The organism is Leptospira paudalimensis, assembly GCF_026151345.1.
Taxonomy (GTDB): Bacteria; Spirochaetota; Leptospiria; order Leptospirales; family Leptospiraceae; genus Leptospira_A; species Leptospira_A paudalimensis.
In genome coordinates this window covers 288586-346256 of record NZ_JAMQPR010000001.1, presented here as the reverse complement: position 1 = coordinate 346256, position 57671 = coordinate 288586, and the positions used below count along the sequence as shown (strand labels likewise).

Genomic DNA, 57671 nt, shown 5'->3' with positions numbered 1-57671 from the left:
TACTACTTCAATTCCAGCTGGGACCAGTGCGGTTGGAAATTATTTTGATATATCTACTGGGCAAAACTTAGGATCTGGGTTTGAATTGAGCACAGTATTTGACTCTTTCAATGAGAAACTCTTATCAGTAGCAACTAATAACTCAAATAACGGAAAGTTAAGCTTATTCCAATGCAACCATAACGGTACTGGTTGTACTCACACCGATATTTCTGCTGGTCAAGGTATGAATTCAGCTCTCTACCCGAGTGCTGTCATTGACCCGATTCATCGAAAGTTGTTGGTAGCAACGTTAAACATTGAAAACGGAAATAAGTTTAGTTTATTTAGGTGCAATTTAAATGGAACATCTTGTACTCACACAGATATATCATCAGGAATGAATATGAATTTTGCAAATTCTCCAAATGCAGTCTTAGACCTAATCAATCAAAAATTATTAGTGGTCACAATAAACAACAATGGAGCTGGTAATCTAATTTTAATACGTTGCAATTTGGATGGAACAGGATGTATAGTAACTGATATATCAGCAGGAATTACAAGTATGAGCGGTATCTATAGAGGTGTCGCCTTGGATAAATTCAATCAAAAACTATTAGTTGTGTCTCGAAATGCAGGTAATAATAATAAACCAAGCTTAGTTCGATGCAATTTGGATGGAACTGAATGTTCACACACAGACATATCTGCTGGTCAAGGCAATGGTTCAGGCAATACTCCAAGTATGGCTTTAGATACAATCAATGGGAAGATTTTGGTTGTCACTGCTAATGCTGCAAATAATTCAAAACTTAGCTTATTTCGGTGCAATTTGGATGGAACAATGTGCAGTCATTCTGATATTTCAACCGGTCAATCAGCAGGCAATACACGTTCTATCATTTTTGATTCAGCCAATCAGAAATTTTTAGTTGTTACCGATTATAATGGCAAAGTAAATTTATTTCGGGGAAATCAGGATGGCTCTTCAACTGTTTTCACTCAAATTACCACTTCTCAACAAGGTAGTGGTAATTTCCTAAGCCCGAAACTTATTTTGAATCCAATCAACGGAATGTTATTAATTCCAGTTACCCAAATTAATGGAGGCAATTCTGGCCCAGGTCTATTCATCTGGTAGTAACCGCGCCAGGGATCCGAAGGGCTCGGTCTCACCCAGATTGGGTGAGACGGGAGCGTCAGCGCACCCCGGAGGAAGCCCGGTCGGTTTGGGATCATAGTAAAGTCACCTAACCAATTGGAGGCGCCCAAATTCCGTAAATCCGAGGATGTAAACAAAATAAAAATTTCAGAAAAAAAGGCAATGTATGCTGATCTTAAAGGCGCGATCGAATTCGAACAAAACTAAATATAGTATTTATCCCTACTGAAAAAAGACTAATTTTTCCTAAACCAAACATACATTCGCCTATTCTAATTCCATTATGATTTAGATTGTGACAATATGTTCGATTCGATTCCTCTCAGAATCATGCGAGTGTGTGGTTCTTTTCCTTATACCTTTTCGATTTTTCTTCTATGTCTCTTACTAAACCCATCCCTTGGGGCAGAAGAAAATGAAACCCCGCTGACCATCCATGATAAAAAAGGACGTTGGAATATCCTATGGGGTTATAACCGAGATTATTTCACACAAAGTGATATCAACTTTCGTGGTCCAGGGTACCGTTACACACTAAAGTCTGTTGATGCCAGAGATAAACCAGAATCGTTCAGAGCAGATGTTTATCTGAATCCATCCAAGTTTGAAATTCCTCAATACAATGTAAAGTTTATGTATTACTTTACAGATCGATTCTTTTTATCGTTCGGCCAAGATCATATGAAGTATGTAGTCACACCTGGCCAACCAGTCAAATATTCAGGTTATATTGACCCTGGTGTGATTGCCAAAAATCAACTTGCCTTGTCAACGGAAGCTGCAGCCTTCATTTATCTTTTTCCTGGACATGTACAAGAAATGGCAGGATACCATGGTGGGGACCAAACTATTACGTTAACACCTGATATACTAAAGTATGAACATACTGATGGTTTAAATTATCTATTTTTAGATTTTGGATGGATCACTCCTCTTTATACTTCAGCTGATGGACTTAGTGGCATTAGTTTGGTATCCTCTATTGGTGGTGGACCAGTAGTTTGCCGTAGCGACGTACGCGTGTTAGGCAAAGGGCAAAACAATAATTTCCATGTCTCTGGGTATGGTGTATCTGGATATGTCGCAACTCGATATGAATTTTCTAGAACTTATTTCATTGAATTTGGTGGGAAGGGTGGTTACATTGATCTCACCGATGTGTTAACAAGTGGAGGATCCAATCGTGCCTCACAAAATTTTGGTTTTTTAGAGTTAATCCTCTCTGGTGGTATTGCCATTTAGATTATATGATTTAATGGATTGATTTCATATGTTCTCTTCCAATGAATAGAATTATGAATCAATCCATGATCTACGAAATGACTGTCCAATCCTTCAAAAAAGGACTTGGAAATTTACTGAATATTCTAGAAAAAGCAGAATCCCATGCGGAAGCCAAAAAGTTTCCTTTTGAAAATTTACTGAATGCAAGACTCTTCCCTGACCAATTTCCTTTGACCAAACAAATCCAAATTGCATGTGATACTGCAAAACTTTGTGTAGCTCGTATTTCGGGCAAAGAGGCTCCCAAACACGATGATACTGAATCAAATTTAAATGAACTGAAGGTTAGGATCCAATCAATTCTCCAGTATTTAGATAGTTACCAAGAATCAGATTTTAAAACAGTTTCGGAAATGAAAGTGTCTCAACCACGGTGGGAAGGACAATACCTAACGGGATGGGAATACCTTACCCATCATGCGATCCCAAATTTTTATTTCCACATCACAACTGCTTATGCGATTCTCCGTCATAACGGTGTGGAGATTGGAAAAAAAGATTATTTGGGTGAGATGCCATTTAAGAAATAAAAAAAACATCCGGACCACTCCCTCTGTTTCACAAAACCGCTGAAAACGGTGCAAACGAGTTTTCAGAACGTTTTTAACGGAAAAAATTGAATTTTTTTCCTTCACTGTAAATTTCTATTGAGGGCAAGGAGACCATTTGCTTGATTAGAATTTCCGAATATAGATTTGGAAATTTGTAATTGAAAACGGCCTCTGTTATGCGAAACAAACTTTACTTACTTTTTGTTCTAACTCTTTTTTCGAGCCAATGTGTAGGAATCCTCCCCGATGGCTCCTCGCAACAAGGTTTCAATCCCTTTGTTTTTTTACTTGGACTCATTGGTGGGAGCACGAGTTCCTCTCAAGATTTATCCCCTGGCACTGCACTTGATCTTTCGGGTGATGGGAAAACGGACGCCACTCTTGTAGACTCCGATGGGGATGGGGTTTCCGATGGGATCAATCTCACAGGTGGCACTACTCCCAATCTTATCCTCTTAGATACCAACGATGATGGAATTCCTGATGCCGTCGATAGTAATGGTGACGGCAATGCCGACTACTTCATCAGTCCTAACCCTCCTGGATTTTTAACAACAGCCCCAGGTGGAACAGGAAGTCCTGTCGTTATCATTGTTGATGCGAATGGGAACCCACTTGGATTTGATACCGATGGAGATGGAACACCAAATGACATTGCCATTGTGACAATCCTTAGCGATACGACACCTCCAACACTCACCAGTTCTTTGTTAGCTGGCACATACTCCACTGCTCAAACGGCAACTCTCACTTGTTCTGATAATCAGGCTCCAGGTTTCATTGTATACACGATGGACGCTTCTTCCCCAACATTCTCACCAAAACTGGGAACGGTGGTGAATCGTTCTTCCCAATCCATTTCCCTATCTACGGAAGGAAATCATACATTGCAAGCCCTCTGCCGTGACTTGGCAGGAAACCTATCGGCACCACTAAACATTACGTATACGATTGATTCTCAGGTTCCTGCTCTCACCCTTGTCGGTCAAACGGCAACTGCGATCAGTTCCCAAGCCGGTGCCATTGCAAGTTCCACTGCCACATGGCAAACCAATCGATCCGGCTCCTATGTCATCCGAGAAGGAAGTGACTGTACTTCTGGAACACAAGTGGCATCGGGGAATGTGACTGCTAATGCCGATCAATCCTTCCAACGTTCCCATACCAATTTTACTAGCGAAGGAACCAAAACCTATAGGATCTGCGTTACAGGATCCAATGGGCTAACTGGATTTGTTTCCTTTAGCCTCAGGCGAGATGACACACCACCTACAGTCACCACAAGTCCAGGTGCTGGGAGTTATGCAACAGCTACCTCTGTCTCTGCCTCGTGTTCGGACGTAGGAGGTTCTGGGTGTGACAAAATCGCTTATTCAGTATTAGTTGGCTCTTCTCCGACGAATCCTAACATCCAAGGAAGTACAGGAACTATCATCAGTGGAAATTTGTACAATTCTGCACTTGTTATGACAGATGGTGCTACCACCTATACAAAGTTTATTGCTCGTGACCAAGCGGGAAATGTATCCAATGTGGTTTCTCAAAATTATATCGTAGATACAGAAGTAGCGACCGTTACCGTCAATTCGCATACACAAGCCATCAACGGAACCTCTCATGCTTCCGTAAGCTGGCAATCAACCAAAGCGGGTCCTTACCAAATTCGATTAGGTGGAACGAACTGTTCCAATGGAACGGCTCTCTCCAATTCGGGGAACGATGCCAATGTTACAGGAAATGCCATAGCAACAACGGAGATCAATTCCTCGATTTCAAATTCTCATTTTAGTGAAGGTGAAAACACAATCCGCATCTGTGTGGCAAACTTAGTGGGAAGTTTTGGATCGACCACCCGAACTACCAGAAAAGACACAACTGCACCTGTTGTGGCAATGGTGTCTCCTTCTGGTGCTGGCCCTTTTACAACGGGAACCCAGCTCCAACTCAGTTGTTCTGATACAAACGGAACGGGATGTGATAAAATAATTTATACGTTAAATGGCACAGAACCAACGTTTGATGGCAGTGGAGCCGTGACAAATGGATCTGTGTATACAACACCAGTGGCACTCTCCGATGGGAGTAACCAAGTGCGTTACCTGGCCCGTGACTTAGCAGGAAATTTAAGTTCAAGTGGGAACCAAAGTTTCGATGTGGGACCACCGGACGCACCTGCCTTTGTGGAAGCACAAGCTGGGGGAACGAGTGCTGTTGTGCAATGGTGGCCAGTCAGTAGAGCAACGTCGTACACTGTGTACTATAGCACTAGCCCTGGCGTTACAACGGCATCCACAAGTTTTGGACCAGTGACAAATCCTTATGCGACCATCACAAGTTTAACTGGCGGGACATTGTATTACTTTAGGGTGGTGGCGAGTAGCCCTGCTGGTGCAAGTGCTTTGTCTATGTTGGAAGGGAGTGCATTTACGACGACGATACCTCCAGGGACAAGTGAGACTGGTGTGCATGTGGACATATCAGCTGGGCAGGGGATAAATTCGGGTAATTATCCTTCTGCAGTAATTGATACTTTCAATAAAAAATTATTGGTAATCTCTCAAAATAATGCCAATAACTACAAACCAAGTTTATTCCAATGCAATCTGGATGGATCTAGTTGTTCCCATACTGATATTTCTACGGGACAAGGGAATAATTCGGGTTATACTCCTAATGCTATCTTGGATCATATTAATGGAAAACTCTTAGTTGTCACTCAAAACGGTGCCAACTCCAACAAACCCTCCCTCTTCATCTGGTAACCCGCGCCAGGGATCCGAAGGGCTTGGTCACCTGCCATCGTTAGATGGCTGGGGACGGAAGCGTTAGCGCACCCCGAAGGGAGCCCGATCGGTGTTCGATGGACCTGGATCATCGAACAAATGCGAGGCGCCAAAATGACAGAGTAAAGATAGTCACTTCAAAACTGCAGGGTAACCTTCGACAATCAAACAATGCCTCGGGAAAAAGATGGTAACAAAGGCATCATACAATCCTCATAAAAAAAGCCACCCTGCATTAGCGAGAGTGGCTTTCCTGTTTTGGGATGTTTCCCAAGAAAATAAAAAAACCATCCTAGATTTCTCAAGGATGGTTTTCCACTCATAGTCCCTTTTCATCAAAAGGAAGTTCAGAGCCACCTAAACTTCGCTAGATGGTCTCTTTGAAATTCTACAACAAACTTACGCTACCGGTCCGTATTGGCTGAAATCAAATTCTTTGGAACCAGTGAGATACTTTTTGTAGTTTTCTACAAATTGTTTCGCAAGGTCCTGCGCTGTTTTGTCGTATTCTTCTTTGTTTTCCCAAGCGTTACGTGGGTTTAGGATATGAGAATCCACACCATTTACGGATTTAGGGAAAGACACTTGGAATACTGGGTGTTTTTCAAACTCGGATTTTTCAATGTTTCCATTGAGGATTTCATTGATGATTTGGCGAGTTGCAGGAAGGTTCATCCTTTTTCCAACACCATACTTTCCACCCACAAGACCTGTGTTAATGAGGTATGCATTTACTTTGTGTTTTTTCATTTTTTCACCAAGTAGTTTTGCATAGAAAGTTGGGTGGAGAGTCATAAACGCCTGACCAAAACAAGCAGAGAAAGTTGCTTGTGGTTCTTTCACACCGCGCTCAGTTCCTGCTACCTTCGCTGTGTAACCAGAGAGGAAGTGATACATCGCTTGTTCGATGGAAAGTTTAGACACTGCAGGTAATACACCATATGCATCGTAAGTAAGGAAGATCACAGTGTTTGGGTGACCTGCTTTGGATCCTGGTTGGATGTTGTCGATGTGGAAAATTGGGTAAGATACACGAGTGTTTTCTGTTTTTGCCGCAGAAGAATAATCTACCTTTTTCGTTGTCGCATCATACACAACGTTTTCGAGGAGTGCATCACGACGGATCGCTGCATAGATTTCTGGTTCTGTTTTTGGATCGAGGTTGATGGTTTTTGCATAACAACCACCTTCAATGTTGAAGATTCCGTTATCGTCCCAACCATGTTCATCATCACCGATGAGTTTACGATTTGGGTCTGTGGAAAGAGTTGTTTTTCCTGTTCCAGATAAACCAAAGAAAAGTGCGCTATCTCCGTCTTTTCCAACGTTTGCAGAGCAGTGCATTGTAAGAACGTTTTTGAGTGGAAGGTAGTAGTTCATGACAGAGAAAATCCCTTTTTTCATTTCCCCACCGTATTCTGTTCCACCGATGATACAGATTTTTTTTGCTAAGTGGAAAATCACAAACACTTCAGAGTTGAGGCCGTGTTCTTTGTATTTTGCGTTTTTGTAACCAGAAGCATTGATGATTGTAAACTCTGGGTTGAGTTTTGCGAGTTCTTCTTTCGTTGGGCGAAGGAACATGTTCGTGCAAAAGTGGTGTTGCCAAGCTCTTTCTGTTACCACACGGAGAGAGATACGTGTGTCGTCGTTGGTTCCTGCGTGGCCATCGAATACGTATAATTTTTTGTTATCGAGGAATTTTGTGACTTCTGCGTAGAGTTCGTTAAAAATCGCTTCGGAAACTTTTGTGTTTACCGGTCCCCACCAAATGTTGTTTTGGGAAGAAGGTTCATCGACAAAGTATTTGTCTTTAGGGGAACGACCCGTAAAAATCCCGGTATCCACCATCATTGTTCCATTATCAGAAGTAACACCTTCTTTGTTATTCAATTCGTGCTGGTAAATTTCTTCGTATGATAAGTTATGGAAGACTTCGGACGGTTTTAGGCCGAGTTCAGCAAGGCCTTTTAGATTAGTAGATACTGACATGGATCTCTCCTCGATTTCACTTTGTGTTTTTCTAGCTTCTTACTTTGCGAGTCGGTGTCAATAACAGAAAATGAAGATTCTCCACGCATCCGCAGAATATTTTCCCTACATCAAGATGGGTGGTCTTGCGGACATGCTCGCCTCCCTTACCAAAGAACAGGCGAAGACAGAAAAAGTTTATGTCGCATTACCTCTCATTGGATCGATGGGGAAAGAACCAAATTGGACCGGCAAAGAACATAAGGCCATCCTACCCGAAGATGCGAACGAGGAAACAGTAACTGTGAGTTTACTCACAAAAGCAAGGTTCCGGGAAGCAGATGAATCTGGGATCAAGTTGTATTTTTTTGATTCGGAATTGTTTCGGAGTTTGGATTCCATTTATGGAACGACAGACGAACATTACCGTTTTGCCATTTTTTCCTACGCTTGTTATGCGCTAAGCCAAATCTTACAAGTAGATGCCTTCCATGCCCACGATTGGCATACTGCTTTGTCTCTCGCCTTACAAAAAAATTCGAGCCATTCCATTCCTTCTGTTTTTACAATTCACAACCTTGCGTACCAAGGGGACCATCCCTTTTGGATGACTGGTTTTTTGAAAGAAGATCCCTTTCGCCTTGTCACTAGTCCATTTGACCACAATGAAAAATGCAATTATATGAAGGCAGGGATTTTGTCTGCAGGTCAAATCACAACCGTAAGCCCAGGTTACAGAGAAGAAACCTTACGGGAACCAAATGGATTTGGTCTGAGTTATGCCTTACAAAAACGCGGATCGGATTATACAGGAATTTTAAATGGCATTGATGCAGATGAATGGAATCCAAAGTCTGACAAACGAATTTTCCAAACCTACTCGGTTAAGGATTGGGAAGTAGGAAAATTAAAAAACAAAACTCTTCTTTATGAAGAAATCGGTAGACCCCATTTGCCATTAGAAACACCACTCATTGGTCTGATTGGCAGACTCACCTACCAAAAAGGATTCCCTACATTTTTACAGGCATTTCTGGAAAGACGCCACCTACCACACCGTTATGTGGTTTTAGGTTCTGGGGATACAGAAACCGAAAAAGCTTTTTTTCATTTATCGGATGTGATGCCAGATGTATTTTATTTTTACCGAGGATACAATGAAGCGCTTGCCCATAAAATTGAAGCAGCTAGCGATTTTTTCCTGATGCCATCACTCTTTGAACCTTGTGGCCTCAACCAAATGTATAGTCATGTCTACGGTACCATTCCGATTGTTTCACGTGTGGGTGGATTAAGGGATACAGTTGAGGAATCGATTGATCCCAGATTCAAAACTGGAATTGTCTTTGAACCGAATGACGCGGGTTCGCTGGGTTATGCATTAGAACGAGCAAAAGATCTGTATCATTCAGAAGAAAAAAGGCAAGTTGTTCATAACATCATGCAACTGGACTGGACATGGACCAAACGAAAAAAAGAGTATGATTCCATTTACCAAACAGCAATTTCCCTTTTGATATAATCCATTTCAAACATCGTTTTCAATTCATCGACTTATGCTCGTCAAAATGGGCGCCTCCATTGGATGGACCAATTCAAATTCACTGTAACAAGACTGCGCTTTACGCTCCAATCTTTTGCTTCGCAAAAGGATTTCCGCTGCAATCGCTGGCGCAAGATACATGTAATGCGAAGTTTGTAGCGATTTTCCGCTCGGGAATAAACGTAACACGTGAATGATTTTCATTCATTGAATTGTAAAAAAACTTGAGGAACAATCTAGGAATTTTATTCGTTACATGTCTAAAATCATAAACAAATTCCAGCTCACATTCGAGTTTGGCGATGGCTCAATTCATGAATATTTTGTCTAAATTTTATACTCTCATTTCATTACTCCTTCATCTTTCAGTTTTGATGATAACGATCACAAATTGTAAATTAAATTTAAACAATCCAAGTGATCCAAGATCCAGAAGTTATTTTGAGACGGCTTTATGGAATGAATACTTAAAAACGTTGTGTGATCCGAATACAAGAGGATCAGTGCGTTTGGGAAGTGGAAGTTATAAGGTATTTCCTTATTCCCTCGAATTACTAAAGAACGGAAATTTAGCAGTGACTGCAGGTGTTTTTGAAGATGTAACTTGGAAGGGACGAACTGGTGGAATTCAGTATTCATTCTCAGGCACACTAGGAACAACGATGAATGTCATTGTCTTTATATTGAATGGAAGGACTTTTGAAATTGAATGGCTAGATTATTTAGGACCAACTACCTCTACTTCTGAAGAAGTAAATTTTGCTCCAGTGAGAGAAATGTCTAACGGGGACATAGTTGTTTATACCAACGTTAATGGGACACAAGGAACACCAATCTCTGGCAAAGCTAATACAGATGCCTTTTTGGTAGCAAGATACAATCAAAAAGGAAATCGTATTTGGCATACATATCTCGATTTACCAGTGAACTCGTTTCTTCTAAATAAATTTGCTCTGGTAGTTGATAAAAACGACCAAATCCATCTATTTTTTATACATAATACAAATTCTTCCAATACACCCGACACAACAGGATTTATAGAATTCCCAAGCACAAAAGTTGCTTCGGATGGAACGAACATTGGTCAAAGGGAGATTGGATGGGCAATTTTAAAATCGGATGGTACACCCACCACTCAAACATATTTACCTTCCATTAATAGTGTAGAAATATCAACTGCAGAACTAGGACCAAATAATAATATTTTAATTGGTGGTTCAGCACAAGATAACTTTAGTGGATTTCCAGGACATCCGTTACCTTCATATTCGAGAATCGTTCTTGCGAACCTTTCGATAAACAATCATTCAATTCAAAATGTAACTTACTTAGGAAATTCAAGTACATCTTTTAATCTTGGCGACATTAATACATTAACAGGTGGATCAGATGGTATTTTCGCTTCTGGAAATTCAGCAGGTGGATTTGGAAATCCTATTCATAGTTATCAATTTTATCCATCAGGAAATTATCGAAATCATATCCTCTTAAAATTTGATTGGAATGGAAATTTAATATGGAATCAGTTTATTGGTTCAACCAATACAAACGTCCTTGAATTTTTTCCAAAAATTACATACATTCCATTCATTGATGAATTTCGTGGGAATATCCTTTCTCCGACTGATGGAACCAGATTTACAGGATTAGATGAATTGAGTTATGGAAATGGAAAAAATGAATTGCAGGATGTGACATTTCGCTTACGCGGAAGTGATGGACGCATTAAATCAGTTTACTATGAAACCAATGTTTCAGTTTCACCACCGCCAAATGTATTATTTGATTTTAATATTCAGTATCGGAATGTTTGTTATGGCAGAATCGTAACATTATCTAGATATCTCAATTATCCGGCTGAGGAAGGCTTCTTGGAAGTTAAAACGAGACCTGGCTTCGAGGAACCTTAAATGTTCCTCGATTAATCGAACTGCCTTTTTATTCCCAACTCAGATTTTTCTTTTGGCCAGGAGATGACTGCATACCTGATCCAGTGATGGATCCATTACTTCCTTCATTACCTAACAGGAATACAGAATCATTGAGAGTGTATGAATTTCCATTGGTAGAATAGACCCCAATGGAGTGGCCTCCGTTCCCCGAATGGGAATTGCGAGCTGACCCACCATTACCAGCTGTGCCTGTTTGGAAGTGATTTTGATTTGCAGTTAAACTGGAAACTGATTGTAAAACCAGAGCAATGGAAGATCCGCCACTACCTGCACTGCCATCTCCCCCATTCCCTCCTTTACCACCAGGAGCACCGTCTCCACCTTTACCAACTTCACCTACACCAACACTTGCACCGTTTCCCTTGAGGCCTCCAGATCCTCCCTCTCCACCTTTGCCAGCCAATCCTCCGTTACCAGCAGTTCCTGAAATAAACCTTGAGTTAGATAAAGAAACATCACCTAAACTTAGTAATACGATTGCAAAACTAGATGCTCCTCCTTTACTCCCAGTTCCTTTATTACCCTTACTTCCAGCAGCACCTCCGCCTCCCCCTCCGTTTCCAGTTCCATTAACGCAAAAAAAACAAGATTGTCCGCCTCCGCCTCCGCCACCACTTCCAGGAGTCCCGTTAGATCCATCTTCACCATCAAAACCGTTCAAAGGAGTGTAAAAGGGCGAAAATGAACCAATTAAATTTGATTGGGACATTCCTTGGTTTCCAGATGTTCCATTTACAACTTCACAGTTAGGTGCTAATCCAGGATTATTGAAACTAGTCGAAGTAGAATTATTGTATATTGAGCCTGTGCCCCCACAGGGACCAAGACCACTGATTCCATTTTCAGCCCCTTTTCCTCCACGGCCTCCAGCATAACCATTCAAGTTCGAAAAGGAGGGATTTACACCACCAAGTCCTCCCAGAGCATTAATTGAAGAATTATCTATATTTCCATTGGTTCCATCCCCACCATTCCCACCACCTATACCATTGGTTCCATCAATTCCATCGCTGCCATTAGCTGCTGTTCCACTGCGAATTTCTGATGTATCAATGATTAGGTGAGATAAGTTTGAGACCAAAATGCCAATGCTTGATCCTGGTGTTGAAGAAGGAAGTTGCGGGACAGAGCCAGCTTGCACATTTACATTTTTAATCGTAAGTTTTGCCGTTCCACTTGTGACTAAAATTCCGTACGAACTTTCGTTTGGTGTTGTTGGGTCTTTCGCTGTAATTTGAAATCCAGATATTTCTGCATCGCCATTTAAATTCGAATACATAATGCCGATTCGATTCGTTTTCCACTTAGTTGGATTTTGGATTTGATCACGAACCCAAGAAGTATTGTATCCACCATAAAGGCTGACTCCCGATTTTGCAGTTAATGTTATGTCTTCTTCTGAATATGAATTTCCACCTGACTTGAATGTGACACAAATTACTTTACCTGCTGAAGCTAACTCCATTGCTTTATGTATGGTTCGTACTGGTTCCGTTTTACTTCCAACATTGGAATCATTCCCAGAATCCCCATTCACATAAAATGCATCTGTGCCTAATACACATACTTCCGTCGAAGGTGCTGGAGGTGTAGGAGTTGTATTTACGGGAGGAATAATGGGGTCAGTCGGATTTGACGGTGGTGAAGTATCGGTGGATTGTGAATTGGATCCGACAAATGCTAAGAGACCAAACAAAGACGCTTGGTTCGTACCTCCATTTTGATTGCAAGAGACTAAGAAGAATAGTAATATAATCGTAATGTAACGGAAACAAGTTGGTATAGTTTTCATCTTTTATTTTCACTTTTTATTGGAAGATTTTAATAACAAAAGTGATACTGATTATGGTTTCGAGTGTTTTTTGAAAAGGCTGACTTTGTTATACCGCTCGATCTGGTGCAAGTGCGACTTTTCAACCAGAATGGACGGATTTTTTTCATTTTTTTTCCAAACTTTGTCACAACCGACAAATCCTGTTGTCACAAGATAGAAAGGAATCATTAGGAGGATTCAATGAAACTCACTTCTCTCATACTCACTGGTTTTGTAGCGGTAGAACATGTATTTATATTGGTGTTGGAAATGTTCTTATGGAAAACAGAATTTGGAATGAAAGTATTCCAACTCACACCTGAAACAGCAGAAATCACTGCAAAACTTGCGAAAAACCAAGGTTTGTACAATGGGTTTTTGGCTGCAGGATTATTTTGGGCACTGTTTTTCATCAAAGAACAAAACCAAAAATTCCAAACGATTCTGTTTTTTCTCGTTTGTGTTGTGGTCGCGGGGATTTATGGCTCAGCCACTGCAAAATTTTCGATTTTGTTTTCGCAAGGATTACCCGCATTTTTAGCATTAGTTGTACATTGGTTGGCCAATCATAAACGATGATCGAAGATCCACATATCTCTCTTTTAGAGAGTTGTTTACAAGGTAAAACTAAGGCGTTGGAAGAGTTGGTACAATTCTTCCAACCAAAAGTTTTTTCCTTAGCTCTAAAATTTTTATGGAACCCTGAAGATGCAGAAGATGCCACTCAAGAAATTTTAGTCAAAGTGATTACAAATCTGGGTGGATTTCGAAGAGAGAGCAAACTATCCACTTGGATTTATAAGATAGCCAGTAACCACCTCATCAATATTAAAAAGTCAAATCTAGAAACAAAACACATTCATCTTAGAAACATCCGTGATGAATTGCACAGATCTCAATACAATACACCTTCTCAATTATTGGAACAAACTGGATCCAATTTTGAAGAAGATACAAATTCCAATGTTTCGAATATGGTTTTACATGTGCAAGTAGCTTGTACATATGCGATGTTACAAAGTTTAACTCGTAAGTATAGAATGGCTTATTTATTAGGAGATGTATTTTCTATTTCGAGTGAAGAAGGTGGACTCGTAATGGGAATCAAACCTGAATCCTATCGACAATTATTATCTAGAGCAAGAAACCAATTAGAACAATTTTTGGGAAAAGAATGTAGTTTAATTAAGAGTACAAATCCATGCCAATGTAAAAATAGAATTCGTTATGCAACTAAAGTTGGAAGGATTCGATCTTATTTAAAACTATCGGAACAAATGAAACTCGATGGTAGATGGAAACAGATGAAACCACTATTACCAGAAACTACCAAAATCCGAAAGGCAGCTGAAATTTACAGAAACCAACCGACTTTTTTACCTAAAAAAAACCAACTAGATAGTATTCGAACTTTGTTAGACAACTCGTTTCCATTCTCTACTAGGTGAATTTCCATAAATTCTTTTATAAGCTTTGGAAAAAGAGAAAGCTGACGCATAACCTACATTTTGTGCAATTTCCTCTAAACCCATATTCCCTTTTTGAAATAAAACTTTTGCTTTTTCCATACGCAGTTTTGCCAAATACTCCATAGGTGGGATTCCCAACACATCCCGGAATTTGTTAGCTAGATTTGCGCGAGATACCCCAGTCTCTTTTGCGAGTGATTCGATTGTCCATTCCTTTGCATATGCATTGTGAAGTTTTTCTAATGCATACAAAACTGTTTTATCGTGGAAGGCTTTGATCCAACCAGAAGGTGAGTTTTCCTCTTGTTGTAACCAAATACGAATCATATAATACAGCATAATGTCTGTTAATCTTTGCACAATTAAGTCAGTTCCAAGATTTAACTCTAGTTCTTTCGAAAGGATTTGAATAAAATCTTCAAGCGAGTGGTGTTTTTGGATACTTTCATATGGAATATAGATAAAATCTGGTAACTCCATGAGAAGTGGGTGGACAGGTCCATTAGGAACTTCATACCGAACGGATACAAAGGTAGTGACTGGGTTTTGGTCTTTCCTTTGGTTATTTTTCTCATTCAAAAATCGTTCAATGGTAACAACTTTTGCTTTTGGATCAGATAATAACTCGTGGTGTATCCCTCTTGTGATGAATAATAAATCACCTTTTTTGAGTGGGATTAATTTATTTCCTATTCTCGCATAACAACTGCCTTGTGTTACCACATGGAAACCGCCACTTTTTTCGCAAGGGAAGTGAAATCCAAAACTATCGAAGATTTGGCCTTTGGACAAAAGGTCATTTTTCCAACCTGCAGAAAAGAGAATGTCTGAGAGTAAATCCATAGTTAAAATTTAGCAATTCTCTACCATTTGTCTATCAATTTATACTTTTGGATATATTTTTAATATTTTTCGACATAGAAAGTCTAGGTTTTTGTGATACACTAAATTTACAAGATTCAAGGAAGTAAAAGGAAAATTGAATCTGAGGGAATAAGGTAACAAACGATGAAAGTATTTGTATATGGTGGATCAGGTCTTGTTGGTGGGTATCTCGTCAAAGAATTACAAAAAAAAGGACACGAAGTTTTTGCAGGTTCTAGAAAACCAGAAACACAAACAAAAGAAACGAACTTGAACTGGGTGGTAGCAGATTCAAAGGACCCAAAAAAGGGGATAGAGATTTTAGAATCAGTGGATGCTGCATTCTTTTTAAGCCCTCCTGGTGAAACAAACCAATATGAAATCCTTTCTCCTTGGATTGAAAAAGCAAAACAAGTTGGATTGAAAAAAATTGTACTCATGACAGCGATGGGAGTAGACCATGCACCACCAGAAGCTCCTTTCCGAAAAACAGAAATTCTATTAGAAGGATCTGGCCTTTCTTGGAACATCATAAGACCAAATTGGTTTATGCAAAACTTTCATACGTTTTGGATTGCAGGCATCAAACAGGATCAAAAGATTTATTTTCCTGGAGGAAACGCAAATGTTAGTTTTATAGATGCGAGAGACATTGCGTCGGTTGCTTCTATACTTTTAACTACTAATGATTTTCAAAAACAGGCATTCACTCTTACTGGGAAAGAATCCATTGATCATTTTCAAGTCGCAAAATATTTATCGTCTGTTAGTGGAAAAAACATTGAATACATTGATGTTGATCCAAAGGTTTTTGAAAATTCTTTGGTATCTGCTGGACTATCAAAAGATTATGCGGCTTTTTTAGTGATGATTGCAGGTGCGTTAAAAGAAGGATTCTCAGCTCCTATACTTGATACTGTCAAAAAAATCACTGGAAACGATCCAATTTCATTTCAAAAATATGCAGAAGACCATGCGAGTGCTTGGAAATAAAAAACAAATCTAAATCATTTCCCCCTTACCCACAAACTATAAAATCTTTTAGGATGTGGGTAAGAGGATTATCAATTCCTATCATTCAGCGATTAAAATTCGGCTTGAGGCTCCCCCTTTTGGGTCTTCCAAAATATTCCTAAGTAATAATTTTTGAAACGGTAGAAATACGGATCCACTTACATTCACATAGTTTTTATAAAATTTTTTCGTTGGGATTACTTTCTTTTGTTTTAATGTTTTGGGATCATATATATGAAGTCCCGAATTACGAACCCAAACCAATTCCCCTTCTTTCCAAAATCCTAATCGATGGCCGTGAGTTCCCCACTTTGTTTTTTTGACATCGTTTAAGTTATCTGTATTATAAATTCTCACTTCACCAGTATCGGAAGCAGCCATATACAAAGTTTTTCCATCCTTTGAAAAACAAATTCCATAAGGAGTGGAAGGGATTGAAAACGATTGGAATGAATTGGTATCTAATTGTAATAAATAACCAATTGGATTTCGATTTTGAAACGCTTCTGCATAAGCTGCAATAACAATCTGATTAGATTCTGGATGGAATTCAGGTGTATATGGGTAAAATTTGGATTTGTATTCCCTTACTTTTGTTAAGTTTTGATTTTGAATTTTATAAATGAAGGCAGATACATCTTCTGATACATCATCTTTTAGATCTGCATCCACAGCGAATGTAAAATAAGCTGCTTGGTCCTTTTCAGAATAACCGATATAAGAACTTTGTGCAAATGATTTTGGATCCTCCTCTGGGATCTCAAAGATAGGTTCCACCACATCGATGTTATTTGCAATTAAATCCCAACCTACATAGAAGTATTTTTTTGTTTTTGATGATTTTGCTTTGTTTTCAAGGATAAATCCTGCACGATGATTTCCTTCTTCATAATATAAAAATTCGTAGATGGTTAGAGGGAGACGTTTGCCTTTGTTCTCGATTTGGCCAATAAAATCTGTTGTATGAGCCAGATAATATGCTTCTAATGGAATGGATTTATAAATTTTTTGTTTAGAAGTTGTATCGTAAAAATAGATTCCAGGTTCATCAAAATCAGCAGTTTTACCAAGATAAATCCACTTACCACCATTGACAAAATATGGATTACTTGATTCTACAAAAGTTGGTCGAACATCAAAATTAGTACTGTATAAAAACTCAGATTCAATTATTTGTGCAAACAAACTACCAACAAAAAAGAAACAAATAACACTCGTAACAAAGTATGGAAACATGATTCTCTCCCAATGTCTGGACATGGAGGATCACACTATCTCAATTTTATTATTTTTACAACTCTTGTTTGTAAATTTTTTTCCAAATTCTATTAAAATTCTAAATTGGGAATCGGCTCATGTCCAATTGAATCAATTCGATTCGAATCCTTCCTCTTCAAATAGAAACACTTGAATCGTTAAAGGCAATTCTCGATTTTTTTCAGCTCTTCATACAACCAAGTCGCACTTGCAATTTCTTTTCCATTAGGATAACGGATTTTATAAGGTGTACCAGATAAAAATGACTTTGATGCTACTTTATCAATAAAGAGTTTTGCTGTCCAATCTTTGGGATCAGGAGCAAAAAATGAATTTTTGGCTTCGTTTAATTTGTAACGCAAATGGTTCTCTGCATCTTTTGCACTATGTGAATCACCATTTCGAATGAAGTTTCCATTGAAATTCCCAATTTTTTTTAATAAGATTTCGATTTTTTCGGATTCAGAATAACTGTTACAGGCTTTAGCTTCTGAAAGAAGTGGTTGTTCGAAAATAATGAATAAGATAAAGAAAAAAGAAAAAAATAGAGCAGGGAACTTTTTCATGGATTTACTAATAGATCAAAATGAATTCAGATTTTGAATCAGGCAATTAAAATAACATCGGTTCATTGATTTCTGGCTCCGCAAAGATAAATTCTGAAGGATAAGCTTGGATTAAGTATCTGATTTGGTTTTCTTCTTTGATTCGAGGATCTAACCATCTTTCCCAACAATCCTCAGTTAGGTGAACTGGCTGACGACCTTGGTTCCCGCCAGAGTTATGAACTTCTTTCATCAGTGAATTTCCTTCTTGGGTCAAAATACTAAACCAAAATTTTCGATGAGAAGTATTGGGTATCTCACCCCAAATTCCTGCAAAACAAAAACTTTCTCCAGATTTTGGATAAATTTTATATTTTATCTTTGTACCTTTTTCGGATTTCCATTCATTAAAAAAAGAAGCAGGGATGATACACCGATTGTGTTTGGCAGCACTAGACCAAAAGGAAGTTGCGAACAACCTTTCTTCTCTTGTATTAAAAATTGGTTTTGGTGACCAATTTGGTTGTACTCCCCATTGCATTAACTCTAATGTATTTTCACCTTGATTTGAAAGTGAATGGATTACCGGTGCAAGCGAACTTGGGTAGTATTCAAAATTTGGTGACCTTCGGAATGTGTCTTCTACCTTTTGAATGTCGAAAACTTGGGTACCTTGGATCAATCGAATCCATTTTTCGGTTCCATCTTTCAATTTGATTATGGTATATCCAAAACGCCCGCACACAATGATTCAATTGAACTTAATTCATAAAAATTGCAAACTAAGATTTTAGAATTTTGCGAGTGATTTCAATTTCGTGACTAGAAGTCATCTGAAATTGACCTTAAGTCAATTTCCATTTTTTTATAGCATAAATTCTATAAGATTCGTATTTTGGAAGTATGAGTCGAGTGCAAGTCATAGAACGTTCACCTAAAAAGAGAGCTGTTTTAGAGAAAGATAAACTTTCGAAACGTACTTCGATCATACAAGCTGCTGCATCCCTACTCCAAAAAAAAGATTGGTCTGAACTTTCTATGGATGAAGTTGCAAAACGTGCAAAAATTGCAAAAGGTACTTTGTATTTATATTTTCCAACGAAAGAAGATTTATGCCTTAGGATCCATAGTGCTGATTACGAATCTTGGTTTATGGATTTACATGAGTTTTTAAGTAAGGCTCCCAAAATGGATGTGAGTATTTTTTCGAATTGGTTTGTGAATTCTATGGATCGACATACACGATTTTTAAAATTACTTCCGATTGTACCTACAATTTTAGAAAAAAACGCAAGTATACAAACCATTCGCGAATTTAAATCCAATTTAAAATCACAAATCAGTTCCGTATTACCTCTACTCATCCATTACTTTCCTTTTTTTACCGAACAATCAGGATTCTTATTTTTGATGCAATGCCATGCATTAGCAGTTGGATCTTGGTCGCATGGTTTTCCTTCCAACCAAGTGAAGGAAGCGGTAAAGGACACTGAATTGGAAGTATTTATGTTGGATTATAAAAAATTTTTAGAAATGTCCATCTTAACTTTATTAAAAGGACATTCTGGTATTTAGTTTAGTTCTGGATAAACTCATACATTTTTTTTATCAATTTATCTTTTAATTTTGGATCCAAAATCATCTTCTGATTTTTCTCATCTAAGTCCATTTCGTATAAAATATCTTTATCATTGTGAAATATGTATTTCTTTTGATCATATACTAACCCTCTTTGGATTTCAGAATTCCAAGTTTTTAAAACTAAATCTAGTTTGTAATTGGAACTAAAAAAATTCTGAGAATTTTCCGTACGATTCGTCTCTTGTTGCAAAAGATCCAATATAGTTTCTTTAAAATGGATTGATGAACCAAATTTTGGAATGTACAATTCATTAGATTGAATTGCATACATCAAAAACGGTACATCAATCTCTTGGTTATACAAAGAGTAGTTATGTGCATGAGCACCTCCTTCTCCAAAACTTTCACCATGGTCTGCTGTAATGATAAGGAATGTTTCTCTTTTAGAATTCGATTTAATATAGGAAATCAATTCATCTATTAAATTTATATTTTCCTGTAATGCTTTGGTATGGCGTAAAACTTTTGGTAATGATACATCCTGATTCGAATAAGTGAAATAAGGACTATGAGTTTGGCTAAGGCCTACCATAATAAAAAAAGGATGAGAACCAAAATTCAAATGTTTGAATTCGGAAAGCACAACTCGATCATCCATTCCCCAGCTGAAATTACTATTTGGATTACCGAATTTTTTTTCTAAAACTGTTTTGTCTTGTACTTGTTGGAATACATTAGGAAAGAATAAATTCATACCTTCGAAATAAATTGATTGAGTATAAATCATCTTTGTTTCATATAAGTATTTCTGTTTTAAAAGAGAAGGTAAACTGTCTCCTTCAATCTGTTTTGTAGATTGAATACGCGAACTATGTATCTGTGACTCTCCTGTCATCCATGTGAATAAACTTTTAGAAGTATGTGGCATTGGAATCAAAAAATGAGAATTTTCTAAAGACGAAAAATTAATAAATTTTGAACTGACGCCTATCAAGTGTTTTCTGGATACACCTTCAAGTACAATCATTACAATATGAGTATCATTTGGAATATGATTTATAAATTGATTCACCTTTTGTTTTAGATTCTGTTTTTGATGAATGGTGGGCAAAGTTTGAACATACAATTTTGAATGGAACAATAGTAATAAATACACAACAAGTAACAAAAAAGTTGGATTCACACGATACCGCGTGAACACCAAAAAAGGATCAAAAAATAAGATGAGGATTAAAAAAGGAAAATAATGTACCATTGACCATTCATGCAAAAATGGAAAAAATTCCTTCCAGAGGAATCCAAAATTTTGAACCGCATATCCAAATAACGAAAAGTTAAATTGTGTTTGGTATACCCATTGGTAGTTTAACACAAGTAATAATGGCACCATAAATACTAAAAGTGTGAACTTTTTTACAAAGAAATTGAATTGAAGTAGTTTCAAAACAATTAGAATGACACCAATTAAAAACAAAATATGGAGGAAAACTCCATGGTAATAAGTCCATCCAGACCAAATTAACTCACCTGGAATATGGAAACTAAACAGTATCAAATAAAAAAGAATCCATTGGTATTTTTGTGATTTTAAAATATGTTTCAAATTATTTAACTTCAAATTGAACATTTGCCTTTATTTCTGGTCCATCAAATAATTCTAAACTATGTTTTCCTCTTTGAATGCTAACATTTCCTTCCCCTGTTCCTGATAACTTCACTTGTATCGTTTGGTTCCAAATTAGTTTGGGATCTTTTAAGGTCTGGTATTCACGGATCCGAATTGGAATATTTTGTTTTTCTCGTTCAAATCCAGGATGGTATAAAAAAACTTGGCTTTGTCCCGGATACACAAATCCTACGCCAACTATGGAAGAATCTTTATTATTGTGTAACTCTTCACATGGATGAAGGTTTGTTATTTTTTTCCTAACATTCAAAACAACTGATGGACAATTGGAATTTGCCAGTTTACCTGAAATTTTACAAATAGATCGAACTTCTGTTAGTTTAGGTGCATATTGCTTTTTGTCCTTTTCCTTCATAAGCAATCGAAAAATATTTTGTACAATTCTTCCAGCACCAAAGGAACCTGAAACATCCATTGTTTTTTCGCCAGAAAAATTTCCAACCCAAGCACCTACCACATACCGATCATTAAATGCAATAGTCCAAGAATTTCTATAATCTTTGGAGGTTCCCGTTTTGACTGAGACCGGAAATGGGTAATTTAAATAACTTCTTTTCCCGAATGCCTTTTGTCTTAGTTTTGAATCATTGAGTATAAATTTAATCTCTTCGGCTGTTTCTTCAGATACCAAAGGATGTGATTCACCGTAAAATATTGATTTTCCATTGATACTCCCAATTTTAATTTTTGGAAGAATTCCACCTAACATAAAAGCACCGTAGACTCGCGAAAGTTGCAATAGACTAGCACCTCCCGTTCCTAAAGCGAGTCCAGGCCCATAAAAACTAGGAGATTGTTTTAAGTTTTCAAATCCCGCTAACTTTAAAAATCGATAAAAATTAGGAACACCAACCAATTGGATGGTAGTAACGGCCGGTATGTTACGAGAATTTGCCAAAGCTTCTGCTAATGTTAAATTTCCCCAATAACGGAGGTCCGCATTTCTCGGAAGGTAGTTTTCTCCTGTTCCCAATGAGTATGAATATTTTTCATCCACTAGAATTGAATTGATAGAATATATATTTTGATCAATTGCTAATGCATATAACAATGGTTTTAATGTACTTCCAGCATCACGAAATGCAATTGTCCCATTTACCATTCCATTTCCATCTTCAAAAAAATTTTTAGATCCAATCATTGCTACAAGTGATAAGGCAGAATTTTGATTTGATTCTTTCTCTAAAATGATTGCCGATGCATTATTTACATTCCATTTTTTTAATACATTTATTTCTGAATTTACAATTGAATGGATTTCAGCATTTAATTCAGATGAAATAGTTGATACCATTTCTTCCTTTGGATCCAAATGTAAACTTCTGATCCAATTGAGAAAATGTTGATTTTCACCAGTGAATGAATCATCATAATTTTGCATTTTCTTTTGCAGTTTGGTTTGAACTAGTTCATTTGGATCATTTAGGATTGGTATTGAGAATGGAATTTTGACTCGTAATTGGTTGTATCGAAATTTGATCTCATCTTCGTTCGAAACATTTTTTCGAATTAAAATTGTTAGATAAACTGTTTCATCTAAGGATAAAAATCGTACATTTTTTTCAAAAAGAGTAAGGGAAGCAGAAGGAAATCCAACAGAATTAGAATGAATTGATACAGAATTTAAATAAGCTTCTAAAATTTGTTGTTTTGTTAACCACAATTCAAAACGAAGGGCTTCCAAAACTTCAAATGATTTACGAATGATAATAGGATACGATCGAATATTTGGATGATAAATTCGAACCAGCTGCATCGTGATGGTGGAACCACCACCGCGATTTTGTTTTGTAATGAAAAATGAATATAACGAATTGATTATAGCAAAAGGATCAATCCCATGATGTGAAAAAAATCGTTTATCTTCTGCAATGCAAACAATTTCTGAAACAAATTTTGGATACTCGGTTATTGGAACCCAATCTTGTTTGGACAATGTATGATTTTGAGTTCTACCAATCAATTTACCATCTTTGGATAAAATACGTGTTGTTACTTCTTTTTTAAAATCATCAATTTGGATTGGTCTTAAAACAAACCAAATTCCTCCAATGATAGGTATCAGGAAGAATAAGGTTTTGATTCTAAGTATAAAATTCCAAATCACTCCACTTTTACCCGAAGTGAACTAGTATTACCGTAAAACTGTGGATGATACATCAAAAATGTTTTTGATGCTGGCAGTATAGAATTTCCTTTCGCAACGGTTCTCAGAATGTATTTGTATTCCGTCTCTCCTTTGCGTAAAAAATCATCAGAGAATATCACTCGATCATCTCGATACTCAGTATACTGTCCATAACTAGATTCTGTAACTTCCGCATCCTCTGCATCGGATGATTTCTCTGTCAAAAAGGATGTATTCACAATCTCAGTATGACTCGGAATTGGATCGATAACGATTACAAATGCTTGGTCTTTTTTACTCAATACTTTGAGTTTGATTAAATATGTGGATCCTCTTTGTAAGTTTGAAACTTCTTTTAAAATTGGATTTCCATCAGAATCTCTTCCGTCAATACGATACATTGTTTTTTTGATCTCTAATCCATTAAATTTTTCCTGAGTTGTCTCTTTCACAGGAACATACATCAAACGTGTTTGAAAATACAATCTCCCTTCCGAACTTGTTCGTTTAAATGAAATTGGTTTTGTAGAAACAGAATTTCCATCAAATAAACGATCAAATGAAATTTCTTCTTTGAAAATAGAATCAGATGCTGGAGAAAACGATTCGTCGATAATTGTTTTTTCTCCAAAAACAACTTCTCCCTCAGTTTCACTTTTCGTTGCTTCAAATCGATTCCGATATTCAGACAAGGCTAAGGCAATAGTTCCAACACTATGACTGTCAGTCCAAAAACTTCTATTACGATCCATCATGATTGCATTTACGAGTTGGACCATTCTTGGGTTTTTCGAATCAACACGTAAAAGTAATCGTAAATAGTTTCCGAGGACAGAAGAAGTATTGTAATACGAATAATAAAAATATTCGTCAGGATTTTTCTTCATAGGTTTTACGATAAACAATTCTTTATCATATTCTATATAACTTACAAAATCTTCATAAAGTCTTTTGAATGTAGGATCCGAAAGATATGAATCGATCTTATGAAAATCTGCATAGGCAGTTAAGAAAATGCCTCGTGATTTTGGATTTAATTCTTCAAAATGATCAATCAGCGTTTTTTCTAAGGAACTTACATCTTTTTTCTCTTTTACAAAAACAGAATAGATTAAACTTAAAGTTTGGTAAGAATCGATTGAAGTCTCTGTTGGACTTTTAATATAACTTTCTAAAAACTTGATTCCTGATTGGTAAGCAATCAAATTTGTTCGTTTGCCTTTTTCCTTTCCTAATTGCATAACAGAAATCACATATGCTGTTAAGTAAGGATACCCACTTCGACCATAACTTTTCCACAATTTAAAACCACCGTTATAAGTTTGAAATTCTGACATTTCATCCAAAAACAATTTTTCAATTTGATTGAAGTCATACGCATCTTTTGAAGGTGCTTTGTATTGGAAATCTCGTAATAGTTCGCCAGAACTTAAAGAAAGTAAATAGGCAGATGTCCTTTGTTCCATACAAAAATAAGGATTGGATTCATAAAAATCAAAAGCAGATTTAAGTGCTGTGAGAGCAGTTCCAGAAATACGAATATCTAAGGAACCTTTATTCAATAAAATTGAATCTTTTTTAGGAAATGGAATCGAAGTTTTAAACTCGGAATCTGTATAACCAGAAAATTGAACAGATGTAACTGGATCAAACTCCTTGATCGGCAAAGTGACAAGCAAGGAATCGGATAAATCTGATTTTTTGAACGAAAGAAAAGACCCTTCGTTCTCAGGTTCTACAGAAATTTGATACGACAGCTGAATGTCTTCATTTGGTTTGTTTTGTTTGAGTTTGATGAATTGGGATTCGGAAATTTGAAATGTTTTTAGAACTTCTTTCGTTTGTCCGGCATTCAGTTCGATTGGAATCCACTTTTTTTCATCATTTAAAAACTTTGATTCAATTTTATATTTAAACTTACCATTTACTTTCGTATTATTAGTGATACTTCCACCTAACTCTAAATTATCTCCAACACGTATAAACCTTGCTACCGATTTTTGTAATACTAAATTCTTTTTTACCAAAAATTCAGAATTGGTAACGCCATACTTTCCATTGGAAGCAGATGCGACCATCACCCTAAAGGTTGTTAAATTATCAGGAAGCGTAAAATTTAAATTCGCCTCCCCATTTTGATCTGCGATGACAACTGGATTCCAATAAGCCGTAAGTCGAAAATCTTTTCTTGCCCCAGACTCAGAATCTGCAGAAAAACCACCTCCCGAATCTTCACCATAATCCCCACCAGGGCTGTCTCCCTTATTTGCGTATAAATAATGTTTGATGATCATCGAACGAAGTTCAAATGTTTTGATAACATTGTACCAATATTGATAAAAAATTTGAATTGGGGATTGGAAACTGTATCCAACCAAATCTAATACTCCCCTATCAGCGACTGAAATTGTTAATTCTGCACCTGGAGTTGATTTGATTGTCAACTTGACTTGTTCTCTTGGTTGGTATTCTGGTTTATCTGTACTAACCGTGACAGGTGCAATTTTGGTTCCCAAATCTACTTTTAAAGTGATCGAGCCAGTTTTTGCCTTTGGAGCACCTAAGTCTTGCTCGTTGAATTCTTTTATATCTTCGCCAGATAATCCTTCTGGAGGACTCAGTCTTCCGGAGAGTAATACTACATTTACCTCAACATTGGGAAGATAAATATCTTCTATTGGAATTTCGATCGGAGCACTATTCCCCTTCATTAAAAAGGATTTTTTATAATAAATGGAATCTCTTTCTACTGTGACAATCACACGAGCATTTTGAAGTGGAGACTTGATTAGTACTTTTGCCTTATCTCCTATTTTATATTCATTTTTATCAGAACGTAATTCGATCGAATCGTCTCCTCGGAAGTCCCAAGTGTAATAGGATTCTTTTTGATAGGCATAAAAGTCGACTCTCGAAAAAACTTTGTCCTTATTCAATACTAATATTGTATAACTACCAGGATCTTTTGTACGGTAATCAAAGCTGACTCCTTCTGATTTTGAAGTGAATTTTTTCACTTCTACAACTTTTTTTGTTAGTTGGTTACTTCTAAAGAAATACTTTCCAATTCCTTGTGATAAAACAGAAGTCCAATCATTATAGATGATGTAAGCTTTTAGATCTTCACCAGATACGGCTTTACCTTTTTCATCTACGGTAATTGCTGTAAATTGAAAAGGTTTATCTAAGGACTGGTAACGATCATTACATTTTAAACCAACATAGGTTTCGGATGGTTGGTATGGAATATTCGCAGATTTGGTAACAGTTTTTCCATCAACATCAAAAACTGATGATTCTACAACTAAGTGAAAGGGATCTGCTATTTCGATTTCTTCTCCATCGGTAACAAATTTACGAGTCAAAGATTTGATTGGAATATCAAGTTTATAATTTCCTTGGTTATCTAATACACCTTCTGAACCAGTTACGTAATCTGAACTTCCATCATTATATTCATCTTCATAGTCATACCATGTCTCAGAGAAATCAAAACTTGGAAATTGCTCAAAGGAAACATAACGATTTCGTTTCAAAACTGAATAACTTACTTTGGCACCTGCCATCGGAGCACCAAACATGTATTTACCTTCCACTGTTCCTTTAATATTCTCATTTTTTTTGGCAAGTTTCGCTAGTGAAACATTTACCATAAAATTCACAGGTCGAAACTCTTCTACTTGGAAGGTATCATAAGTGACTGAATTATTATCACCTTGGATAGAGATAGATACCGAATAATGCCCTAAACCTGCATCATCTGAAACAACATAACTGGAAACAACACCGCCTTGTGAAGTAGTTGTTGTATTCTGATTTGATACTTCTTTACCCCTTGAATCTCTAATTTTTACATGTACTGATTTGGAAGAAAATGGTACCAATGTTCCATTTTTCCGCTCTGTAAGATAACCTTTGATTTCCACTCGATCACCAGGACGGTATAACTTTCGGTCAAAGTATATTTTTCCTTTGATGTGATCATCCGAATGGTATTCGGAGTAACCATCAATATGTGTTTGGTTAAAATGTAGAAATGCTTTGTCTCCCGTTGGTTCTTCTGCAATCAATACAGAATATTCCATTAGTTTATTGTTTGCAATGGCGGGAACATTACAATAACCATCTTGGTCTGTTTTACAATTTCCTTTTAAACTCCCTTTGACATATAAACTGATATTTGTATTTGCTACAGGAACTGCATTGGATAATGTGTGGATCCAAACATGCAATTTATTAGGATCTTCCTTCGTGGTAATACCCAAATTTGTAGATTGTAAAAAGATACTTTCTGTCTTGAAACGTTCATCATTACTTTCATCAACTACAGTAGCGCCTAATTCTAAAGCAAGCCAACCTTTGCTATTCGGTTTGGAACCAAAATAGGAATCGATGTCCATCCCTTGGTTTCTGTGTGAATTAACTTTTTCGCCAGACTTCCATTTTGAAGTTTTCCAATTCAATTCTTTATCATAACTATAATAACCACTTCCTAAACTTGCAATCGCATTGACTAAAATTGGAATGGTAATAGTTGCTGATCTAACTTCGAATTCAGGAACATTTGCAATTGCAATTGGTAACACCTTGTTTAAATTCGATTCAAATATATTTTCATTGAATAAGGAAAAGTAAGGTCTACGAATCATCTTCGGCAACGTAAAACTAATTGGATTTTCTAGAAAACAATCGTTAGTTGCATAAAATTTAGAAATTGTGATTTGGTATTCGACATTTTCATCGAAATTCCAATGATCTAATGAGAATTCACGGCTAATAAAAGAAGATCCAAAATTTGATTCAATGGATGGTTTTGGTGTAATGGTAACTGCTTCCACTAGATCTGAAAATTCAGTGTCTTCCGAAACGAAGATTTTATAATCCCATAAATTATCTAAATACTTTAAATCGGTTGTATCTAATTTTACTTCTAATCGGCAACTACTTGGGAAAATTGTGCGTTTGATCGATTTAAAAACTCCACCAATCGATTGGCAAGAAACCAGGAAAAACAACATCGAAACCCAAAGTATCAACTTACGCATACAATCTCCAAAAACCGAATGTTCTCTGTTCTACGATTGTTGGTTAGAATTGCCAAGTCTTTCCTGAATGAAAGACTATATCTTTCCAATTTTTTTTTCTACTATCCTGAAATTCGCTATGCTTTCGAGATTGTTTCATTGGATTACTGTTGATGTCACTGTTTGCTTACAAAAAACAATATTTATCTTTAAATGCGCCATCTACCATACCAACTGGAAACTTTCAAATCCAATGGTTAGGTCCAAAATGGTTTCAATGGACTTCCAAAACTGGACTACAATATTTGCATTTTCGAAATTGGTGGGGCAAGTCGTTTCGTGGGAATAATACTGCAACAAACTTGTTCTTAAAATCTGGTGATACAACATTCCAAGAAAAATACACAATGGAAGTAACATTGGAAAAATCACCGATTGATGGCCAAAATTCTTTATTTTTGCGTTATACAAATGAAGCCCCATTCCCTTGGCCATTTGTTGTGGATGAATTTCGAGTTTTAAGTGATGGTAATTTATTAGGTATGAGTTATCCAAAATTTGCCCCTTCACTCGCTTTACCTTTTCTCATCCAAAAACAATCTTAGAGATTGCAAAAACACTATCTTTCCCAAATTTTTTTTCGTCCTATGGAAAGTATGGCAACTCACCCTTCCCTCGAAATCCAAATTTTGTCAGATTTTGAGGATATTGTGTTTTCGATAGGATATCCAAAATTAGAAATTCTTTATACAAGTCCTTCCATCAAGATACTCACAGGTTATGATAGTGAGTATTTTTTAAAAAACAAACAATCGTGGCAAAATTTTATTTATAAGAATGATAGAAACTTAATCAAACACGCGCTAAAATCGATACGCAAAAATAAGAAATTTCGTCTTCGAATTAGAATTTTAACCAAGGATAATCGAATCAAATACATTGAATGCAGAGGAAGATTAATTCATAATCCATTAAATGATTCGTATCGAATCGATGGAATTGTTTCAGATATTTCTGATTTACTTCCCTTACAAAAACTATTTGAAGACGAATCAGTAGACGCAAAACACATATTATTCGAAAATAACATTATTTTTAATGGCAGTCAAGATTCCATGTTTCTGATTGAGGTAATGGATTCTGATCAATTTATAATTCGCCGTATCAATTTAGCTTATGAAAAATCAACCGGGATCACACAAACGATGATCCAAGGTAAAACTCCTAGTGAACTTCTAGGGGAAGAAGTTGGAAACGTAGTCATCAATAATTTCAAAAGAGCAATCCAAGCAAAAAAAACAATCTCTTATGAAGAAAGTTTTGCGATGCCTGCGGGAACAAAAATTTGGATCACAGAACTTACACCGGTTGAAGTTGATGGTAAATTTAGATATATTGTAGGTGCCAGTAAAGATATCACCGAACAAAAACTAGCTGAAGATGCGCTTAAAGAGTACAATGAAAGATATTCACTTATCTTAGAAGCTAGCTCCGATGGATGGTTTGACTGGGATCTAATCAATAATACAGTTATTTATTCCAGAAGATGGTGGTTGGAATTTGGCAATAATGAAAAACCCGAAAATGTTCCAATAGGATATTGGCAAAGTTTAATCCATCCTGACGATGTAGGTTGGGTAAGTGAATTTTTAGAGAATATATTATCCTCACAAAGAGAAACATTTGAATTTACCTTTCAGATGAAAAAACGCAAAGGGAATTATGTTCACGTATTATCTAGATGTTATATCCAAAGAGATGCGTCTGGAAACAAGATACGAATGTTAGGTTCTAATACAGATCTTACAGAAACAAAAAAAATAGAGTATACATTACGTCATGCAAAGGAATTAGCTGAGGCTGCGAATTTAGCGAAAGGTAATTTTTTGGCAAACATGAGTCATGAAATTAGAACTCCACTAAATGGAATCATTGGCTTTACTGAACTTTTACTCCATTCTCCATTACAAGACGAACAAAAAGAATATCTAAAAAATATTTTTTTATCAGGAAAAAGTTTATTAGAGTTAGTAAATCAAATTCTTGATTTTTCTAAAATTGACTCCGGCAAAATTGAATTTGAATCAATCAGTACAAATATTCGGGACTTAGCGCAATCAACAGTAGATTTATTTCAAGTTTCGGCAGCTACTAAAGGTATCGCATTAAAGTTAAATATCGACGAAAATTTACCAACCTACATTTCGTTAGACCCTTTACGCATACGTCAAATCCTATCCAACTTAATTGGCAATGCTATAAAGTTTACACATGAAGGTTCTGTGAAAATATCAATCATCCAAAAAGAGAAAATTGGGGATGTTGTTACCATTGAGTTTGATGTCACAGATACTGGAATTGGTATCGACTTGGATTCTAAATCAAATCTCTTTGATACATTTTCGCAGGCAGATACATCTATTACACGAAAGTATGGTGGAACTGGACTTGGATTATCAATTACGAATGAACTATTGTTAAAAATGAATTCTAGACTGAATCTTAAAAGCGAATTAAATGTAGGTAGTGAGTTTAGTTTCGTATTAAAATTAGAGTCAAAATCTATTGGAGAGACTGCTAAAACTATATTCCAAGAAAATCCTATAACAAACGATGAAATAACCAAAATCCAAAAAACCGAATTTCAAAATGATATTCTAATTGTAGAAGACAATGAATTGAACAGAAAACTATTATCAAAATTATTACAAAAGAAATACCCTAACATTAGTTTGCGTTATGCAGTTGATGGTGTAGATGCACTTGAAAAATTTCATGACCAAAAACCCGATCTTATCATAATGGATTTACAAATGCCAATTATGGACGGGTACACTGCCACAATTGAAATTAGAAAATTCGAAAAGGATCAAAGTAAAAAAACCCCAATTGTTGCATTAACAGCTGGAGCATTTTATTCTGTAAAAGACTCGGCGATGGATTCCGGAATGGATGATTTTTTAACCAAACCAATCTCCGCCGCCTATCTTTATGAAACTGTTGAAAAGTGGTTAACTTCAGGCCGCGTGTAAAAGATACTCAAATGCACTAATCGCTGCCTTTGCGCCTTCTCCCATTGCAATGATAATTTGTTTGTAAGGAGTATTAGTAACATCTCCACAAGCAAATATTCCATCCACATTGGTTTTACATTTTTCATCGACCAAAATTTCCCCAAACCGATTGGTTGCAACTACATCTTTCACAAAACCACTGTTTGGTACAAGTCCAATTTGGACAAACACACCATCTAGAGGAATTGTAGATATCTGTTCTGTCGATCGATCTTTGTAGGTTAATCCTGTTACTTTATCTTCGCCAGCTTGAATTTCTGTTGTCTGCGCTTTGATTAAAGTTTTTATATTAGGTGAACTAGCCACTTTATCTAATAATACTTTGTCTGCGTTTAATTTATCACCAAACTCAACCAAGGTGACTGATTTTACTATCCCACTTAAATCGAGCGCTGCTTCTACTCCCGAGTTACCACCCCCCACAACGGCTACATCCTTATCTTTAAAGAATGGACCATCACAATGTGGACAATATGCAACTCCTTTGCCAACAAACTCCTTTTCACCAGGCACATTCAGTTCTCTCCACTTAGCACCAGTGGAAAGGATAACAGTTTTAGTATGGATTTTTTCACCAGTATTTAGATGAATGATTTTGATTTGCCCTGGCTCAATTTTTTGCACTCGAACATTTTCTTTTTTCTTAATCTGATTTTTATCAAGTTGATCAGCTAACACATGAGTTAGTTCTGGACCTGTTGTATAAGGAATAGATATGATATTTTCGATTCCCAAGGTATCCTTTACTTGGCCACCCAATCGATCTGCAATGACAAGAGTATTCAATCCTTTTCTTGCTGCATAAACTGCAGCAGTCACTCCCGATGGTCCACCGCCAACCACAGTCACATCATAGACTTGTTTTGGACTTTCCATTTCCTCTTTCGATTCATTTGTAGTAGGAATGGAATATAGTTCCAAAAGTTTATCGAAAATGACAGATGCTTCTGCTTTTCCACTAAGGAATCGTTCACCATTTAAGTAAACAGCAGGAACTCCCTGGATATTCCTTTCTTTTACCAAGTCTGGATACATCGCACCATCAATCATATTGTGAGAAATATTAGAGTTCACCAATGCAAAACTATTTAAGGTTTGTACGACCTCTGGGCAATTATGGCAATCAAGAGATATAAAAGTTTCAAATTTAAATTCACCATTTAACTTCGATACGGCGGACAAAATTCCTTCTTCTAATTTGATTGGATTTCCACCTGATTGTAGGATCGCCAATATAAAAGATGTGAATTCGTGTCCCATTGGGATTCCAGAAAAATGGATTCCGGTTGGGTTACCGTTAGACAAAATGGAAAATCGAAGTCCATCAGACAAATCATTTGAGTTTTCAAGACTTATGAGTGGACTCAACGACAAAATATCATTTAGAAAACTAACAAGTTCTTCTCTTTTTTCATGTTCACCAGAATACAATTGAATTGTTATCGGATTTTTAATTCTTTCAAAATATTGTTTCACTTGTTGTTTTGTTGATTCATCTAACATAACTTCCTCCTAGTTTAGGCGGGTAACACCCGCCTAATTTTATTTAGATTTTTCCTACCAAGTCAAGACCTGGTTTCAATGTTGTATTACCTGGTTTCCACTTTGCAGGACAAACTTCGCCGTCGTTGTTTGCAACATATTGAGCAGCTTGCACTTTTCGAACCAACTCTTCTGCTGATCTTCCGATTCCTAGATCGTGGATCTCAGCAGTTTTGATGACTCCTTCTGGGTTCACTACAAATGTTCCTCTGAGTGCTTGACCATCATCTTCAATCATAACTCCGAATCCTCTTGTGATTTTTCCTGACGCATCACCTAACATTGGGAATTTGATTTTTTTGATTGTGTCACTTGCTTCATGCCATGCTTTGTGAACAAAGTGAGTATCTGTAGAAACAGAATACACTTCTACACCCATTTTTTGAAGTTCTTCGTAATGATCTGCTACATCACCAAGTTCAGTGGGGCAAACGAAGGTAAAGTCTGCAGGATAAAAAACGAAAACAGACCACTTTCCAAGTACGTCTTTTTTGCTGATTTTTTTAAAGGCACCGTTATGGAAAGCTTCTGTTGTGAAGTCTGGAATTTGTGTGTTGATATTGGACATTGAATATCCTCCTTTTCTTGTTAAAAAGAATATAGTCCATTTTATATCATTTGTAAAATAAATGTTGTAAATGATCCAATTTATAAAAACTATGAGACTCGTCGATAGGATCTAGTCATGTCCAATGGACACACCAATGACTTTAAATTTCTCTTTTTTATGGTACTCTTTTGGGATCACACTCAGAATTAAATTTGTAAGTTTATTTAAGATTTTTGTTTTATAAAATCCTTTTTTATATACCAAACTGATTTCTCTTGCTGGTTCTGGTGATTGGAAGGGAACAATTCGTTCCGAAACTTTATCAACTGCTAATTTTGGTAATAAGGTAACTCCAATCCCCATATCCACCATGCGCTTTAAGGTCTCAACACTTCCACTTTCGATTTTTGCTAACGCATTCCGATTACATATCTTCAATGATTGGTGGCGAAAACAATGTTCCTCTCCTAAAACTAGTAATGGATACTTTTCAATATGTTTCATGGAAACCGAAGTTGATTTCTCTTTTGCATCCTTTGGGTAATATACAACAAAGGGCTCATAATAAAGTTGGTGTTCAACGATATTGGAAATTTTGAGTGGAGTTGCAAGGATTCCTAAATCAATCTCTTCCGATTCCAATTTGTCAATGATGGTAAGTGTTGGTAATTCAGAAATTCGAAAATTAACTTTCGGAAATTCTGATTGTAACTTTTTATAAATTGAAGGGATTAAATAATTACTCACTGTTGGTATGATACCGAGTGATATATTCCCTGCGGGTTCATCTTTCCATTGACCAGCAATTTCAAATAATTTGTCAGCTTCCTTCAAAGTTGATTTTGCTTGTTCGACAACTTCTTTACCTAATTTTGTTGTGATGATAGGATTTTTTTTTCGATCAAATAAATCAAAACCAAGTTCTTGTTCTACTTTTTGAATCTGTAAACTTAAAGTAGGCTGAGCAACTAAACAATGTTCGGCGGCTTTTGCAAAACTCTTAAACTGATCTAAAGCTACTATATATCGAAGTTGAGTAATTGTCATAAAATTTCCTTAAAAAATCGATCCTTTCATGGCTTAATCCAAAATTGAACTTGCATTCCCTTCAAACTACACTATCTTTAGCGGATAGCGATGAGAATCCTCTCATTTTTTTTCCCAATTTTTTTCTCTACGGTACTTTCCCTCGTAGCAGAGCCAGTCACTATCAGTGCTGATACGATTGTATCTCTCTCTGAAAATTGGACATTTACCACAAGTGAAATCACGCGTCCCATCAAAGTAGGAAAAGGTCTCTCCTCACAAGGATTTCTTCCTCCTGTCCATGGTTATTATGAAACCACTTTTATATTCAAACCAAACAAAAAACCACTAGGTATTTACTTAGACCGTGTGCAAGAAGTAGATACACTCGTTGTGAATGGAATCACACTGGGCCAAACAGGAAAAATTTTACCCGATGGAACTTATCTTCCCAATTGGTATTACAAACGACTTTATTACATACCCAATGAAGTTCTCAAAGAAAACACTCCAAACCAATTAAAAATCGAAATCCATTTTCGAAACCAAACATTCCAAGGAGGAATTTTCAGAAGAATCCCTGTCATGGGAAATTATGACAAATTACATGAACTGATTCTTTTGGAAGATGGAAGGGATTTTTGTTTTATCATGTTATTTTTTGGCATTGGTGCTTATCAAATTTTTTCAATTCTATTAAAACGCCAGGCAAAAACAAATTTTTACTTATTATTATCAACATTATTCTTTGTTATGTGGAGACTTCCATTACTCAATATAAGTTACACATATACAGATTTTAGTTTTATCTTTTGGTTAAAATTGTTTTTTACCTCTCAAACATTATTGCCAGTCTCCATTTTTTTATTCAGTTATTCACTTTTTCAAAACAAACTCTATTTAAAAGAACGTTTATTAGTAATTTTTCTCATCTCAATCGCATTTTTCCAAACTTGGGAGATAGAATTGCCCACTAGAATTTTATTACTGAGGATTTGGGAATTTACACTTTTACTAGTAGTCTTTTTTGTATTAAGAGCAGTGATTCGAGCAGCACGAGCAAAAAAAACGGAAGCTTACTTTTTATCAGTAGGTTTTGTTTGTATTTGTATTGGAGCAACATTTGATATCATCATCGATGTTACATCTGGTAAAAATATTTATTTAACTCAATATGGTTTTTTAGTTTTAATGATCCTTTCTGGTGTCGCAATTTCCTACCGAAATGCCAAAAATGAATCTGAACTTTCGATTCTCACAAAAGACTTGGAACAACGAGTCCGCGAAAGAACGATCGAACTCCGCGAAAAAAACCAAGACCTTGAACAAGACTTATTTTTTGCATCACAACTCCAAAGCTATTTGTTACCCAAAAATCATCCGAATACAAAAGGGATTCGGATCCATACAACTTATTTGCCAATGAGGCAAGTTGGAGGAGACTTATATGATTGGGTTGAGTTGGATGAAAATAGATTAATTTTACTGATTGCAGATGTTGCAGGGCACGGTGTCCCAGCAGCTTTCGTATCATCAATGGTAAAAGTACAATTTCGTGAATCCACCAAATCCATTCATTCTCCAAAACTCATTTTAGAACATATGAACCAAGCGCTCACTTCTCTTGTTAGTCGTTATTTCATTACCGCCTGTTGTGCATTAGTAGATACAAAGGAAAACACAATTATTTTTTCTACAGCTGGGCATCCAAATCCAATTTTATACAACAAAATTCGCAATTCCTTTGAATTTATGAAGATCAAAGGTCCCATCATCGGATGGAAAGAAAGTTTCACATTCAGTGAATGGAAACACCAAATTCAAAAAGGTGATCGGTATTTCTTTTTTACAGACGGAGTCACAGAAGCTAGAGCTGAAAATAAATTATTTGGTGAAGGCAAAATTCTTGATTTATTAGAGAAAGGTAAAAACAAAGACATCAAATCTTTATCGCAAGAAATAGTTGTCCAAATCACCAAATATTCTGATGCAGAATTAAAAGACGATGTCACCTTTTTCTTTGTTGATATAATCTAATTATTTATATGGAATCGGCACCTTATTCAGTACTAATCATTGAAGATGAATATCCAGCTAGGATGTTAATGATGGATTATGTGATGAATTGTCCCGAACTAAAGTTAGCTGGAATTGCCGAAAGTGGAGACAAAGCAAACTCACTTTTAACTGAGAAAAAATTTGATATTGTATTTATGGATATCAATCTTCCCGTGATCAACGGCATGGATATCCTTAGATCCAATCGTTCTCAAGGTACTTTTTTTGTGATCACTACTGCTTATAGTGAACATGCAGTCGAAGCATTTGATTTAGACGCTACAGATTATTTATTAAAACCTTTTTCATTCGAAAGATTCAGAAAGTCGGTAGAAAAGGCACTTCGTTTTTTACAGGAATCAAAACAAATGATTCCAGATGAAAACAAAAACCAAATCCATTTAAAAATACAATCGGATTCAGCAGTATTTTTATTACCATTCCCAGACATTCAGTTTATATCAGCAAATAACAAAAGTTGTGTGATTCACACAACACAAAAAGATTACGAAACTCCCAAATTGCTGAAAGAAATCGAAGAAAAATTACCAAATTCTCAATTTATTAGAATCCATAAAGGTTTTTTAGTAAACTTAAGTTATGTGGCAAGTTTACGTTATGACAAGGGTGGTTCCTATACAATCCAACTCAAAAATGAGGATGAAACTACTTTGCCAGTTGGACGTTCTTATGCCCAATCGCTCAAAGAAGCCCTAAAACTCTAATTTTTTAATTCACTCCCGTATAAGTAGCGTTCATTCCCAATCAAGTAGGGAATAAAGAAACTACGAATTATTCCATTGACTCTAACAACCTAAATGCGAAATGAACATGGACGGAGTTATCTTGTGAAAAAAATTATTTTATTGGTCCTCTCTTTTGTATTTTTAACCTTTCTTTCCAATTGTGCCTCATCATCGGTGGGAATCGCCACAAGTAACAAGCCGATTCCGAATACTCCTTACGAAACAATTAAAACTGTAGATAAAACCTTTACTTGGTATGCGTTCGATATCATATTTTTCGGTGTCCCCATTACACAACCTCCAGTCGCCGATTTATACGAGAAAGTTATGGAAGAAGAATCAGGCGACGCACTTGTGAATATTCGGTATTGGAATGATAAGTCAATTTTTGGACCAATCACCCGTTATCGATTCAATATCAAAGGTGATTTGGTAAAATTTGCAAACTCACAAACACCAACGAAGTCAAAAAAGTAAAATGAGTCATTGGATATGATTTTTAAAAAGATAATATCAGTTAGTTTTTTCCTAATGGCATTTCATTTGTTAGGTTGCATTGGCTCACATGTTCCTAAGGAAATCCATTTATATGATTCTGCAACTGTTGTTAGATCAACCGAATTTAAAATTTTGGGGAAGGGAACTGGGCAAGATTCAGCATTTTTTTTATTAGGAATGTTCCCTGTAACAAAAGCGCCTAACGTAGAATTGGCGATGAGTCAGATATTGGAAAAATATCCCACAGGAAAAACTCTCATCAATATCAAAATACAAAGAGAAGACAAAGCATATTTCCCTTTGGGACTTGTAAGTGTAGTCATAGTCACTGCAGATGTAGTTGGTCAACTTGAGGAAGTGGCTCCAACGACTCAAAAGGAAAGTAAATGAAAATTCAAATTGGAATTCTTTTGTTTACCTTAATCATGATTTTCAATTGTGGATCAGGAGTTGATCGTGTAGAAACTAATGATGCCCAGAGTCAGGTGTATGCAGCAGCAAAGTTTGCATCTGAGAAATGTGGTAACCCACTTCCCAATCCTCCTCTTGTGATCGTTAACAAACCAATCCAAAGAAATTTAGATCTTTGTACGATCGCCATTACACGAACAGAATGTCCTTTTTTAGGATACCCTCTTGTTTGTACTCTTATTTATCTCGAAGAAGAAACGGGTGACATCCCATGGTATTTAAACTTCAATGAAATTAGCAAAATTCAAATTAAATAAATCGATTCTGATTGGGATTCTTTTTCTTTTTTTGGGATTCCCTGCTTATGCAGTTAGCATCAAGGCAAAACTAATTAATCCGAAAAAGGAAATAGCTGAAAAAAACCTTTCTGTATTAATTTTTGAAACTAAAAAATTTGCACAAACAGATGCAGAAGGAAATGTCACATTAGAATTCCCTTCTTCTGGTGAGTACACCTTGCGCCTGTTACGTGATACAGGGATTCAAGAGATTCGAATTTCAGTTGGCAATGAAGATGAATCAAGAACTATTTATACTGAAAAAAAATCGACTGCACCTAAGTCAGGGATTGTTGTAGAAGGTGAAAGAGAAAAAACTGTAGCTTCCAGGACAAAAGTCAGATACGAAGAAATTAAACGTATGCCAGGTACTTTTGGTGAAGCCTTAAGAGCCTTAGAAACATTACCAGGTGTCATACCGAATATTGGTTTCGGAGGTGGTGCAAATGGAATCATTGTACGTGGCGCCAACCCTGCTGCGAATACATATCTTTACGATGATTTACCAATCTTATACCCTTTTCACTTAGATGGACTTACATCTGTCATTCACAATGATTTAATCAAATCAATTGACTTATATTCTGGGGCATATCCAGCAAACTTCAATAATGCGACTGGTGGTATCATAGAAATAGAAACTGTTGACTCAGTGCAAAAAACAAAAGGTGCATTCCAAGTATCTCTCTGGAATACAACTGCTTATGCAGCAACACCTACATCAGGTGGAAAAGGGTATTTGGCAATTGCAGGAAAACTTGGTTATCTAGATAAAACTTTAGGTGCCAGTGGACTATTACCTGAAGGAATCCGATTGCCTAGATACAATGATTCCCAAATCAAATATGTTCATAACTTTACACCTGAACACCAAATTTCTTTTTATAATTTAACAGCACAGGATAACTTTGCTATCAATGTTCCAAACAAACCTGCAAACGATCCTACCTCATCACAACTTGCACTACTTGGAGGCGCAAAAGCAAGTTTCGGACAAAGTTTTAGAACGACAGCACTCCGTTATACGTGGATCCCTGGAGATAAATTCCAAAATAGAATTACACTCATTAACTTCGATCCAATTGGAGAATACAATGTTGGAGTTGGTTCGATCCAAGGAAAACAATACCAAAGAGGAAGTTATGTTGGTGTTAGGCAAGATGCGTATTGGACAGCAACAAAATTCCTAAAAGTTGATTTTGGAACCGAAGTGCGTAGATTCTCTTTCAGAGATTATGGTACCGAAGTTGCACTCAGAGACCCTACAAATCCATCACCTAATCCTTATAACTCTGCGAATCCTGATTTTGTAGGAAGACCCATCAGTATCAAAGGTATTTCTCCGTATTACAACGCTTATACTACACTACATTTTAAATTTGGTAACTTCTTATTCGAACCTGGTGCTAGGTATGACTATGTGCAAGTAACTGGAAACGGTGCCTTAACCCCAAGAGCAACTGCATCCTATACATTCCCCGAAGTCGGAAAGGGTATGACCATTTATGGAAGTGGCGGGGATGTATCACGTTTTCCACTGACAACAAATTTTAACTCAGAAACAGGTAACCCAGATTTAAGATTTGAACGTGCAAGGAAAGTAAGTGCAGGGATTGATCAAAAAATTGACCAAGTATGGCAAGTAAAAGTCGAGTTTTTTAAAAATGAATTCACTGATACAATCATTGATGATCCCTATGTATCCACCCCAGTTGGATTAAATCCCGATAAATCACAATGGTTAACACAACCTATTGTTGCTAACCGACCACTTAACTATTCTAACAGAGCTTCTGGTTGGTCACATGGATATGAATTACTCATCCGTAAAAATGCAAGACCTGGAACTCGTGATTGGTTTGGTTGGATTTCCTATACATGGTCACAATCATTTCAAAACTCAAACTTGTATCAGATTTATGATGGAGATACGACTCAAATTGGCGGTATCGAAAGAAAAATCTTAGCTGCTTATTTTCCTAACTCAGTTGAACAATTAGCACCTTGGGACCGTACTCATGTGGCAAACGTAATTTATGGCTGGAGGGTGAATGAAGGTTTCCAAATTGGTGGTCGATGGAGTTACTTGACTTCATTACCTTCCAGACCTATCGTAGGTGATGATGGTGGAAGATTTTCTAACCCTTTAAATGGTTTAACCTATTGGAATCCACAGTATTCCAACAATCCGTACACGTCAGAATATGGATATGTCAAAAGAGGAACAGATTATCACAGGTTAGATGTTCGATTTGATATTTTTGAAAATTATTCATGGGGTTATTTAAACTGGTATTTAGAAATTGTAAACGTGTACATGCGTAAAAACAAAAATGGATTCGATTTTGATAATTCCAAACCATTCTCTGCAACTAACCCAAGAGAAAATGATACATTCGGAACACTCCAATTGCCAGGTGGAACGGTAATACCATTTTTCAACGTAGGTATGGAGGTACATTTCTAATGAAATTTTTGTCCTACTTAGTTGTGATACTTATTTTTATCAATTGTGCAGAAGATAAAAAATTTGAAGATTCATATAAAGAAACAGTATTACTTCAATACTTGGCTACTCCAAATGCGCCACAAGAAACATGCGAAACAATGATTACAAACAAAGATCTTTGTTTCCAAGCTTATTACACTTCGATTGGTGGAAGTTTTACGGCAACCAGTGCGACTGTCAAAACCCAAACTTGCCAAGGTTTAATCACGAGTCCATTGTATAAAAATTTGTCGAGCATTGCGCAGACGTGTTCTTTTAATTGCCAATCGACTGATTGGAAAACGAAAACAAATGCAGGAACATGTGGACAATTAAGTTTTACTGCACTGATTGAAGCAAGTATTACAAGTCCAACTGCAACTGCTTGTTTGCGATCTTGTTTTGCAACAACAAACAATCAGATAACAAACGATCAAATACCTTTGTATTTTTTATTTAATAACATTCAAGACGGAGATTGACATGCAGGAATATGTAGAATTAGGTGAAGAATTAGTTTTTGTTGCTATGGGAGTAGCAAGCGTTATCGCACTTGCTGTGTTTGCCGAAAGACTTATTTACTATAAAAAAACTTTAGGTAAAAAGAACGAAGCATACTTATCTGAAGTTAGAAACTCACTCCAAGAAGAACCTGAAATTCATTGGAAAACGGATGCGGGAGAAGAATCAATTTACAACCGATTCATTCAATTTGCATTAAAACAATTAAAACTCGGACGTAAAGGTCTAGATGAAAGCCTAGAAGGACAAATTTTATCTGAGAAATTAGAGTTAGAAAAACGATTACCAATTTTAAACACGTTAGGAAATAACGCTCCCTTTATCGGACTTTTAGGAACTGTCCTTGGTGTCATCAAAGCATTCTATGGGTTAGGGACACTGGGTAGCTCTGGTGCAGAGGTTGTGATGCGTTCTATCTCAACTGCACTCCTTGCAACGGCTGCTGGTCTTGCTGTGGCGATTCCTGTGGTAATGGCAAATAATTACTTTTCCAGAAAAGCAAAGGTGATTTTGCAAAACCTTGAAATTTTGAAAAAAGAACTACTCTCTTATCAAATGAATAAGACAAAGGTATAATTATGGCTGGAGCATCAGGACCACAAGACGAAGAAATCGGAAGTATCAACATCACTCCCATGGTGGACGTGATTTTAGTACTTCTCGTAATTTTTATGGTAACAGCAAACTTCTTAAAAAAAGAAAGTTTAAATATTAATTTACCAAAAGTGCAAGCTGCTGATCCAAACGTAGCGGAATCAGTTCAAGTAGCAATAACCAAAACAGGTGCTATTCTGTTAGAAGGAAAGGACACTGACATTACAGGCCTTGTTCGAAACCTAGAAAGAGAAGCCAAAATAAGACCTAACATGCGTTTGACGTTATCTGCTGATGAAAGTTTGCCTTATGGAAAAATTACGGAGCTGATGGGAATCATCCGAAAAGCCGGAGTGACAAAAATTGCCCTCAGTGTAAAAAAATGAATCGGTTTGTTGAACTCTTAGTAAAGTTCAAATCTTCTATCAAACAAAATAGGGAACGTGTATTTCATATCTGTTTGGCTGGAAGTTTATTCATACATACTGCAACTTATGCAGGATACCGAATTAGCCAACTCAGAGGGGATGAAGTTGTAGAAGATTCTGCCTTTGAAGATGTAGATGTAAATTTTGAAGAAATTCCTCCAGAATTAATTGGAGGCACATCTTCACCTGCTCCTATTGAAAAACAAGAATGGGTAGAGGGAAGTAACAAAGATAAGGCGGATGAACCAGACAATTCTGATATCAATCCAAATCAATTATCTGGGAATGGCACTGACAAAGATGGTTATTTGTTTTCGTTTAATGGAGACAAAATGCCGACCGCAATCATCGACTTTGATTTAAAGGAATACTTTCCACCACAAGCAAAAGCAGCGAACATAATGGAAAAACAAGTAGTACTACTTGTCCAAGTTAATGAAGACGGAAGTTTACAATCTGCAAAAATTGTTTCTGGAAGAGCTGGGTACGGTTTTGATGAAGCTGCTTTAAAACTGATTAAGAGAGTCCGATTTAGCCCAGGATATGTGCAAGGCCAACCAAAAAAAATGGCCCATCGTTTGCCGATCACTTTCTCACTCGAAGACTAACCTAAATGGGAATTACAGTAGGCAAATTTTTAGAAAAACCATATCTATCAATTTGCTTATTGTTTTTAATTACGTCTGTTTCTATTACTTCGTATGTTTATTCTCTTTTAAAACCAAAAGACAATTCAATTTCAGAATATTATTTATCCCAAAATGCTGACTATTTTGTAGGAGATATTCCTGCAGATGATTCTGGTAAAATTGACTTTCAAAAAATGCATAAAGTGTATTGGTTATCCACATCTGGTTGGATCAATGATGAGGAATTCAAACGAATTACAGATTCAGAATACATTTGGCTAAGATCCAAAGCATTTTCAACCTTTGAAAATGAAGATCTACACTTCTTACTGGAACATGCAGGATTAAATATTGAAATTTTTAATGAATTTGGTGATTCCATTTTTAAATATGGAGAATTTGCGGATTCAAATTACTTACCAAACATTTTCCAATCGAAATTTTCATGGGTAAAAATTCCAAAAGATAAATCAGAATATTATTATTTACGATTATTTCACAAAAAGGGAATTTTATTTTCCATCACCATAATTGACAATCTAATCGGAAAACAAACTGCTCTTTACCGAGAAATCGCATTAAAAAATTTAACCACCATTTTTTTCCATTCGTTTTTTATGATGATAGGCATCATATGTGCACTAGTCTATTTTATTGAATTCAAAAAACAATATAACATACTCTTAGATTTTTCTTCTTTTTCACTATGTTTTGGAATTTTAGGACTAACTTCAAACGAATTTATACGTTACTTATTTACCAATACCCAAACATTATACGTTTTATCTGTTATTTCTTCCAACTTTGTATTTATACCAATGTTATCTGGTGTTAGAAGATTGTTTGGAAGTGGATCTTTCAAAGTGTTAGATTACCTAATCTACATTGATGTTTTTATTTGTTCACTAACAACTATACTAGTATTTTCTCTTCCATTCTCTGATATTTCTCATTCATTTCTCATCAGCACTCGCAGTTTTTTTATCATATTCAATTTGATCAATATCTTGGGACCGATTTTGATCACGTATGAAGCTTGGAAAAAAGGAAGTAAGGAAGCACTTGGTCACTTCATTGGTTTTAGTATTACTTTATTTCTAGTGATTTTAGAAATATTTTTAGCAATCAAATACAATGATACTTCGCCATCTGGAATCGTATTTTGGGGTGTGTTGTTTGGAGTGATCTCACAAGGATTTGCTTTGGAGAGAACTTTGTTTAATGATAGGCAAAAAGCCTTACTCTATAAAGAAGATTTACTGAAAGCCGAAAAAACTCTCAAAGAAAGTCAGTTAAAAACATTACAAACAAAAATGAATCCACATTATTTGTTTAATTCACTGAATACAATTCATGCATTACATAAAATCAAACCAGAGCTAATTGGTGATGCGATCATGAGCCTTGCCAATAATTACCGTTTTATTTCTGACAGAACGGATAGAGATTGGATTCCATTCGAAGAGGAATGGAATTTTTTAGAAGACTACTTACATTTACAAAAACTGAGATTTTATGACACAATTCAAATAGACTTTAAAAAAACTGGTGATTTTTCTTCCGTTATTTTACCTCCTTTGTTATTACAACCTATCATTGAAAATTCATTTAAACATGGATTTAGAAGTTCGTCGGCTGTACAATTCCAATTATTCATTCATGCAAAGATGATCAAAGATTCAGTGTTTAGTTTTGTTGTCTATGATAATGGAACAGGAATATCAGATGATTTATTATCAGACAAACAAAAGTTAATGAGTCGCTCTTTAGGAAACATCAAAGAAAGGCTCAAAAATCTTTACACTGACTTTAGCTTTGAAATTACAAAAAATTATCCAGAAGGAACAAGAACAGAAATCGAAATCATATTAACTTCTAAAGTTCAGATATCTTCCTAAGTTCTGTTGCAAGTGCATTTCCAGAAACCCCACCTGGAAATGTTTTGATGGTTTGCTGATTTTGATCCAATACATAAATAAAATTGGAGTGATCAATCCTGTAAGAATTTCCTTCTCCAACCTTTTCTTTCACAATTCCAAATATTTTTGTCAAAGTCTCTAAACTTTCAACGTTCGGAGAGAGTGCAGTTAAATTTTTACTGGGAAAGTTTTTTACATACTTTTCTAAAGTAGCCGGAGAGTCTCTTTCAGGATCTAACGTAATAAACACAAATTGAAACTCTTTAGCACGTTCCCCCAATATCAACGAGGCCCTACCAAAATTTGTTAATGTTAGTGGGCACATATCTGGACAATGTGAAAATCCAAAGTATAATACCGATTTTTTTTCAGACCAAAATTGTGGGTTTAAACTGTGACCATCGGGAAGAACAAATCCTAACCGATTCCATACTTCCTGATTCAGTACATTTTTTGATTGGCATCCGAAACTAACGAAAAAAATAAAAATAAAACAGATCAGTCTAATCATAATTAAACGGCTACGATCCAACCCATTCCTCCATTTTCAGCCATATGCGTTTGATGAGGATGAAACATGTACCGACCCTTCTTCTTAAGCACAAATTCGATCACAACTCGTTCCGTCTGTCCTATTGTTACCACATCAGAACGACCATCAGGAATTGTAGATCCTAAACTTCTGATGATATCAAAGGTTTGTGCATGCAAATGGAAAGTCATCACGGGTTCTCTTTCCATCATATTCTGTATATAAAATCGAACTCGTTCCCCGACAGGAACTTTCATAGGATATCGATCATAAATCCCAGCGATTCCATTCCAAGTATAAAAATCATTCTTACCTTGGCCTTTAGTATCCCATCCAGAAAATGTTAATACAAATTCATGAGCTGGTTTTCGTTTGATTGGAGGATCAACTAATAAAGCACCATACAAACCTTTGGCGGTATGTACCATGAGTGGTGGCACATGGCAATGGTATGGATGTAATCCAACTGGACCTGCTTCAATGGTGTAGGTTCGTTCTCCAAAAGCAGGAATTGGTTCCCAACCATCTTCCATTGGATCATGAGTTCCATGAAAGTGAAGTGAGTGTGGATCAGGACTTGAATTTTTTACATGGATTCGTAAATTATCCCCTAAATTGGCTCGTAAGATTGGGCCTGGAACAATTCCATCAAATGTCCATGCTTGGTAATTTACATTATGGGCAATATTAACACTCAATGGAAAAAGATTTAGATTAAAATCCTTTGTTTTATTCTTACCATTACTATAGTTAGGTGGAAAGTAAAAACGTTCCGTATAATCTTCTTTGATAAAAAAAGGAGGGTGTGCCATACTCCCGTATGTATTTGTTCCTCGTAAACTACCTGCGACACCAATGGAGTTTTGATAATTATCACTGACACTCGGAGTAGTTACGATCCCAAAATTTGTAGAAGCAGATGGATCAGAAGGTGCACATAACTCATTGGATTTTTTAGAGTTAAAGCCAATGGAACCAAAAATTGATCCCACAAAACCCATTACACCAAATCCAATTGTAGTTAAAAAACTTTTCCGATCCATTGTCTTCAATCCTACTTTAAATGTGAGAGATTAAACTTAATGCCCAAACAATTACAAATACTGCCAGTCCACCACCTACCGCAATCTGTTTGAATTTTTTCTCATATTCTGTATCGATAAAGAGTAAATACAAAGCAGGACCAATTACGGGAACAACCAAAATCACAAGTGACCAAATCACTTGTTTGATTGTTGTCATATCCTTTTGTTTCGATAAACCAAACAAAGCAAGAGGAGCCCAAACCATTGTTAAAACGAATGGCAAGTAATACGCATACGATCCGATAAAATATGTCCAAAAACCTGGATTTGCAAAATTTGTTTCCATAAAAAACTCCTATTAAGTTATAGACGGTTCCGTCACCGCAGTCATCGCATAACCAGCGTAAGCTAGTATAGTTAAAAACAATAGAATTCCACCAAACACGACAGTATTTCTGACAACCGGCGAAATTTTTGAATCTTTGGAGAATAAATAAACCAACGATCCAATAAAAGGTAAAAGTAGTATCAACCAAAAGTATTTATCTACTTTGGCACCAACAATGGAATATCTGTCTAACATAGCAAGACCTGTCCACGCTGCAAAAATTGCAAATGGCAGTAGGTAACCCATGATGTGAAAGTACCATGTTTTAAGAGTTCCAGGAAAGTGAACTCTCCATCCTGAAGTATACATCTTGTTAGTCTGTGCTTCAAAATCTTTTTGATCTATCTTAGGTAACTCTGCTGTATCAATGAGTCCCTTATTGGTTTCAAAAACATCATGAGCAGGAACAACTTTTGCCAATAATTCTTTTGGCATATTGGATTGTGCAGGTGGAATTGGTTGGTTTTTATATGAACCTAATACAAATTCCTTTAAGTTTGCTTGTACAAACAAAGCAAGAAGCCCAATACTAGAAGACATATCACCTATATGTGGGTAACGAATTCCTGAACATGATTGTAAAGATTCCAAAAATGGAGGACTTGATACTCCATAAGAATTTCCTTCAAAACAATTTCCAACATTTACAGGACCACTAAGTGCAATGTCTCCTCGACCTGAATGGTAAACTTGATTATTTCTAACAATATTATTATTAGAAATCCAAATGTTTTCATCAATGTTCATCGTAACAAGAATTCCATAATTGTTATGATTAAACACTAAATTACCTTCGACAACATTTTCCAATGCACCAAGCAGTGCGATTCCATTCCCTATGGAAGGATATTCCAATTTTTTAGAAGGTGCATTTGCATTATTGTTATCATAAACTATATTTTTCTTCACAACCATTTGTTTTTGTGGAGGTAATAATTCACGATCCAATGTGTTCGGACCAATCCCTAACTGGTTTTTTCGCCAAATGGAAGACAAAAGATAGATATTACCACTTGAATTTGTTCCTGAATATCCTAAGGCATTATTCTCAGAAATTACATCGTTTATGATCGCATTACACGGATTACATTGACCGATATAAAAACCTGAGTCGGGAGATCCAGATGCAAAGGAATGTTCAATTAGCCCATCAACCGAATCAAATGCATATACACCATAATCACCATTATTGTATGCTGTAATATAAGATCCTCTATATCCTTTTACTCCAGTCCAATACACTCCATTGAGTGTAGCATTTCTAGTTGTGATATTTTCAACCGCAACACCATCAGCTCCAACAACCATAATGCCATTACCTCGAAGGAATTCACCATCGATGATGGTTAGGTTTCTATCTTCTCCTCGAATAGTGATGGATGGTGTCGTTACAGTGACTTCTTCTTTATATATTCCATTAGCTACTAAAACCAAATCTCCGGGAGATGCAGCATCAACAGCGTTTTGAATTGTTTTATACTGAGAAGGAACCTTTCTTGTCACACCTGTCCATGTTTTTGAAATTTTTGATTTTGAGGTATTTGCCTGTGGATTATAACTTGCATTACCTATGACAGCAACACCCGTCATCCCAATTTTTCCATCAGGAGATGCATGGAAGGAACAAAAATATGGGAACACACCCTCTTCTGGAAAAAACACATCTGTATGTGCACCGCGAAACATTGCTAAGTTGCCAAAACTGGTTTCAGTCGACCAATCTTTATTAATGGAGATAGCGTTGTGAGGATTATTTCCTTCGTTCACGAAACGAATTTTCCCACCCTTGAAGGTGCGAATCACTGGAGGATGAAAGGCATTGTCCATCATCGTCACATGAACAAAAGCCGAGTTTGCCGGATCTTCCGAATTGCAAAAATTCAAACCGAAGGTTAAGAACATTGCCATTAAGATCCCTATCAATATCTTTTTGGTTTTTTCCATAGTTATTCCCGAAACATGAGGAAGTCCTCACATTTGGAGAATTTTAGAATTGTGTTAAAACTTTGTCAATGTTAAATCATTGAAAAGTGGAAAAATATACTAAAAGTAAGGTTTTGAGTTCCGCCAAAACTTGTTTTTTCTCAGAAGGTTTTTTCGTTCGATGGACAATTTTGATAACAGAATCAACTGCCTCAACGATCATGAGTGAGATATAAAACGAACGTTTTTTGTTCACTTTTGGAAACATTACCAAAATCACTTTTTCGGCTAAGGATTTTGCAAATCTCTCGTTACTTTCAATATCTAGATGTAATAAGGCTTCATTCGTGTATAAAATCGAATGAATCAACCGATATCCTTTCACTTCATTTAATGTTTGTTCAAATGCAAACAATGTGAAATCTACAAATTCAGGAGTGAACTTTTTGATCCTCTTTAATTCTTTGGTAACTTTTTCAAAGAATAAATCATGCATAATTAAATACGAATTCTCAGCATGTGAATATATAATGGATTCTTTGTTTGGAAAAAATTGATAGATCGAACCAACTGATATGCCACTTTTTTCTGCAATCAAATCCGTAGTTAAATCATCATAACCAACCTCACCTAATAGTTGTATAGCCGTATCAACGATTTTCTGGTATCGTTCTTTGGAACGTTTTTGTTGAGGGATTTTTCTTGGGTTGATGACAGTATTCATTCAGATCTTAATGCAACGATAGGACTCAGCTTAGCTGCATATTCAGAAGGCCACCAACCGAATAAAATTCCTATCGTTATAGAGAATAAAAAGGCAAAACCAATTGAAGGAAAGGATAAAACAATTGTCCAACCAAAAGATTCCTGCAAAAAATACACTGTAAAAATCCCAAAAACTAAACCGACAAATCCTCCTGTCAGACTTGTTAAAGTTGATTCAATTAAAAATTGAATGCGAATATCAGATTCTCTTGCTCCCAATGCTTTTCTTAAACCAATCTCCTTTGTCCTTTCTTTTACAGAAACTAACATAATATTCATGATACCAATTCCCCCAACTAATAAAGAAACTGTAGCCAGAGCAATGAGCAAGGCAGACATCGTCTGATTGGTTTCAGAAACTGCTGATTGGATATCGGCCATACTCATAACTTGGTAGATATTTCCCATCGATTCGTTCGTTCCATGCCTTTCATGTAAAAAACTTTTAATCTGAGATATAAAATTTTCAGAAGATTCATTTTGATCCAATTCCATCTCTAAATTGTCAACGGCATCTTTGTTTAACAATCGTCGCATGGCTGTGTTTAGTGGAACCAATACAACATCATCTTGGTCACGAAAACCAGTAGAACCTTTTTCAGGCAATTGACCTATAACTCGAAATGATACTCGATTGATCTTTAAGTAAGTTCCAACAGGATTTTTGCCTTCGTATAATTCCCTGACTACCGTGTTCCCTACCAAACAAACAAGGCTCCGTTTGTTATCTTCGTCTTCGGTAAAAAATCTTCCTTCTGTTGGTTCTAAATTTCTAAGTGACTCATAGTTCGCACTGGCACCGGTTACAAAACTATTCCAATTTCGATTTCCAAAAACTAGTTGGGCTCTTCCATTTACCACGGCAGAAATTTGTTTCACTTCTGGAAATTTTTTAGAAACAGCTGAAACGTCGTATATATCCAAACGATTCACAGTCCCTGCTTCGAGAGAAACTCCTCCACTTCTCATTCCACCTGTTCTAACAATAACTAAATTTGCACCTAACGAAGAAAATTGTTCTTCAACAGACTTTTTAGCTCCCTCACCCAAAGCCATTACGGAAATGACACAAACGACTCCAAATAAAATTCCCAATGCTGATAAAAAGGTACGCAGGCGATTGGATGTGAGTGAAAATAAAGACTGTTTCAATAGACCATTAACCAAACTCCAACCCGTTTTCCGTCTCATAAAATTCTGATTCGATGTCGGAACCATTTTTGATTTTCTTTTTATCTCTTCATTTGTAATTTTCCCATCACTTACATGGATGATACGATCACAATAATCTGCCATCTCAGGTTCATGAGTGACCATTACGATCGTTTTACCCTCCTCATGAAGCCGTATGAGTTCCATCATAATTTCAATTTTGCTTTTGGAATCCAAATTTCCTGTTGGTTCATCTGCAAAGATGATGGGTGGATCGTTGATTAGTGCTCTGGCAATTGCAACCCTTTGTTGTTGACCGCCTGATAATTCGTTAGGTGTATGAAAAATTCTATTTTGTAAGCCAACTTTTGTTAACTGAATTTCTCCAACTTGAATTGGATTTGGAATTTCTGTGTAAAGAGAAGGCAAACAAACATTTTGGAGTGCATTTGATTTAGACAATAGATGAAATTGTTGGAAAACAAAACCAATCAAACTTCCACGTATATCGGAAAGGACATTGGAAGATTCTTTTTCAACATTTTTCCCAAACAAACGGTATGAGCCACTGTCTGCAAGATCAAGTAAACCCATTACTTGTAATAATGTCGATTTACCAGATCCAGACGGACCCATAATCGCTACGAATTCACCTTGTTTGATCTCTAAATTGATATGATTCAAAACAGAAAATTGTGAATTTCCAATTTTGTAAGATTTCGATAGATTTTTAATATCTATTGCTAACAAATGTTATCTCTTTGGAACTTTTGGAGATGAGAAAGGACCACCACTTGCATTGGATTTTTTTGACTCTTGTATTTTTTTCTTACGGTAAACCAGGTCACCTTCCACTAACCCTGATAATATGGAAGTATTCTGGTCATCAGAATTTCCAATGGTTACATTCGTTTCTTGCAATGAATCCTCTATTTTTAGTAAGATCATTCCATTTTTTTTATTTCTTTTCACATAATCATTTGGAATTAACAATACATCTTTTTCTTCGGAAATAATAAAATCGACAGTAATCGACATACCACTTCGCAGAAAATCTGGAATGGAAAATAATTCCAAATCAACATTATACATCGTAACATTATTTTCAATCACAGCTTCATAACCAATGTGTTTTACTTTAGCACGAATAGGTTCATTGGAAAATGAATCTACGAGGATAATGGCAATTTGCCCAATCTTAATTTTTGATAAATCGGTTTCGTCTACTTTTGCTTGTACCATCAAATTATCAGACAAAACAAATAATATATCTTGTTGTGTCACAGTTTGCCCAGTACTTATATTGGAAGCGATCACCAAACCTCGTAATGGTGAAATTACTGGAGTTGGTTTGTAAAAATCTTCCCATTTTTTCAGTTCATCATTACCTTTAGCTCTAGCTGCGTCCAATAATGCGGCTCTTTCGGTTGAGCTCATCCAGACTAGGATTTTTCCCTTGCCTACATGTTCTCCTTCCTCTGCATGTATGGATTCAATCCTTCCTGCAATGGGTGGTTTGACTTCTAATCGATTTTTAGGAATTGCAGTACCTGTTGCCCGAACAGTAACAATCAAATCACCTCGAGTCACACTCGTGGATTCAATTTTGAATTCTTGTTTTGATTTACCAGTTCCAAATGTGAAATACAATACCGCGCATACAATTAAAACAAAAAGTGAAACATAAAGTTTAATTTTCATCAAAACACTTTCCTAAATTACGTAGATATGTTGCTTCAGCTAGCCCAAGATCTCTTTTACCGATTAACAAATTTTTTTCCCGATTGATTAGATCATTCTCTATGATATCCCAATTTTCAAAACTGATCAGTCCATTGGAATATTGTGCCCTTGCGATTGTTGCCCTTGTATCGGAAGCCTTATAAAATTCGGTTAATACCAATAGTTGTTCGGAAGCATTTATAAAATTTAAATACGATTGCTCTATAGAAAAGGTGAGTAAATTCTTTTTTGAATCTCTAGTGTGAATTGATTTTTCATATTCAGATTTTGCAATTTTTACATTATAATAGTCTCTACCACCATTAAACAATGGATAGGTCAAATTGATTCCAAAACTATAATTTCTTGGTTTTGGTAACCAAACATCATCTTGTCTTGTCACTGTTGCACTTAGATTGAGGTCTGGATAAAAGCCAGCTTCAGCGATTCCTATATTTGCTTGGGCAGCTCGAACTTTTGATTGTTCTGCCATAATAGAAGGATGGGCATCAAGTAAATTCGACTTCTCTTTTTCGGAAATTTTAATTTCGACTATTGGTTCAGACATGAGTGGAACGTCCAAGGATACTTCAACTGGTGTCGCAATGATTCGTTCGATTTCTTTCCAATTGGTCTGGAATAGCCTTTCTGCAAATGAAACTTCATATTCAGATTGTTTTACAAAAGATTCACTCAACAAAAAACTTCCTTTGTGTTCCCTACCTACTTCATATCGAAGTTTAACCAAGTCTCTATTTTTAATGCGCCTTTCTTTGATTTTTAAGGATAATTGGTAAAGTTCCTTTGCATACAATGTTTGTGAGTAAGCAGACTTTAATTCAAAACATATTTTTAGTCTAGAATCATTTAATGTTTGTTTTGCTGCTTGTAATAATGCTTCTGTTTTTTCAATTCCACTTTTATCGCGAAATCCTGAAAAAAGATTTTGATTTGTGCTAAGTCCAACAGAATATCGGTTGATTGCAGTAGGCCTCGATTCGCCTGCATTTGTTTGTTGGGTTTGTGTGTTATTACTATTCGCTCCACCACTGATCAAAGGGTCATTGACGGTTCCAGATCCACTAAAGTTAGCTGATGATTGCCTGGCAGAGGCTAAAACATTGACTGTGGGAAGATAACCTGCATAACTCTTTTCATTTTCATAAAAAGCTTTTTCATAATCTGCCTTTACCGATAAATAATCGGGATTAAACTGCACTGCTTTTTGCCAAAGATCTTTTAGTTGGATCGGTTTTGTGACCTGCGCTGAAATAACAAAACTGAATGCCAAACCAAAAGATAAATAATACCAAACAAACTTCACTATATACTAAACCCATTTATGATGGAAAAAGTTCCCATCGGTATGAAAAAATCTTCAGTGAAATGGATTTTTTTAACAATTTGAACTACCAACTGCCAGAACTTCCACCACCACCAAAACTCCCTCCTCCCCCGCTAAACCCACCAGAACTACCTCCACTTGACCATCCACTGCTACTTCCACCTCGAGAACTACTTGCGAAACTACTATTTCGCATTCGTTTTCTTCCATGCGGTGTCAAAAGGTGATAAAGTTTATAAAGTCCAACTCCTATTGCGTATGTAAGGAAAACAATAGCTCCGATATTTGCTCCATGAATTGCAGTTGGAAAAATACTCCAAAATGGAAACAAAAAGAAATAGATAAACCAACCAACATAAGGAGCGTTAGCTGCAAAGTAAGTAAATACTCCGAGAATACTTACTACAAAAATCGATACGAAAATTTTTAATCCAATTGGCATCTCAGGACCTTCAGGAGCTATTTCACCCAAAAAAGAAAGAGGTCCAAGATGAGAAAAGTCTTCCTTTTCAGGTATGGTGTATTCTCCTTCAATTGATTTCAAGATTGCATTTACTCCATTTTGTATCCCAATATCATATTCTCCTTTTTTGAAAGAAGGTTTGATTTCATTCTCTATGATGTGATGGCACAAAACATCCGTTAAAACACCTTCTAATCCATAACCAACTTCGATCCTTAGTTTTCTATCTTCAATGGCAACAAGGAGTAACACTCCGTTATCCTTTCCTTTTTGCCCAAGTTTCCAAGTTTCGGCAACTTTTAGAGAGTACTCTTCCAAATTTTCTCCTTCTAAAGAAGGTGTAACAAAAACAACAATTTGATTGGATGTTTTCTTTTCATGGTCTCTTAGTTGTTTTTCAAGTGCAGAAATATAGTCTGAATGGAGTGTCCAAGTTTCATCCATGACTCTAGATTTTAACCGAGGGACATCCTTTGAAAAAAGGAAGATAGGCAGAACCAAAAGGAAAAAAACCAATAACCTTTGCATAAAAGGAGATTGGTTTAGGAAAAAAAAGTTACAAGAATTTTTTTACTACTTATGAACTCGTGTGGCACCGTAATAAGCCGAAATTGGTTTTAAATCTTCAAATCCAATCAAATTCACTTGCCCACCACGTTCTTCATAATCACGTTTAAAACTCTGCAAAAATTCAATAGCTGAAAAACCAATCATCTTCACATTTTCATCAAATTTTACATCAATCCTTTCGCCGAATGATATTTTCCGAAGAAGTAGTTTTAAAGATATCATATTGGAAAACAGAAGAGCATGTTTCACATACAAAGTATGCATCTTATTGTTTGATTCAATTTTAATATCAGCAATGAAAATATAACGAAACTTCACTCCAAAATACATTTGGATTAAAATTGCTGTAATGATCCCGCATAAAACACCAACTAACAGGTCTTCTACAATTGTAATCACTACAGTTACCAAAAAGATGACAATTTGGTCCCAACCTTTTTTATATGTTTCTTTAAAAACATGAGGTGATGCCAATTTTAATCCAACCATGATTAAAATACCGGCAAGTGATGCTAATGGGATTCTATGAATGAAGCCAGGAAGCAGCAGAATGAATAATAATAAAAACAAACCATGAAAAAAATTGGACCATCTAGTTTTGGCACCATTTTCAATGTTTGCAGAAGATCTTACCACTTCAGCGATAATGGGTAATCCACCAATCCATCCTAAAAAAAAGTTTCCAATTCCTTTTGCGACAAGTTCTTGGTCCATATTTGATTTTCTTCGGTAAGGATCCGTATTATCAACTGCGGTTGCTGTCAGTAAAGATTCTATACTTGCTATCAAAGCAATCGTCACTACCATCACCCAAAAGTTTCCATCTCTCCAACGAGAAAAGTTTGGAAAACTCAAACTTTCATAAATGTGATTAGGCAAATTTACTAATTTTTCAGGGCCAATTTGGTATGTTTGATTCAATAAAGTATAAGAATGTTCATCTGCTAAATCAAAAACAAAACCTAAAATAATTCCAACTAACACTGCAACTAACGGAGCAGGAAGTTTTTTAAAATATGGATTTTGAATTTTTGTAAGAAGTGATATGATCACAATCGCAGAAATACCAATCATAGCTACTTCAGGATTCAAATGCACAAAACTTGAAGGGATCTCTAATAGAAGACCTAAAATAGTTTTGGCATTTGGTGAAATTCCAAGAGCAACATAAAACTGTTTTGAAATGATGATGATTCCGATGGCAGCCATCATTCCATGTACAACAGAGATCGGGAAATAAATTGTGAGATTCCCCGCCTTTAAGATTCCCAAAAGTACCTGAATCAATCCTGCAAAAACAATTGCTGCCAAAGTGATCTCAAATCCCAATTTGGCATCTCCACCACCCATAACAAAAATCGAATTTAATACAACAGCAATGAGTCCAGCAGCAGGTCCATTGATTGTAAGATGAGAACCACTCATAAAAGAGACAAAGAGACCACCTACAATTCCGGAAAAAATTCCTGCCATTGGTGGTGCACCAGAGGCGAGAGAAATTCCTAAACAAAGTGGGAGCGCAATGAGAAAGACAACAAATCCGGACACAATGTCCGATCGCCAGTTTTCTTTTAGTCCAGGTAACCAATCTTTTGGTTTATCTTTGTTCATGCGAGAGTTCCTAATTAAGATTTATCTTTTTTATGATGAGACGAAGACTTTCTGAATTGATTGGGATTTACTCCGCATTGTTTTTTAAATTCCAAATAAAATGCGGATCTCGAACCAAAACCCGCCAGTTTTCCAACTGTAGCGACGTTTAATTCTGGTTTTTCGATTAGAATTTTTTTTGCTTCTTTTATTTTGTATAAGTTTAAGAGTGTTGGAAAATTAAATTGATACTCAATATTAATCAACTCGCTTAATTGGTGATAGGTTAGGCCCAGACGGCCTGCTATCATCTCTTCATTACAGTCGACATCCAGAAAAATTTTGTCTGATTCTAATAATGATTCTAATTTTGTTTTAAATTCTTTCGTATCAATTTTATTCGTGAAAGTTCGAAATCTTGTTTTTGTTTTATCACGTTTTTCATAATTTCTTAAAAATAAAAAACTACCAGCTGTCAAGAAGGGTAAGTAAAACACAGCAGCATAAATGAAAAAAGCTTGGTATGGATAAAAATCAAAATGGAATAATGTTTTTAGAAAGACTAAAAACAAAAAGAAAGCCCAACCTAAAAAATAACTTTTTTCTTCATCAATTTGGTTTGTGAAGAGCATCATATGGGTACTTCGTAAAAAATAAGCAGCGGACCCAAAGATGGTGAGTAAGATAAAAATTCTATAGTCATACATTCTTGGAAAAATGGGAACAAGAAGGTATAAAATTCCAGAGATAGCAAACAACCAAA

Annotated in this window: 44 protein-coding genes and 2 pseudogenes (2 of these 46 only partly in view); 23 read left to right on the top strand and 23 right to left on the bottom strand. The window is 36.1% G+C overall.

From position 1 onward, the window contains the following. The 4 genes and pseudogenes from ND855_RS01670 to ND855_RS01655 all read left to right on the top strand — a co-directional run. A protein-coding gene (locus ND855_RS01670) for a chitobiase/beta-hexosaminidase C-terminal domain-containing protein (protein WP_265359325.1) crosses the window boundary here: on the top strand, positions 1-1123 show its 3' portion. The gene continues 2249 nt to the left of window position 1, outside the view; 1123 of the gene's 3372 nt are visible here — the last part of the coding sequence; its start codon lies off the left edge, out of view; it ends in the stop codon at positions 1121-1123. A gap of 324 nt (positions 1124-1447) precedes the next feature. Continuing rightward, entirely contained in the window at positions 1448-2386 is a 939-nt protein-coding gene (locus tag ND855_RS01665) for a hypothetical protein (RefSeq protein ID WP_407658689.1), read from the top strand. 53 nt (positions 2387-2439) lie between these two features. Continuing rightward, a complete protein-coding gene (locus tag ND855_RS01660; protein WP_265356898.1) occupies positions 2440-2958 on the top strand; it encodes a DUF1993 domain-containing protein in 519 nt (172 codons plus the stop codon). Positions 2959-3155: 197 nt separating this feature from the next. After that, positions 3156-5732 (top strand): annotated as a pseudogene (locus tag ND855_RS01655) (chitobiase/beta-hexosaminidase C-terminal domain-containing protein); the annotation flags it as partial. A gap of 429 nt (positions 5733-6161) precedes the next feature. Here the strand turns inward: ND855_RS01655 and pckA are convergent. Continuing rightward, a complete protein-coding gene (gene pckA / locus ND855_RS01650) occupies positions 6162-7754 on the bottom strand; it encodes a phosphoenolpyruvate carboxykinase (ATP) (RefSeq protein WP_265356897.1) in 1593 nt (530 codons plus the stop codon). 70 nt (positions 7755-7824) lie between these two features. Here pckA and ND855_RS01645 point away from each other — a divergent pair, with 70 nt between their 5' ends. After that, positions 7825-9255, top strand: a complete 1431-nt coding sequence (locus ND855_RS01645) for a glycogen/starch synthase (protein ID WP_265356896.1) — start codon at positions 7825-7827, stop codon at positions 9253-9255. Between the two features lie 323 nt (positions 9256-9578). After that, positions 9579-11186 (top strand): hypothetical protein, encoded by a 1608-nt coding sequence (locus ND855_RS01640; RefSeq protein WP_265356895.1) that lies wholly within the window; start codon positions 9579-9581, stop codon positions 11184-11186. Between the two features lie 28 nt (positions 11187-11214). Here ND855_RS01640 and ND855_RS01635 read toward each other — a convergent pair whose 3' ends face one another. Then, positions 11215-13020 carry a hypothetical protein gene (locus tag ND855_RS01635; RefSeq protein WP_265356894.1) on the bottom strand — a complete coding sequence of 602 codons (1806 nt, stop codon included), beginning with the start codon at positions 13018-13020 and terminating at the stop codon, positions 11215-11217. Between the two features lie 222 nt (positions 13021-13242). Between ND855_RS01635 and ND855_RS01630 the strand changes: the two genes are divergently transcribed. Beyond that, positions 13243-13620, top strand: coding sequence for a DUF1304 domain-containing protein (locus ND855_RS01630; protein ID WP_265356893.1), 378 nt, complete (start codon positions 13243-13245; stop codon positions 13618-13620). Further along, positions 13617-14489 (top strand): RNA polymerase sigma factor, encoded by an 873-nt coding sequence (locus ND855_RS01625; protein ID WP_265356892.1) that lies wholly within the window; start codon positions 13617-13619, stop codon positions 14487-14489. Before ND855_RS01630 ends, ND855_RS01625 begins: the two co-directional genes overlap by 4 nt. On the opposite strand, the gene ND855_RS01620 is transcribed toward ND855_RS01625, so the two are convergent. Next, positions 14457-15353, bottom strand: coding sequence for an AraC family transcriptional regulator (locus tag ND855_RS01620; RefSeq protein ID WP_265356891.1), 897 nt, complete (start codon positions 15351-15353; stop codon positions 14457-14459). The genes ND855_RS01625 and ND855_RS01620 overlap by 33 nt on opposite strands. Before the next feature lie 165 nt (positions 15354-15518). On the opposite strand from ND855_RS01620, the gene ND855_RS01615 reads away from it, so the two are divergent. Then, on the top strand, positions 15519-16367 hold the full coding sequence (locus ND855_RS01615; protein ID WP_265356890.1) for an NAD(P)H-binding protein: 849 nt from the start codon (positions 15519-15521) through the stop codon (positions 16365-16367). An 81-nt stretch (positions 16368-16448) separates the two neighbouring features. Here ND855_RS01615 and ND855_RS01610 read toward each other — a convergent pair whose 3' ends face one another. The 3 genes from ND855_RS01610 to ND855_RS01600 form a co-directional block, all read right to left on the bottom strand. Beyond that, positions 16449-17624, bottom strand: a complete 1176-nt coding sequence (locus ND855_RS01610; RefSeq protein WP_265356889.1) for a YncE family protein — start codon at positions 17622-17624, stop codon at positions 16449-16451. A 179-nt stretch (positions 17625-17803) separates the two neighbouring features. Beyond that, positions 17804-18211 (bottom strand): DUF5329 family protein, encoded by a 408-nt coding sequence (locus ND855_RS01605; protein WP_265356888.1) that lies wholly within the window; start codon positions 18209-18211, stop codon positions 17804-17806. Positions 18212-18257: 46 nt separating this feature from the next. Beyond that, a complete protein-coding gene (locus ND855_RS01600; protein ID WP_265356887.1) occupies positions 18258-18935 on the bottom strand; it encodes an SOS response-associated peptidase in 678 nt (225 codons plus the stop codon). A 158-nt stretch (positions 18936-19093) separates the two neighbouring features. Between ND855_RS01600 and ND855_RS01595 the strand changes: the two genes are divergently transcribed. Then, positions 19094-19765 carry a TetR family transcriptional regulator gene (locus tag ND855_RS01595; RefSeq protein WP_265356886.1) on the top strand — a complete coding sequence of 224 codons (672 nt, stop codon included), beginning with the start codon at positions 19094-19096 and terminating at the stop codon, positions 19763-19765. Between the two features lies 1 nt (position 19766). Here ND855_RS01595 and ND855_RS01590 read toward each other — a convergent pair whose 3' ends face one another. From ND855_RS01590 to ND855_RS01580, 3 genes are read right to left on the bottom strand one after another with little or no spacing between them, the layout of a single operon-like run. Next, positions 19767-21398, bottom strand: coding sequence for a sulfatase-like hydrolase/transferase (locus tag ND855_RS01590; RefSeq protein ID WP_265356885.1), 1632 nt, complete (start codon positions 21396-21398; stop codon positions 19767-19769). Next, positions 21376-23565, bottom strand: coding sequence for a transglycosylase domain-containing protein (locus ND855_RS01585; RefSeq protein WP_265356884.1), 2190 nt, complete (start codon positions 23563-23565; stop codon positions 21376-21378). Before ND855_RS01585 ends, ND855_RS01590 begins: the two co-directional genes overlap by 23 nt. Next, on the bottom strand, positions 23562-28631 hold the full coding sequence (locus ND855_RS01580) for an alpha-2-macroglobulin family protein (RefSeq protein WP_265356883.1): 5070 nt from the start codon (positions 28629-28631) through the stop codon (positions 23562-23564). The genes ND855_RS01585 and ND855_RS01580 overlap by 4 nt, the downstream gene beginning before the upstream one ends. Before the next feature lie 152 nt (positions 28632-28783). Between ND855_RS01580 and ND855_RS01575 the strand changes: the two genes are divergently transcribed. Both ND855_RS01575 and ND855_RS01570 read left to right on the top strand, forming a co-directional pair. Continuing rightward, entirely contained in the window at positions 28784-29215 is a 432-nt protein-coding gene (locus ND855_RS01575) for a hypothetical protein (protein WP_265359323.1), read from the top strand. Positions 29216-29266: 51 nt separating this feature from the next. Beyond that, positions 29267-31642, top strand: coding sequence for a PAS domain-containing hybrid sensor histidine kinase/response regulator (locus tag ND855_RS01570; RefSeq protein WP_265355828.1), 2376 nt, complete (start codon positions 29267-29269; stop codon positions 31640-31642). Here ND855_RS01570 and ahpF read toward each other — a convergent pair. The 3 genes from ahpF to ND855_RS01555 form a co-directional block, all read right to left on the bottom strand. Beyond that, positions 31628-33187, bottom strand: a complete 1560-nt coding sequence (gene ahpF, locus ND855_RS01565) for an alkyl hydroperoxide reductase subunit F (protein ID WP_265356882.1) — start codon at positions 33185-33187, stop codon at positions 31628-31630. The two genes, ND855_RS01570 and ahpF, sit on opposite strands and share 15 nt — an antisense overlap. A 43-nt stretch (positions 33188-33230) precedes the next feature. After that, positions 33231-33794 (bottom strand): alkyl hydroperoxide reductase subunit C, encoded by a 564-nt coding sequence (gene ahpC, locus ND855_RS01560; protein WP_012389934.1) that lies wholly within the window; start codon positions 33792-33794, stop codon positions 33231-33233. A gap of 111 nt (positions 33795-33905) precedes the next feature. Beyond that, entirely contained in the window at positions 33906-34823 is a 918-nt protein-coding gene (locus ND855_RS01555; protein WP_265355826.1) for a hydrogen peroxide-inducible genes activator, read from the bottom strand. 90 nt (positions 34824-34913) lie between these two features. Here ND855_RS01555 and ND855_RS01550 point away from each other — a divergent pair, with 90 nt between their 5' ends. From ND855_RS01550 to ND855_RS01500, 11 genes and pseudogenes are all read left to right on the top strand, one after another. Continuing rightward, a complete protein-coding gene (locus ND855_RS01550) occupies positions 34914-36839 on the top strand; it encodes a PP2C family protein-serine/threonine phosphatase (protein WP_265356881.1) in 1926 nt (641 codons plus the stop codon). Positions 36840-36847: 8 nt separating this feature from the next. Further along, positions 36848-37585 carry a LytR/AlgR family response regulator transcription factor gene (locus tag ND855_RS01545; protein WP_135595239.1) on the top strand — a complete coding sequence of 246 codons (738 nt, stop codon included), beginning with the start codon at positions 36848-36850 and terminating at the stop codon, positions 37583-37585. A gap of 123 nt (positions 37586-37708) precedes the next feature. Further along, positions 37709-38083 carry an LIC20211 family lipoprotein gene (locus ND855_RS01540; RefSeq protein WP_265356880.1) on the top strand — a complete coding sequence of 125 codons (375 nt, stop codon included), beginning with the start codon at positions 37709-37711 and terminating at the stop codon, positions 38081-38083. Between the two features lie 15 nt (positions 38084-38098). Next, positions 38099-38494 carry a hypothetical protein gene (locus ND855_RS01535; protein WP_265356879.1) on the top strand — a complete coding sequence of 132 codons (396 nt, stop codon included), beginning with the start codon at positions 38099-38101 and terminating at the stop codon, positions 38492-38494. Beyond that, positions 38491-38832, top strand: coding sequence for a hypothetical protein (locus ND855_RS01530; RefSeq protein ID WP_407658688.1), 342 nt, complete (start codon positions 38491-38493; stop codon positions 38830-38832). The genes ND855_RS01535 and ND855_RS01530 overlap by 4 nt, the downstream gene beginning before the upstream one ends. After that, positions 38804-41320: a TonB-dependent receptor plug domain-containing protein gene (locus ND855_RS01525; RefSeq protein ID WP_265356878.1), complete on the top strand. Its 2517-nt coding sequence runs from the start codon at positions 38804-38806 to the stop codon at positions 41318-41320. Before ND855_RS01530 ends, ND855_RS01525 begins: the two co-directional genes overlap by 29 nt. Then, positions 41320-41823, top strand: a complete 504-nt coding sequence (locus ND855_RS01520) for a hypothetical protein (protein WP_265356877.1) — start codon at positions 41320-41322, stop codon at positions 41821-41823. The genes ND855_RS01525 and ND855_RS01520 overlap by 1 nt, the downstream gene beginning before the upstream one ends. A 1-nt stretch (position 41824) precedes the next feature. Then, entirely contained in the window at positions 41825-42439 is a 615-nt protein-coding gene (locus ND855_RS01515) for a MotA/TolQ/ExbB proton channel family protein (protein ID WP_100728043.1), read from the top strand. Between the two features lie 2 nt (positions 42440-42441). After that, positions 42442-42843 carry an ExbD/TolR family protein gene (locus ND855_RS01510; RefSeq protein ID WP_100728042.1) on the top strand — a complete coding sequence of 134 codons (402 nt, stop codon included), beginning with the start codon at positions 42442-42444 and terminating at the stop codon, positions 42841-42843. A 170-nt stretch (positions 42844-43013) separates the two neighbouring features. Continuing rightward, positions 43014-43493 (top strand): annotated as a pseudogene (locus tag ND855_RS01505) (energy transducer TonB); the annotation flags it as partial. Positions 43494-43498: 5 nt separating this feature from the next. Beyond that, positions 43499-45412 (top strand): sensor histidine kinase, encoded by a 1914-nt coding sequence (locus ND855_RS01500; protein WP_265356875.1) that lies wholly within the window; start codon positions 43499-43501, stop codon positions 45410-45412. Here the strand turns inward: ND855_RS01500 and ND855_RS01495 are convergent. The 11 genes from ND855_RS01495 to ND855_RS01445 all read right to left on the bottom strand — a co-directional run. Beyond that, positions 45390-45965 (bottom strand): SCO family protein, encoded by a 576-nt coding sequence (locus ND855_RS01495; protein ID WP_265356874.1) that lies wholly within the window; start codon positions 45963-45965, stop codon positions 45390-45392. The two genes, ND855_RS01500 and ND855_RS01495, sit on opposite strands and share 23 nt — an antisense overlap. After that, positions 45947-47008: a multicopper oxidase domain-containing protein gene (locus ND855_RS01490; RefSeq protein ID WP_265356873.1), complete on the bottom strand. Its 1062-nt coding sequence runs from the start codon at positions 47006-47008 to the stop codon at positions 45947-45949. Before ND855_RS01490 ends, ND855_RS01495 begins: the two co-directional genes overlap by 19 nt. Positions 47009-47024: 16 nt before the next feature. Next, on the bottom strand, positions 47025-47336 hold the full coding sequence (locus ND855_RS01485) for a PLDc N-terminal domain-containing protein (RefSeq protein ID WP_265356872.1): 312 nt from the start codon (positions 47334-47336) through the stop codon (positions 47025-47027). Between the two features lie 12 nt (positions 47337-47348). Then, positions 47349-49322, bottom strand: a complete 1974-nt coding sequence (locus tag ND855_RS01480) for a right-handed parallel beta-helix repeat-containing protein (RefSeq protein ID WP_265356871.1) — start codon at positions 49320-49322, stop codon at positions 47349-47351. A gap of 76 nt (positions 49323-49398) precedes the next feature. After that, positions 49399-50025 carry a TetR/AcrR family transcriptional regulator gene (locus ND855_RS01475; protein ID WP_265356870.1) on the bottom strand — a complete coding sequence of 209 codons (627 nt, stop codon included), beginning with the start codon at positions 50023-50025 and terminating at the stop codon, positions 49399-49401. Next, a complete protein-coding gene (locus ND855_RS01470) occupies positions 50022-51968 on the bottom strand; it encodes an ABC transporter permease (protein ID WP_265356869.1) in 1947 nt (648 codons plus the stop codon). The genes ND855_RS01475 and ND855_RS01470 overlap by 4 nt, the downstream gene beginning before the upstream one ends. A gap of 3 nt (positions 51969-51971) precedes the next feature. Next, positions 51972-52919, bottom strand: coding sequence for an efflux RND transporter periplasmic adaptor subunit (locus tag ND855_RS01465; protein WP_265356868.1), 948 nt, complete (start codon positions 52917-52919; stop codon positions 51972-51974). Then, complete coding sequence (locus tag ND855_RS01460; RefSeq protein WP_265356867.1) at positions 52909-54264, bottom strand: TolC family protein; 1356 nt, start codon at positions 54262-54264, stop codon at positions 52909-52911. Before ND855_RS01460 ends, ND855_RS01465 begins: the two co-directional genes overlap by 11 nt. Before the next feature lie 85 nt (positions 54265-54349). Further along, complete coding sequence (locus ND855_RS01455) at positions 54350-55192, bottom strand: TPM domain-containing protein (RefSeq protein ID WP_265356866.1); 843 nt, start codon at positions 55190-55192, stop codon at positions 54350-54352. Between the two features lie 129 nt (positions 55193-55321). After that, positions 55322-56929 carry a SulP family inorganic anion transporter gene (locus ND855_RS01450; protein ID WP_265356865.1) on the bottom strand — a complete coding sequence of 536 codons (1608 nt, stop codon included), beginning with the start codon at positions 56927-56929 and terminating at the stop codon, positions 55322-55324. A gap of 14 nt (positions 56930-56943) precedes the next feature. Further along, positions 56944-57671 carry the 3' portion of an AraC family transcriptional regulator gene (locus tag ND855_RS01445; protein WP_265356864.1) on the bottom strand. The gene runs 844 nt beyond the window's last position, so the window shows 728 of its 1572 coding nt (coding positions 845-1572); its start codon lies beyond the right edge, outside the window; it ends in the stop codon at positions 56944-56946.

Excerpts from the sequence above, each read along its gene's own strand:
- ND855_RS01665 (WP_407658689.1), top strand. The coding sequence starts at position 1,448 with ATGTTCGATTCGATTCCTCTCAGAATCATGCGAGTGTGTGGTTCTTTT.
- ND855_RS01660 (WP_265356898.1), top strand. The coding sequence starts at position 2,440 with ATGAATCAATCCATGATCTACGAAATGACTGTCCAATCCTTCAAAAAA.
- pckA (WP_265356897.1), bottom strand. The coding sequence starts at position 7,754 with ATGTCAGTATCTACTAATCTAAAAGGCCTTGCTGAACTCGGCCTAAAA.
- ND855_RS01645 (WP_265356896.1), top strand. The coding sequence starts at position 7,825 with ATGAAGATTCTCCACGCATCCGCAGAATATTTTCCCTACATCAAGATG.
- ND855_RS01640 (WP_265356895.1), top strand. The coding sequence starts at position 9,579 with ATGGCTCAATTCATGAATATTTTGTCTAAATTTTATACTCTCATTTCA.
- ND855_RS01635 (WP_265356894.1), bottom strand. The coding sequence starts at position 13,020 with ATGAAAACTATACCAACTTGTTTCCGTTACATTACGATTATATTACTA.
- ND855_RS01630 (WP_265356893.1), top strand. The coding sequence starts at position 13,243 with ATGAAACTCACTTCTCTCATACTCACTGGTTTTGTAGCGGTAGAACAT.
- ND855_RS01625 (WP_265356892.1), top strand. The coding sequence starts at position 13,617 with ATGATCGAAGATCCACATATCTCTCTTTTAGAGAGTTGTTTACAAGGT.
- ND855_RS01620 (WP_265356891.1), bottom strand. The coding sequence starts at position 15,353 with ATGGATTTACTCTCAGACATTCTCTTTTCTGCAGGTTGGAAAAATGAC.
- ND855_RS01615 (WP_265356890.1), top strand. The coding sequence starts at position 15,519 with ATGAAAGTATTTGTATATGGTGGATCAGGTCTTGTTGGTGGGTATCTC.
- ND855_RS01610 (WP_265356889.1), bottom strand. The coding sequence starts at position 17,624 with ATGTTTCCATACTTTGTTACGAGTGTTATTTGTTTCTTTTTTGTTGGT.
- ND855_RS01605 (WP_265356888.1), bottom strand. The coding sequence starts at position 18,211 with ATGAAAAAGTTCCCTGCTCTATTTTTTTCTTTTTTCTTTATCTTATTC.
- ND855_RS01595 (WP_265356886.1), top strand. The coding sequence starts at position 19,094 with ATGAGTCGAGTGCAAGTCATAGAACGTTCACCTAAAAAGAGAGCTGTT.
- ND855_RS01590 (WP_265356885.1), bottom strand. The coding sequence starts at position 21,398 with ATGTTCAATTTGAAGTTAAATAATTTGAAACATATTTTAAAATCACAA.
- ND855_RS01580 (WP_265356883.1), bottom strand. The coding sequence starts at position 28,631 with ATGCGTAAGTTGATACTTTGGGTTTCGATGTTGTTTTTCCTGGTTTCT.
- ND855_RS01575 (WP_265359323.1), top strand. The coding sequence starts at position 28,784 with ATGTCACTGTTTGCTTACAAAAAACAATATTTATCTTTAAATGCGCCA.
- ND855_RS01570 (WP_265355828.1), top strand. The coding sequence starts at position 29,267 with ATGGCAACTCACCCTTCCCTCGAAATCCAAATTTTGTCAGATTTTGAG.
- ahpF (WP_265356882.1), bottom strand. The coding sequence starts at position 33,187 with ATGTTAGATGAATCAACAAAACAACAAGTGAAACAATATTTTGAAAGA.
- ahpC (WP_012389934.1), bottom strand. The coding sequence starts at position 33,794 with ATGTCCAATATCAACACACAAATTCCAGACTTCACAACAGAAGCTTTC.
- ND855_RS01555 (WP_265355826.1), bottom strand. The coding sequence starts at position 34,823 with ATGACAATTACTCAACTTCGATATATAGTAGCTTTAGATCAGTTTAAG.
- ND855_RS01550 (WP_265356881.1), top strand. The coding sequence starts at position 34,914 with ATGAGAATCCTCTCATTTTTTTTCCCAATTTTTTTCTCTACGGTACTT.
- ND855_RS01545 (WP_135595239.1), top strand. The coding sequence starts at position 36,848 with ATGGAATCGGCACCTTATTCAGTACTAATCATTGAAGATGAATATCCA.
- ND855_RS01535 (WP_265356879.1), top strand. The coding sequence starts at position 38,099 with ATGATTTTTAAAAAGATAATATCAGTTAGTTTTTTCCTAATGGCATTT.
- ND855_RS01530 (WP_407658688.1), top strand. The coding sequence starts at position 38,491 with ATGAAAATTCAAATTGGAATTCTTTTGTTTACCTTAATCATGATTTTC.
- ND855_RS01525 (WP_265356878.1), top strand. The coding sequence starts at position 38,804 with ATGAAATTAGCAAAATTCAAATTAAATAAATCGATTCTGATTGGGATT.
- ND855_RS01520 (WP_265356877.1), top strand. The coding sequence starts at position 41,320 with ATGAAATTTTTGTCCTACTTAGTTGTGATACTTATTTTTATCAATTGT.
- ND855_RS01515 (WP_100728043.1), top strand. The coding sequence starts at position 41,825 with ATGCAGGAATATGTAGAATTAGGTGAAGAATTAGTTTTTGTTGCTATG.
- ND855_RS01510 (WP_100728042.1), top strand. The coding sequence starts at position 42,442 with ATGGCTGGAGCATCAGGACCACAAGACGAAGAAATCGGAAGTATCAAC.
- ND855_RS01500 (WP_265356875.1), top strand. The coding sequence starts at position 43,499 with ATGGGAATTACAGTAGGCAAATTTTTAGAAAAACCATATCTATCAATT.
- ND855_RS01490 (WP_265356873.1), bottom strand. The coding sequence starts at position 47,008 with ATGGATCGGAAAAGTTTTTTAACTACAATTGGATTTGGTGTAATGGGT.
- ND855_RS01485 (WP_265356872.1), bottom strand. The coding sequence starts at position 47,336 with ATGGAAACAAATTTTGCAAATCCAGGTTTTTGGACATATTTTATCGGA.
- ND855_RS01480 (WP_265356871.1), bottom strand. The coding sequence starts at position 49,322 with ATGGAAAAAACCAAAAAGATATTGATAGGGATCTTAATGGCAATGTTC.
- ND855_RS01475 (WP_265356870.1), bottom strand. The coding sequence starts at position 50,025 with ATGAATACTGTCATCAACCCAAGAAAAATCCCTCAACAAAAACGTTCC.
- ND855_RS01465 (WP_265356868.1), bottom strand. The coding sequence starts at position 52,919 with ATGAAAATTAAACTTTATGTTTCACTTTTTGTTTTAATTGTATGCGCG.
- ND855_RS01455 (WP_265356866.1), bottom strand. The coding sequence starts at position 55,192 with ATGGATGAAACTTGGACACTCCATTCAGACTATATTTCTGCACTTGAA.
- ND855_RS01450 (WP_265356865.1), bottom strand. The coding sequence starts at position 56,929 with ATGAACAAAGATAAACCAAAAGATTGGTTACCTGGACTAAAAGAAAAC.